The following is a 57,671-nucleotide window of genomic DNA, read 5'->3' on the forward strand; positions in this document are numbered from 1 at the left end:
GAAGGGTTAATCATCGCTTATCAGCTATGCAGTGCCATAGCTAGCATCTTTGCCAAGAACTTCTCAAAAGACATCCACCCAGTGGTATTAACCGTATGGCAAATGTTTATCGGTTCCTCCATACTGATCCTTATCGGCTTAATAGGATTTGACTTTAGTTCCATTACCTATTCATCCGAGTTGATAGCCATCCTGCTCTACTTATCAGCAGTATCAGCAGCAGCTTATACCATATGGAACATCCTGCTTAAATACAACAAAGCAGCAGAGATCAGTATCTTTAAATTTGTAACACCAGTAGCAGGTACCTTGTTATCTGTAGCCATCTTAGGCGATGCACTAGATTACAAGACCATCATTGCCTTAGTATTTGTCAGCTTAGGGATCATTGCTGTTTATTATAAGAAGGATAAAGAGAGTAAGAGTAAGGTAGCACAGTAAAGAAATCAACCTCACGAGTCATATTTAAGTAGAATATGATTTGCGAGGTTTTTAATATATTCATTTATTTATTTTATCTGACTTTCTGAGCAAGGATAGCATACCAATTAATTTGATTAAAATCCTTATGAAAATCACCTGTTTTATTTTTTTTGTGTTGAGAATTTAGCCACAGATAATCCATATCAAAACATTGTCTTATTTCAAATCCAGCGTCATTTAAAATGTTCTCATAATCTTTGTACTTCAAAGGATAGTAGGTTGGGGCATAAGTAAAGGATGTTTTTTCATGCCTACCATGTTTATCGGTTGAAGTTACAAAAATGAAGTCTACTGATTGATCATCATGCCAATTCCATATATGATAGAGACTTGTATGTTCTTCTTCAGTCATAACTAATGGATCTCGCGCATTAAAGAGAGGTTTTTCTTTAAGAATTTTGTCCCAGTTTCGAAAATCAATGAATAATAAACCATTTTCATTGATTTTTGTAGAAATTGATTTAACAAAACTGCGTACATCTTGATTATTAATATGGGGTAACGAATTACCCGTTGATATGATGCAGTCATATGTATTTTGTAGTACATTATTAAGATTTCTGAAGTCAGAGATTAAGAGTTCAATGTCATATCCATTTTTCTTAAAGTTTTCTTTTGCCTTACCTAATAAGGTCTCACTTAAGTCCGAACCGGAGATCTTATATCCAAGTTTAGCTAAAGGTAAAGTTGTTCCACCTGCTCCAATTGAACAATCATGGATAGTAGTTATGTTGTATTTAGCAAAAACCTCCTTATAAAAACCTAAAAACTTATTTTGCTGCTCCCTAGACATGTTTTGCCCAAATAAGGCTGGTGTGTCATATAAATTCATGCTGTCCACTCTCCTTTATACTATCAACTTTCAAAACCGAAGATCATCGATTCCATTTTTAAGGATCAGTTAAATCCACATCCTATCAAATAGTCAGTAAACTTTTGGTTTGAAGTCTAATCTATAGGAAATATATTTAAACTAAATCTAAATGAAATATTTTTTATAGTATACAATAAATTGAAGAAAATAACTATATTAGATATTTTTGTTTAAATATTGATACATCATAATAACGACTTGATTTGCTTAATATATACTGTTAATATTATGAATGTAGTTAGGTACTAATATGAATAGGAGGGTTTATGAATCATCTATTGTTTTTCTATCATTTAATAGCATTTGTATTTGGTGTATCGACCATTACTTTATTATGCATTGCTTATTATAAATATAAAAATTCGATACTTATTACATTGATCAGTATACTTATTGCCATTTCTATAATCGTCTTTGAGCAAAGCTTGACCACTTATCAAGTCGTCAACAAAATTGAAATGGGTGTATTTTATTACATAATTAAAATAATATCATGGTTAAGTACAATAATTTTAATATATACCATTCCAAAGTTATCATATCAATTATTCCAAAAACATTTATGGAAGCAAAGAAAACTTATCTTTTTGATAATAGCAGCTGCTTCATTTGTTTTTATGATTGTATATTATGGGAGCTTTAAAAAAATGTTTATCAATTTAGCTGGTTTGTTATTATTTGGAAGTATTTCTTTTAGCTTTAGTATATTAATTAGAAATAGAGCAAATATAAATGACCCAATAGTTAAGAGAATATTCAATTCCTACATTATTATGAGTGTAATATTTATACCTGTCATGTTTTTAGATACGAAAGTGGGACATTTTATTGCACTAACTTTTCAGTATGGATTATTAACCTTACCAACCTTCTATTTAGTCTTTAACTTAATGACGTTATATTGGGTTATTAAAATATTAATATCAGTCCCTCATCTGATTCAAAATGTGATGAATGAGAAGGACCCAATTGAAGTTCTATGCAAAAAGTATTTGATTACAAAGCGAGAGAGAGAAGTAGTATTACTATTAATAAATGGCTACAGTTATAATGATATAGCAGATGGATTAACAATTTCTATATCAACTGTCAAAACACATGTAAGAAATATATATAGAAAGTTGTCTATTAATAACAAGATTGAATTAATTAATCTCATCAATATTCAAAACTAAGCTAAGCCTTTAAAATAAAGAGTTTAATGATCTAGTACAAAAGTATTAGACAAGAAATAGAGTAGAATCATCCATTAGGGTGATTCTATTTTTTTACTTTTTGCATTATCATTAAGCATGCTATTAAATTAATGGAGGTTGAAAGATGCAAAGAGAAAAATACTATATTCAACTAAGATTATTTCTATTTATAATCGGAGTACTATTAATTACTACTCAAATAAATTGCTTAGCCAAAATAAGTGATGATGTAGATATGAATGAGCAAAATCTAGCAAGTTTTTTTGATGAAATAGTAACTAAGCAAATGAAAGAAAATGAACTTGCTGGAGTAACGATATCTGTGGTTAAAGATGATGAAATTCTGTTTAACAAAGCTTATGGTTATCAGAATACTGAAGTAGATAAGGTGTACGATGTAGATACAATTACACGTATTGGGTCAATTACAAAAGTGTTTGTTTGGCAATCTATTCTGATGCTCTATAAGGATGGAAAACTTGATTTAAATGATCCCATTGATAAATATATACCAGATCTCAGTTATATGAATCCATATGATGAACCTATAACCATTAGGCATCTTATGACACATACAGCAGGTTTTGAAGACGAGCTGTCATCAATATTTAAGTACAATAGTGATCCAAATCAAGCATTATTAGATGACTTTAGGCGTGTTATCTATGAGCCAGGTGATATAGTAGCGTACTCAAATTATGGTGCTAGTATTGGAGGCTTAATTGTTGAGAGAGTTAGTGGAATAGAGTTAGATGACTATATAAGTCAAACTATTTTTGAGCCCCTTAATATGGATAGATCGACGCTAAGAGAGCAAGCTAGATCTCATTTTGATAATGTATCATATGGTCATTTTAAATATAGAAATGAGCTTCATAAAATTGAGGACCCACCTGCTTGTTATCCAGCATCAGGAGCTATGAGCACTACTTCAAAGAATATGGCCAATTATATGATTATGCATCTAAATGGAGGACGTTTTAATGGGCAGCAAATCATTAAACGAGAAGTAATAAACTTGATGCATGAAACGGCTTATGCAAGTCATGATGAATTAGCAGGTTTGACCCTAGGTATGATGGAATGGAAGAGGAATGATTTAGAGATACTGTGGCACTCAGGTGGGAATGCTACTTTTAAGTCAATGATTTTATTAATACCTCAAGAAAAAGTAGGTTTATTTATTTCGTACAATACAGCACATGCAGAGAAAAGTAGGGATGAGTTAAGAGGAGTATTTTTAGATACATTTTTTCCATATGATTTAAAGATACCCACACCTATTGATAATTATCATACTAGAGCTAAAGGATTTGAAGGGTATTATAAAGAAGCAAGGGTCAGCTACAGTAATTCTGATAAACTATTATATCTTGCTTCTAGGAGTAAAAAGGTAACAGCTAACAAAGATGGAACACTTAGTTTTAGAGGGGCTATTTATATTGAAGTCCAACCTAATATTTTTAGAGAAGTAGGTGGCCAAGGTAAGTTAATTTTTGAAGAAGATAATAAAGGAAAGCCATATAGAGCTTATCAAGATGATGAACCTCATGAAGCATATATTAAAATGTCTATTTTTGAAACACCACCTGTAGTTGGAGGTACATTAATTCTACTTTTAGTCTTAAATATGGTTTTTATTACTCGAGTGATCTATCGAAAAAGGAAAAATAAGGTATGCATCTATGGCAACAAAGTGGCAAATAAACTTATTATATCTTCGGGGATACTTCTATTCGTTTTTATTTGTCTAATTATATGTTCTCTAGCAATAAGTGTCTTATGTAATCCAGAAATACTTGTACAAGCCAAAATTCCGTTGACATTCAAATTGACTTTAATGATTCCTGTCATTGCTTTATCCCTGTTATTTATAGGTATGGTAAAGTATATATCAAACATCCTAAAAGGAAATATAATGAAGGTCAACTTATTTTATGGAATAAGTCATTGTCTAGTTATTAGTGGGATAATCATTTGGTTGATATACATGAAATTATTTGGTGTATATATCATATAAAATTCATTACATTTATCTGGTTTAAATGTTAAAATAATAAAAAAGGAAACAGAATACAAGATGGTGGTGGGTCATCTAGAAATTTGAAGGGGCCAAATATATATAAGATGAGGAGTACCTAATGAATCTCTATATTAGTATAATTCATGATACCATTGAATACATAGAAGAAAATATTCACGAAAGATTATCACTTGAAGACATTTCTCGTAGATTCTGTGTTTCAGAGTTCCATTTTAATCGTATGTTCAAAACTGTTGTTGGAAAGACACTGAAGCAATATATTTTAGGAAGAAAGCTAACTTTGGCATTTCATCGTCTAAATGGGAGCAGTGAATCAGTTATTAATATCGCTTATGATTTTGGCTTTGAATACCCTGAGGTTTTTAGTAGAGCTTTTAAAAAGCAATTTGGATTTCCACCTTCAAAAAGTTCTGATTCTGGAATGAATATCAATCTAGTTAAGAAAGCCAATGTGGTGGAAAGAGATATAATCAACTACAAAGGCGTTCTCACATTGAAAGGTACTTGTGAATATTTGAAGAGCTTTAACCTAGAAGGTATCTATTTGGAAGTAGATGTGAACAGTGCTAACTTTGAAGAACTATCTAAATCGAAGTGTACTGCTTTTTTAAAAGAGTCAAAGGAGGCTTGCTGGTTAGAACATAAAACCTTTTATACCCTAGTGAGCTGTCATGGTGACGAGGAAGGTAAGTATACAATTTTTTATGGTAAGAAGTTGCTTATTAGAAGTAATGAGTCATTATTCAAACCTCATTTAATTCCAGAAGGGTGGTATGCTAAGTTTGTATATCATGGTGATATGTTTAGTATTAGAGAAGCATTTACTGATGATCTCTATAGATGGATTATGTTAAAAGAAATAGAGCTTAACCCTAATGGTATTGGTATGCTGAATATATATGGAGCGGATTATGTAGATAATGGTGATGTTCTAATTTTAGTACCTATAAAGAACCCTAACTAGTCAGCAAGAAAAATCATGAAACTGTGAAATACAATAGCTAATATAATAGTGAAAGAAAAGTTTTCATATTCAATATTAGTGAAGGGAGCGGTTAGCATGGTAAATTTGAAAGGTAAAGTTGCTATTGTTACAGGAGCTAGTCGAGGTGTTGGAAAAGGAATAGTACTAGGGCTTGCGGAAGCTGGAGCAATAGTATATGTTACAGGTCGAACTGAAAAGGCAGTAATGTTGCCAGAGTTTTTAAAAGAAACAAGTATTCATCACACGGTAAAAGAAGTGAATCGATTAGGTGGAATAGGTATAGCTCATAAATGTGATCATTCTAATGATCAAGAAGTAGAAGAACTGTTTAAGCAGGTTATGGATGAACAAGGAAAGCTGGATATACTGGTAAACAATGCGTGGGGTGGGGGCATTCATGCAATGGAGGACTATTTTTTTAGCCATTCTTTTTGGAAACAACCCATTTCACTATGGGATGACAATTATACTGTAGGAGTGAGATCAAATTATGTGGCTAGTAAATATGCAGCTGAAATTATGGTGAAACAAAGAAGTGGACTGATCGTAAATGTATCTTTTTATGGTGGCAGGCGATACATGAATAATGTAGCTTATGGGGTATGTAAGGCGGCAATCGATCGGTTATCAGCCGATACAGCTCATGAATTAAAGAAATATAATGTCCCTGTATTTTCTTTGTATCCAGGACAGGTAAGTACTGAAGGCATGAAAGAGTTTGCTAGATATGATCAATCCATAGATATTGACAGCATGGAAACACCTCAGTTTGTTGGTAGATGTATCGCAGCCGTAGCTAATGATGATGAAGCTATTAAAGATACGGGCAACATATTGATAACAGCAGAGGTGGCACAAAAATATGGATTTACAGATATTGATGGCAAACAGCCTCAATCAATGCGAAGTGAGTTATGGTTCTAGCACTATAAGGTTTATTTTAAAATTAAGTGTCACTGTGGAGGAAAACAAATGATGCATAACTACCTCTTACGTGACACTTTCTGATTGATATGATACAAAATCCTTTATAGGTCATCATTATCAATATAGTCATAAAAAAAAGGTGGAATTTGCCCATTTTTTCCTTGATCACCATCATTTGATTGTTGAAGGATATTTTCTATATTGTAGCCGCCGGCTACAGGGAAAAAAGTTAAAAATCTAAAATTGATTGCAGATTGAGGGCAGGAATAGACGCACCTCATACAACTATTACACGAGAGCTTAAATCTAATTCTATCTCTTGATTTGTATATATTTTTGGATGGACAGTTATTAATACACAGTCCACAATGTGAGCAAGAATTATTAACAACAAAGTCTTTTCCTACGAGACGTATAATCCATGGACAGATGTGCATAACAAGTTCCATGAGTATTCGTAGACTTATACCTGTTTTTAGAATTCTATTTTTTTCATGGATTAATTCATTACACATGATTCTTACTTTTTTGTCAGTAGCTTCGTAAAGTTGTTTAATAACCTGGTTATCAAATCGAATAACCCAATTACTACTTATCGAAAACACTCTTTCGTAAAACACTTCATAACCTTTTCTATGTAATTTACTCATTATGCGTTTGGAAGCATTATAATTAATGGGTCCAACACCTCCAGCTGTACGAAATATGAATACTTTTTTACGTTCTTTTGGTAGCATGTTAATGAATTTATAAACAATATTAGGAGCTCCATATCCAATAATTGGACAGCCAATGCCAACCGAATCAAAATGTTTTAGTTCAACATCAAGGTTGTTTTTTATTATATCTTCAATCCGTATTAATGTAAGAGTTACTTCGCTTTCTTCAAATGCTTTCTTAAGCATATTCGCAACGATTTCAGTGTTACCAGTACCTGAAAAGTAATAGACAACAACTGACTTCATATCTCATCACCCCAACTTTAATTTCATTCATTTTTTACGTTAATGTTTATGATAATTTTCTACCTGCATGCTTGCTTGACAAACTATAAGAAGTTAAGTATACTATCAGTATATTTGTATACCGTTAGTATACTTTAAGGATTTTTATTTGTCAATCGAGAGGGGAAATATTTTTTGAAGGAATTAACAAAACGTCAACGTGAACAGTTAGAACGACAAGATACCATAATTGAAAAAGCTGAGTATTTATTCTGCAAACATGGATTTGAGAATGTATCAATGGATGATCTAGCAAGAGAAGTGGAACTAACCAAGAGAACCATTTATAGATATTTTGCTTCTAAAGAAGATTTATATTTTGCTATTGCATTAAGAGGATATCATAGACTCTATGATATGATAATAGATAATAGTTTAAAGGGGAATACAGGATTTGAGAAAATACGCTTAACTTACTATACCTACTATGAGTTCTTCTGTAAATTTCCTGGATTAAATCAATTAATTAATATGGGTGGAGTGATTAAATCAGATACTAAAGATAAAAACTTGCCATACCGTAAGCAATTTTTAGAATTTGATAAGCAATTATTTGATGAACTTATTGAGATGTTTATGGAGGGAAAGGTGGATGGCAGTATACGTTCCGATGTTGACATAACTCATCTTGCTCTTTCTTCTATTTTTGTTACTTCAGGTTTCTTTCAAATGTTATCTTTGTCAGGTGAGACCTATACCGAACATTTCAATTTAAATCAAAATGATTTTGTTGATATGACTATCGAAATTTTATTAGATTCCTTAAAAAATAAGAAAAAGGCTATATAACGTATACTCATGCAATGAAGTTATTCTTTTCATGAAAAGGTTGTATGAATACTATAAATAAAAAATATTAGCAATAAAGATATCATGATTGATTTATATTGGTTATTAAGGTATACTTATATCATAAACTTATAAAAGTTTGTGACATAAGTATTCTTGTTTTTGAATATACTTTATTATAGAAAAAGTTGGTGTCCATATTGAGAAATATAGTTGGTAAACCTCAAGAGTTGAAAAGGGTAAATAGTTCCTTGATATTGGAGTCAATAAGAAAAAGAGATAATGCCACAAGAGCTGAAATTATGAATGATACAGGAATAAGTCTTACTACAGTCAGAAGTCTACTAATAGAACTTCTAGAGGAAGATAAAATTATTAGGTTAGGATTGGATCAATCAACTGGTGGAAGACGGGCTCAACGTTATGCCCTAAATATTAATAAGAAGTATGTCTTATCAATTTACCTAGAGGAGAGGCATCTGGTATATGGTGTAGTTAATATTTTAGGTAATACGATTGATACCAATAGTCTAAGAATAGAAAATTACTTAGATCAGACAATTATTGACCAACTTTTAGATCAAGTCATAACACAATACAAGAATATTGTTATCATAGGAATTAGCGTACCTGGTATCGTCCAAATGGATGGTTATTTATCTGGGAAAACAACGGAGCAATTAAAATTGATTGATATTAATCGATATATTGAAGAAAAATACAATATTCCTGTTATACTTGAAAATGATTTAAACGCAATAGCACTTGGGTATTGTCATAGCTATAAAAAGAACAAGAATTTCCATCCGATTAATATGGTTTATATTCATTTTTCAACACTGGGAGCAGGTGCAGGAATAATCATCAATGGTGAGATCATAAGAGGAAAAGATAAATTCTCTGGTGAGATAGGATTTCTTCCAATAGGTGACTCTATTTTAAATGAAGTGTTATTTCAGGATATAAAGGATGAGGAATATTGCTCCATGGTTATTAATATTTTAGCGATAATAGATTGTATGATCAATCCTGAATTAGTCGTTATCGGTGGAAATCACTTTAACTATAGCTTATTTCAACAAATTAAGAGTACTTATTATCAAGATAATAAAACTACCTGTGAATTAATAGCTATACAAGATAGTTCGGAGTTTAGTTTGAATGGGATATCAGAATTAGCCCTTGATTATATTAGAGAAGAACTTAAATTGATTGGTAAAAATAAGGTAAAGTAAGTGAACTTAGGCGTAATAGTTTTAACTAGCGTGACTTTGGAACTTATTATAAAAAGGTCTACTGGTGGCTTATAAAAGTTACTAGTAGACCTCTTATTATTTTCTTATTGAGTTTTCTTGTGATTATTAATAATCACAATTGGACTTAAGGTCTACCTTCATATTGCCTAGCAGTAAAGCTAAATTCTGAAGTCGAGTCCATGGTTCCTGAATCAACTCTTGCATATAGTCTATAAACTGCAGGAAGACTTACTTCAAAATCTACATACTGAAATGATGTAACTTTGGCCATGTCTGTCATAGCAGTATCTACAAACCTATATAATTCTTGTTCTTGAGCTAATTCTTGATTAGCGATACCATTATTCGCTTGTGTTGGTAAAAGAATAGCTCTGGTTAAAATAAACTCAGCTACTTGAGTAGTTTGTTGAAGGTTAGCTTCTTCGTTGCTTGAGAGTCCACCAGCTACATGTGGAAGAGAAGCATGGAATACAAGAGGCTCAGCTAATATAGCCCCACTTTCCGCCAAGCCACCAACGAAACTGTAAAGAATTTCACTCACTAGTACAAAGTCTTGTCCAATACCTTCGAACATACCTTGATCAAAGACCAGTTGTGGTGTACGTACAGTGTTTGTATCTTGGCACTTACACATGTTGTTAATAGATATTTTGGGGTTGACATTTACATGGTTGACATTCTTGTTAATATCAACATTTTTATCTCTAACAGTATTATAGGCAATATCTTTATTATCATTTTTGTTTTTGTCATAATTCTTATTCTTGTTAAGATCCTTATTGCGATTAAGGTTCTTGTTTTTAGTTTTTTTACTTTTTGATTTTTTACATTTACTCATTCTTTCACTTCCTTTTGGAAAATAATTTTACTTTTTATAGAAAAGAGGTGCCTTGGTATTGTCTAGCTGTGAAACTGAATTCTGAAGTAGAATCCATGACTCCCAATTCCACTTTAGCATATAATCTGTATATAGCAGGTAGACTAGTTTCTTCATCAACATATTGAAATGATGTAACCTTTGGCATTCCCATTGTTCCAGTATCATCAAAACTATATATTTCTACTTCATGTGAGAAGTCATTTTCTAATAACTTACTCGTATTCTCAATAGCTGTTGTTGCAATAATTTCCTTTGTTACAACGAAGCCTATTATGCAAGGTGCTTGCTGAGAAATGATGTCTTTATTATTTTCTCCCCCTACATCAGTAATGATAACTGGTAGGGAGGCGTGTAATAGAAGAGGCTCCATGGCGATAGCAGGCTGATTTAAAGCATTGCCATCTAGAGCAGCAAAATCATAAACTACTTGGCTAATCAGTTGAAAGTCTTGTCCAATGCCTACAAACATATCTTGATCAAAGATTAATTGTGGTTGCTGTGTGCCAGAGGAGTCTCTGTCATCATACTCATTTTGAATATAGGTTTCGGGTTTGACGTTTACGTGATTAATATTCTTATTGATGTCTCTATTGGTATCTCTAACTGTGTTAGAGGCTAAATTTTTATTATCATTATCATTTTTACTTTGGTTACTGTTATGATTATAATCACCGTTGTAATTGAAGTTTTTATTTTTGATCCTTTTTGCATCTTTATGGTAATGCCTACTCATCACTTCACATCCTTTGAGATAATTTTGTTATGCCTAGAACCTACAATATCCTCCATTTTCCTAAAGATAATACTAATATATATTATGAAATGCTTGATTTTTTTGTTCAAAAGCAAAAAATAAGGCATACAAATACATATGCCTTATTAAGGTTAAAGTGTGCACCTTAATCTTCATAATGATGTTTATGTTTTTTGTCATCTTTGTAAATGAAAATAGGCTTAACATATACATAATTGATGTTTCTGTTTAGATCAAAGTTTTTATCTTTGACAGCATTATATGCTGCGTTTTTGTTATCATTATCATTGTCATTCCAGTTATCGTTATCATCGTAATTACTGTTATAGTTAAAGTTTCTATTTTTTATTTCTTTCTTGTCTTTCTTTCTACGACGAGGTTTTTTACAGTCATAATATTTTTTCATAATTCACCATCCTTATTAGTATAGGTAGGACAGACATAGTGAAAATATGCCAGTAGTCACTTTTCATAGGTTAATCCTTGGTCTTGTACTTAATGGACAAGCTTAATATATTTTATGAATTATAAGATTGAAATGTTCCAAATTGAAGACCAAGCCCTAAGGCTTGGCCAATAGAATGGTTAGTCACATTTTCTTCTTCTACGACGTTTAGATTTTTTTATGATAAAGATTGGTTTAACATAGACTTTGTTGATGTTTTTATTTAAGTCAATATTTTTGTCAGATACTTTATTTGCTGCGTAGTTATCATTGTCATTATAATTGTCGTTCCAATTATCATTATCATTGTCGTTGTCGTTCCAATTAAAGTTTCTATTCTTAATTTTCTTTTCCTTTTTCTTTTTTCTAGGGCGACGTTTGCCGTGATCATCTAAATATTTTTCCATCGTCTCACATCCTTTTTAGTATTTGATATTCAACTTGCCCGATCATACATACCTGTAACATTTAGAGGACAAGTATACTATATCTTATGAGAGGCTTGTCATAAGTGTTCATGATTTATAACGTGTTTTTATATGAAAAAAATAAGATTATTTACTTCATATATGCGTCAAATCCCTTTAGTTCTTTATATATTGATTTTTTTGTATGCCGTCTTATTTCTTTTTTGGTCTATATAATACGCTATAATAAGATGCAATAATACATACTATTACATTAGTGGTTGAAATAGTATGAAAATGATAAAATTTAGAAAAAGCTATTGATTGCTTAGTTTATAAGACATAAAATAAATGATAGGAAACGTATTAAAAACAATAAGAAGTAAAAAATATATTATAGAAAAGTAGAAATAGGAGGCAACAGAAATGAAAATTTTTATTGATACAGCTAATGTGGAAGATATTAAAAAAGCTAATGATATGGGAGTGATTTGTGGGGTAACAACAAACCCATCACTTATCGCTAAAGAAGGAAGAGACTTTGTTGAAGTTATTAAAGAAATCACATCTATTGTAGATGGACCAATTAGTGCAGAGGTCATATCCTTAGAAGCTGAAGGTATGGTTAAAGAAGCTAGAGAGTTAGTTAAAATTCATGCCAATATCGTTATTAAAATTCCTATGACAGCTGAAGGTCTTAAAGCAGTTAAAGTACTTACTGCAGAAGGAATTAAAACTAATGTAACTTTAGTATTTTCAGCTCCACAAGCATTGTTAGCAGCTAGAGCTGGTGCAACATATGTAAGCCCTTTCTTAGGTCGCTTAGATGATATCGGTCAAGAGGGTATGAATCTTATTGAGGAAATTGTTGATATCTTCTCTGTACATGGTATTACTACTGAAATTATTGCTGCAAGTGTAAGACATCCTATGCATGTAACAGATTGTGCACGTTTAGGTGCTCATATTGCTACAATTCCATATAAAGTTATTGAGCAAATGACAAAACATCCACTTACTGATAGCGGTATTGAGAGATTCCTTAAAGATTGGGAAGGCGTTCCTAAATAAGGCGTATAACTTGAAAAGATTAAATCAATAGAAAGTAAATTATGTTTGGAGGAGTTAACATGCATAACAGAGATCGCTTAACAATCGATACTATTCGTGTGCTATCAGCTGAAGCTATACAAAAAGCTAATTCAGGTCATCCAGGATTACCAATGGGTGCAGCACCTGCAGCTTATGCACTATGGGCAAAAATAATGGATCATAACCCAGCTAACCCAGAGTGGGTTGATCGAGATCGTTTTATTTTATCAGCTGGACATGGTTCTATGCTAGTTTATTCATTACTACATCTATTTGGTTACAGTTTAACTTTAGATGACTTAAAGAACTTCCGTCAATTAGATAGTCTAACACCAGGTCATCCAGAGTATGGTCATACAAAAGGTGTTGAAATGACTACTGGTCCACTTGGCCAAGGTATTTCATCTGCAGTAGGGATGGCCATGGCAGAAAGTTATTTAGCTAAGAGATTCAATAAAGAAGATATTAAACCTGTCGATCACTATACTTACGCAGTAGTTGGTGATGGATGTTTAGAAGAGGGTATAACCTATGAAGCATGTTCTTTAGCTGGAACATTGGGTTTAGGTAAACTAATCGTTTTATACGATTCTAATAACATCTCCATCGAAGGTGATACAGCTATAGCTTTTAGAGAAGATGTCATGAAACGTTTTGACGCACAAGGTTGGCATGTTCAAAAAGTTGAAGATGGTAATGATCTTGATGCAATCATTGGTGCAGTTGAAAAAGCAAAAGAAGAGACTAATCGACCAAGTATGATAGAAGTTAAATCATTAATTGGTTTTGGATCTCCAAAAGAAGGTAAGGCATCTGCACATGGAGAACCATTAGGTGAAGAGAATATTCTTAAAACAAAAGAAAAACTTGGTTTAGATACAGAGAAGTCATTCCATGTACCTGATGAAGTAATAAAGCATCTAAAAGATGTTCAAGATAAAGGTGTCAAGGCAGAAGAGGCTTGGAATGTATTATTTGAAGACTATAAAGCAAAATATCCTGAGGATGCAAAAGCATGGGAGATTTGGCATAGTGAAGAGTTACCAGTTGACTTATTAAATGATGATAGTTTCTGGAGCTTTGATAAGTCTATGGCTACTCGTCAATCTTCTGGAGAAGTGATTAATCGCTTAGCAGAAGTTATTCCTAACTTAATTGGCGGCTCAGCAGATCTTTCTCCATCTACGAAGACAATCATGAATAATAGAGGTCATTTCACTCCAGAAGATCATAGTGGTTCTAATTTACACTTTGGTGTACGTGAACATGCTATGGCTGCTATTACAAATGGTTTACAACTTCATGGAGGACTTCATGCATACTGTGCAACCTTCTTTGTTTTCAGTGATTACATGAAAGGTTCAATGCGCTTATCAGCATTAATGAACCAACCTGTGACTTACGTTTTAACACATGATAGTATTGGTGTTGGTGAAGATGGACCAACTCATCAACCTATAGAGCAACTTGCAGCTCTTCGTAGTCTTCCTAACTTCACAGTATTTAGACCAGCGGATTCTAAAGAGACTGCAGCTGCATGGTACTACGCTTTAACAAATAAAAAGACACCAACTGCTTTGGTTCTTACACGTCAAGCGTTACCTTTATACGATAACTCAGGTAAAGAAGCATTAAAAGGCGCTTATACAATATATGATTGTAAAGGTCAACCAGAAGTTCTATTAATGGCAACAGGTTCAGAAGTTGAACTAGTAGTAAACGCTGCTAAAGAGTTACAAAATGAAGGTATAAAAGCGAGAGCTATTAGTATGCCATCATTAGAGTTATTTGAGCAGCAGGATGAAGCTTACAGAGAAAGTGTACTTCCTAAGAGTGTAACTAAAAGAGTAGCTGTAGAAGCTGCGTCACCATTTGGATGGTATAAATATGTTGGATTAGAGGGTAAAGTCATCGCAATGGAAGGTTTCGGTGCATCTGGTCCTGCAAAAGAGTTATTTAAAATGTTTGGTTTCACAACAGAGAATGTAGTTAAAGAGGCAAAAGCTTTGCTATAAAAAGATAATATAGGATAAGAAAAATAGCTAATCTCGATAAGAGGTTAGCTATTTTATATGATGCTTATTGTTTTTCATCGTCTGGTGCTGAATTGATCTCCTCAAGCATAGGTGGCTCGGCAGGTGTTGTTTGATTAACATTTTTAAAACCATTCTTTAAAATGAAAATAAAGACAGCAATAGCTGGTGAAAAAATAGCTGAAACAATGGTGTAGATCAAAGCATTCTTAGGTGCTAATGTTTGATATAGTTGATAGAGAGCTAATAATATAAGTATACCAGCTATAAATCTCACAGCTGAACTGAATATTGGAATCCAGTTAGCTCCTAAAAAAACAAGGTAGATGATGAGAAGAGCTAGATCAGGTCTCTCCAAACTTAACCTCATGCTAAAACTTGCACTACCATTAAACATATTTCGAAGTACAAAGTTGCTATCAACACGTTTTAGAATGCCACCCAGTATGTACATATCAACAATAGGAATCCAAGCTAACCATGGGTTAGCAAGACCACAATCTTTAGCCATCTGCATAAGACCAATGGATTTGATGATATATAGTCCAAATAATATTAACCCGCCAAATAACATAAAAATCATCGCAATAGTGGGGATGCCATAGATGAAATAATCTGCAAAGGTATCATAGTATCTGTACATAATAAAACCCCTCTCATTAAAATTATATATCCATTAATATGTATATCATAGCTGAATATGTAAAATGTTTCAAGCAGAATTTCTGAAAGTAAGTTATCGCATGCTCGAACTCGGGTATTATTTTTAGAAAAAATAGAAATTTATAGTGAAAATAGTTTGAAAATATAAAAATCCATGGTATAATAATATTTAGTTGGATGTAATATGTACTTTTACATAAAAAATGGAGGATAAATGTTTAAATATGTATTATTAATTGGAATTTTAGCTTTATCTGCTATAACAGATTATAAAGAATACAAGGTAAAAAATAAATATTTGCTACTTACTGTTCTTATAGCCTGTATTTATCATGGCACAACTACTGGATTACAAGGTAGCATAAAGACTTTCTTTAATGTATTTATTCCTATAATTATTCTGTTTCCATTGTTCATGCTGAAAATGCTACCAGCAGGCGACATTAAACTCTTTGGAACAATCGCTGCAATTATGGGTACCGTTTTTACAATCAATGCTTTTATATTAACGATCTTCATAGCTGGTATAGGAGCAATTATTCTAATGTTTGTGCACAATAATTTCTTTGAACGTATGACGTATCTAGGTCGATATATATACTCAAGTCTTATTCTAAAAAAAATATTACCTTATAATAACTACAGTAATATTAACCCATCCTATCACTTTCCATTATCTTATTTTATTTTTCTTGGTTGCATTATTAACATAATAGTAGAGTATTTTGGCTTCTATATATTTTGGGCATAAGTCTATCAATTTATAGAGGTTTGTTAGCATTGGTGAAGGGGGCGTAATATGGCAATAACCCTTGTAATACTGGATAAAGACCCTAGTTATAGTGAATACTTAACTCATTATTTTCGCCGCTACTATAATAGTATTTTTCATATTGTTTCTTCTACAACCTTAGTGGCAATGAATATCTATTTACAAAATAATGACTGCATTTTTCTCATACATGAGAGCTATCGAGAAGATTGGTCAAATGAAGATGCAGAAGTCTTTTGGCTCTGTGAAGAGAAAAATAATGGGGAGAGGTTTCTGTATAAGTACCAGAAGGTAGATAGATTTATACATAAAATTTTAGAAACATCACAGAGAGAAGTAGATAATTTAAGCCTACTCAAAGGGTTAAAACAGAATATTATTGGTATCTATTCACCAATAGGGGGGATAGGAAAAACCACTATTGCAACCGCTTTAACAGGGCTTATAGCTCAACACGAAAATGTCCTTTATTTAAATTTAGAGCCGTTTCCTAGTAATGCTTTTTTAATGAATGAAGGGAATAAGTATAATTTTTCGGATTTATTACTGTTTGCAAGCAGAGCTTCTGAAGACATCAATATGTTAATTGAAAAAGTCGTTAATAGATATGAAACCTTAGAATTATATTATTTCAATCCCTATAATCGCTACGAAGATTTACTGGATACTGATGCAGGTACTTGGTATCGACTTATGCTAGCATTATGTCATAAATACGATAAAATCATCTTAGATTTTGGATCTCATGAGGATAAACAAGTGCTGACAGTATTCAATTTATGCCATGTTTTGGTGGTTTTAGTTTGTCATGAGCCATTTGCTAAGATGAAAGTAGAGAAGTGGTATAACTATCAGCAGAAGATGAGTAGAGATTTAAATATCTGCTGGGTAGCTAATAAGATTGATCAACGGGAGGAATCTCAAGAACCCTCCAGTGAATATGTTTTAGAGCTGGCTTATAACGAGAGTTATCTTCGCTTCAATAATTTTGAAGAGCTTTTGAGGAGCTCTCTTTTAGATAAATTAATACCTCTTTATTTATATTTAGAGGGAGGAGAGTCAGTTGATTGATAGATCATTAATGAATGAAATTATAGCTTTAGTCCGACAACGTGTTGATTTCAAGATGGAACAGAGTGATGTTTCTATTCAGAGTGCTATTGATGAGACAGTTTTAGAGCTAGCCAAAGAAAGATTATTGACAAATAAGGAACGCATGGATTTATCGATACAAGTATTTAATGCTTTAAGGCGATTGGATATTCTACAACCTCTTCTTGATGATCAAGACGTAACAGAAATCATGGTTAATGGACCAGAGAAGATTTTTATAGAAAAGCAGGGGCAAATTTTTAAACTTGATGCTTGTTTCGAAAGTCAATCTAAATTAGAAGATATCATTCAGAATATAGTTTCTAAAGTCAATAGGGTAGTTAATGAATCTAACCCTATGGTTGATGCTAGGCTTAAAGATGGCAGTAGAGTTAATGCTACGCTAGCTCCTGTTGCACTTAATGGTCCTATCTTAACCATAAGAAAGTTTCCAGAAAAACCTTTAACCATTGAACAGCTAATTGATTGGGGATCTATAACCAGAGAAGTAGCGGATTTTTTGAAGAAGTTAGTTGAAGCGAAATATAATATTTTTGTTTGTGGAGGTACTGGGTCAGGGAAAACCACCTTTTTAAATGTGCTTTCTAATTTTATACCTGAAGACGAGCGGATCATAACCATAGAAGACTCAGCTGAATTACGTATAGTTAAAGTAGATAATTTGGTAAGTTTAGAAACAAGGAATGCTAATGTTGAAGGTACAGGGCAGATCAGTATGAGGGATTTAATTAAAACATCATTAAGGATGCGTCCTGATCGAATAGTTGTTGGTGAAGTTCGCGGTGAAGAAGCTTTGGATATGCTTCAGGCTATGAATACAGGCCACGACGGATCACTGTCAACAGGACATGCCAACTCATGTAAAGATATGCTTAGTAGACTAGAAACCATGGTTTTAATGGGAGCAGATATTCCTTTAAATGCAATAAGGCAACAAATTGCTTCAGCATTGGATATTATGATTTACTTAGGAAGGCTTCGGGATCGATCAAGAAAAGTTCTAGAAGTTTCAGAAATAATCGCTTATAAAGACGGAGAAATTCTACTTCGACCTTTGTATCAATTTACGGAAACATCTAGGAGCACTAAAGAGAAAGTAGTTGGTGGTCTGAGAAAGACCGATCATATTTTGAAGCATCAATTAAAATGTCACATGGCAGGTATTAGCTTAGATTAAAAGGGTATTGTGGAATAGGAGTGTTGGATTTGGGTTTTATATTAGGGCTATTAATCATTTTAATTATTCTAACGATAGGCTATCTGATTGTAGGAAAAGATGCGATAAAACACGTGTTAGCTCATAAACTAGGAGATAAAAAGTCAACAGATGCATCTTCAGAAATAGATTACAATGATTATCAGTTAACCCAGAAGGAGTTAGTGATCTATTTCTTAATATTATCTAGCATCTTATTTGCATTAGGCTATATCTATTACCACCATGTTTGGATAGCAATTATATTTTCATCTATTGGTATTTATTTAATGAAGTTTATAAAGAGATATTTAAGAGATAAAAGAAAAAAGCAGTTAATAAATGAATTTAAAGAGGGGCTATATGCTTTGAATACTGCCTTAGGAGCAGGACGTTCATTGGAACAAGGATTTAGAGTAGCATGTGAAGAGATGGATCAAGATGCAAATCCGCTTATAGCAAAAGAGTTCACACTGATCATTCATAAAATGGATGCTAATGAGACTGTGGAGGGGGCTCTAATTGATTTTGCTAATAGATCCCATATTGAAGATATCAAAAATTTCGCAGATATATTAGTTACTTGTAAACGTACTGAAGGTGATGTCATGGGCATTATCAAGAGGACAATGACAATGATTGCAGAAAAGATACAAGTTAGAAGAGAAATAGAGACTCATATAGCCCAGAAGAAATTTGAGCAAAGAATTTTAATGGTTATGCCAGCGGCTGTTATTGTATTCCTGTCAATGACAAGTGAAGGTCTTTTGGAACCCATGTTTACAACTGTAGTAGGTAGGGGAATTATGACTGGAGCATTAATAGCTAATATCATCTGTTATTTTATATCAGCAAAAATTATTGATATTGAGGTGTAATATGGGTGTACTGAGTGGAATTGCTTTCATCATAATCTCCTTATTTATTATCTTGTGGCTAGTCGGTAAAAGACGATTTGGGGATATAACCAAGGAATTAAGTAAAAAGACATTTCCTTTTAAAGACTTTATAGGTATTGGACTCTTGGTATTGGAGATAATCCAATATCCTTATAAAATACAGTATGATAAAAAAATGATAAAAAAGTTTGAAGGACTTTATGGTACCCAAAAAGCTTATGAATACTATAAATTGTATTTAGGTGAAAAGATTACTTTTTGTCTATTGTTGATTTTTCTCTTTGCATTTTTATCCCTTATATATTTAATGCAAAGTTACACTTCTTCTTATCAGATGGTTGATAATTCTTTTTTTAGAGAAAAGGATGTGGACCATCTGATACCTATCACAATGGTGATAGAAGATGGAGAGAGGAAGATAGAGGAAGATATTAATCTTGTTGTACCAAAGATGGATAAGTCTTTGGAAGAGATGGAGAAACGTGTTAGTCAAGTAGTAGATAGATTAAGCTCACAATTAGAGCAAATGACTACACTGGATCATTCAATTGGCTTACCAAAAGTTATTAATGGAGTGACCATTAGATGGAAATCAGATAATCCTACCATGGATCACTCAGGAAATATACATTTTGATCAGGTTCCAGAAGAGGGAGTTAATATCCGTTTAATAGCTACCTTAACTTACTTAGATTATTCGGATACACTAGAGAGCACTCTTCGAATAATGCCTGAAGTACCCAAGGAGAAATCCTTAGAAGATATAGCTAAAGAAGTGCAAGAGGGATTAGATACAGGTAGATATACCAATGAGAAATCCATCAAACTTCCAACGAGTCTATCAAATGAAGGTGTACAAATCTATTGGAAAGAAAGATCCGAAAGTAATGTTCTACAGTTTTTTTCTTTTGGTATATTGATATCTTTTCTAGTATTCTTTGTGAGAGATGAAGATATAAAAAGGAAGATAAAAAAGAAGGATGATGCAGTTAAATTACAATTTCCCGATATGATCATCAAATTTACATTATTAATCAATGCTGGTATGACAACTTATAGTGCCTGGAATAAAGTTTGTATGGACTATGTGATGAATCAACAAAATCATAAAAAAGATATGCCTATGTATGAAGAGATGCTGGTCACACTTAGCGATATGAAGGGAGGGGTATCGGAATACGATGCTTATGAACGTCTTGGACAACGTGTAAGTGTAAGAGAAGTAAAGAAGTTTTCTAATATACTTACCCAAACTTTGCACAAAGGTAATAAAGATCTCATTTATAGTTTGCAAAACTTAGGGCAAGAAGCATGGGAGGAAAGAGTTGTTACAGCCAAACGGTTAGGTGAAGAAGCATCGTCAAAATTGCTATTTCCTATGATGATCTTGTTAATTATCATCATTATTATTGTTATGACACCTGCCTTAATGAGTTTGAATATATAGAATGTAAAATAAATCATGTGAGAACTGGAGGGAAAAGAATGTTAAAAGTACTCAAAGATTTTTGGCAAGAAGAAGAGGGGTTAGGGACCTTGGAGATTGTGCTGATACTTGTAGTTATTTTAGCAATGGCAGTGATATTTAAGAGTCAGATAGCTGCATTTTTTAATAATTTAATGAGCCAGTTAAAGGACTCAACGGATAGTTTGGAAAGGATTAATAGTGATTTTGAATCACCATAAGAAAAAAATATCAGGCAGTCTTACGCTAGAAGCTGCTATCATCTTACCCATTGTTATAGTGATACTCTTATTCTTAATAGCTCTATGTTTGATGCAGTATAAGAAGGTGTACCTACAAGGTTTGGTCAACAGGGTAACAAGGCAGGAAGCTCACAATTATAAGTCTGTGATGGGACAGCATTTATACTGGCGAATTTATGATCATAAGAAGAGTGATAAATTAGATGAGATACGAGACTATATAGAGGCTGAAAATGTCTTTATGAAAGAGGGGACAACGATTGAAGTACAGCTAGAAACAGGGTTAATAGGGGATTATTTAAATGTACATATACAGACACCCTTTAATTTTGGAGTGATTCCATTAGGCTTTATTCAGGTATCATCAAGATCAAGTGTAAAGGACACAACGGAGATGATAAGAAACTTTCAATTAATAGATGACTATGCAGCAAAATTACCTGCTTATGACATGATGAAGAAAAAGTGGGAAGCGGTAATCAACCAAGTCGTAGAGCAGATAGCTTTTGAGTATTAACAATCTAATGAGAAGTTATTGTGAGGGATTATATGGAGCAGAGAGGATCGATTACAGTTCTATTAAGTTCAGTATTCTTATGCTTAATTCTAATTGGATTAACATTAATTGATAGCACTTTAATCTATATGGGGCACGTCCAAGCTAATCGAGCTGTAAGCTCTGCTTCTTATTCTTTATTAGGAGAATATTATGTACCTCTCATGGAAGAGTATGGCCTCTTCGGAGTTAATCAACATATAGCTAATGATAAGAAAGCTAAAGATTATATAGTTAGCTCACTTAATCCTTACGAATACGTAGACAGAAAAGAGGAGTGGCAACTTTATCATTATGATGTTTTGGAAACATCTGTGGTCCATAAGGATATGCTGATTCAGCAGGAGATATTAGAAGCTCAAATTTTAGAGTACATGAAATATCGAGGGCCACTATCAGCCATTGAACCTTTTATTATAAAAGTAGAATCTATTGGTAAAGTAGCAGCAACGGGGCATCTAATGAAAGTGAAAGCTAGAGAAGTAGATGAACCAATTATTGAGCTGAATCATGAATATGAAAAGCTTATACAGTATGTTGAAGGTTTTAAACCAAAGAACAAAGTTGAAGACTATTTTATAAAGATGCTTATTGTACCGTCTGAGTATTATACAACCGACATTCCCGATCAATACATAACCAATCAATTAAATGCGCAACTACTGGTGTTAGAGGAAGTAGAATCATACATAGATAGTTTACCAACTATATTAGAAGGCATCTATACAATAAAGGAATATGAAATAAAGATTGACAAGATAGAAGAGGGAATTGATCAATTAGAAAATGACAGTATGACCAAGGAGGTATCTTCTGATGTGCAGGAGTCAGATAATCAAGAAACATCAGATACCATGGATGATTTTAACGGCTTAATAGAAGACTATTCTTTAAAAATTGGAGAAATAGAGAACAGACTCATTGATCATTATGGGAAAGAAGGTATGGAAAACTATAATGACTTATTATCATATATAGAAGAACGACATCAATCCTATAAGGTTACCTTTGATGAAATCCTATCTCTAACTCAGAAATCTATAAAAGTTATTGATAATATAGAGAAGAAAAGCAGCGATATAAATGAAGGTATTCTAACGATTAACGAGGATATTACGATTAATCAAGAGAAATACGATTTGAAAACGATAGAAAGTATAAACAAGGGATTGAAAGATATTGAGAATAAAATTTATAGTCCTCATGAGGACCTTGATATGTCGAATAAATCCTCTATAAAGAGAATGGGAGATATCTTTGATAGAAATAAAGATTGTATTACTTTATTGAATAATGAATTAAAGAAACATGAAAACTTACAAGATTTTCTATTAGGTGCAGCAGAAACTGCTGCTCAATCAAATGATTTTATAACTATGAATGAGGCAAATACCTATTTTAATGCATTGAAAATTGAATGTAATAATGTGAGTCTTAACTACTCGTCCGATATCCAATTTGAATTTGGTGATTTGCAACCGGATGCAATGGATCCAAAGGAGCATATGAATAATCAACTTCAAAAATCCAAGGATCATGAATTTTTAAAGAGTAGACAAGACAATCTTCTTACAGATGAGAATGGGCTTTACGAAGAAATGCCATCTATTATTTCACAAAATAAAAAGCAAGATGATGGCAGCTCTGAATTAACTATAGATGATGATGGTGCTTTTAAAGACAGTTTTTTTAATCAACTATCTCGCTTTGATTTGGGAGAGGTAACAGAAGAACTGTTATATGAAATTTATATAAACGAGTACATTTTAGAGGTTTTTAATGACGTTGTTGAAAGTGAAAAGATAGAGAATGACAGCCAATATATGCAGTACCAGGTAGAGTACGTTATTGGTGGACAGTTTAATGATTTCAAAAATGCCAAAATTGTTGAAGCTGAGATAGTGTTAATTAGAAGTGCTATGAACTTTTTGCATATCTTCAATTGTACAGAAAAAAAAGCAGCTATTAAATTTTTAGCTAATAGCATAGCAGGGTGGTGGTCAGCAGGAGTTGGTACCATTATTGTTCAGGCTGTGCTAATGGGAATATGGGCCATTGCTGAAAGTTTTGTGGATATTAGCAGGTTAATAAAAGGGGAAGAAGTAGCCTTTTATAAACTTGAATCCGATTGGGTGTTAAGCTTAGATGGAATGATAAGCTTTGGTATAGATAAGTTATCAGAAGAAGCCATTGAATTAGTGACTAACACCATTGATGAAATGGGGGATAAGATTTTGGAAACGGGGTCAGATATGATGGAGGATTTGAGTCAAATAACTTCAGATAATATAGAAGCTTTCTTAGAAGACTCGGCTAATCGTATGACGGATGTTGTTAAAGTAAGTATTGACCAGATGGATGAAGAGGTTAACCGTGTCATCTATGGTACAGCGGAAGCTATCATACTAGGTAAAGAAATACCTTCTTACCCCCATTTATATGATGATCTGGTGGTAACCTTACAAGAGGCTGTACTTGAAAAAGAAGAAATGATCAAGGAGTATGGTTATGATGTCCTTGATCAGGTAGTCGACTATACATTGGATAAAAGTATGGATATCATAAATGATTATCGGGAAAAACTGATTGAATCAGGTAAAGAAGTATTGGGTAATCTTACGAATCAATTACAAGAAGATATCAAGTATCAAGCTACAGATGTAATAGAAGGAACAATGCAAAAATGGGATGAGGAACTAACGGCTTATGTCAAAGATGTACCTTTAGATGATACATTTGGAGAAAAACCTTCTAAGGTTCCAAGTATTCGGTTTGCCTATGTAGATTACTTACGGTTATTACTTCTCATTCAGCCTGATGATATAAAGATGTATAGGACAGCGGATTTAATTCAGTTAAGTATTATAGAGGACTACAATGAGGACTTTCGATTAAGCAATTATACCACAACAATACAAGTAGATTCTGTTGTAACGAAGCCATTATTATTTTCCAGGTTTCTAAATCTATATGTTAAAGAAGAGAATCGAATTGGAGATGGCGTTAAATACGAGGCTAGATGTGAAAGTACCTATTAGTGAGGGGATGGTATGAGTATAAGTCGGTATAATAAGGGATCATTAACTGTTGAAGCTGCTATTATAATGCCGTTATTTATACTTTCAATTTTTACGCTCATCATGGTGATGAAGCTTATCTTTCTACATGATATGGTACAATCTGCTTTAACAGAAACTGCAGAGGATATAGCGGCCTATGGTTATGTATATGATACTAGTGAATTATTGGACGTTCAAAAATCCATGGATGATTATTTTGAAGACAGTTTTGACTATATGGATACGTCGGAAAGTCTTATTCATAAGTCAAATATTTTAATAGGGCAGTTAGAAAGTGCTATTCAGGAATTACAGAAAGAGGAAGTTAATTACACAGAACCTGCTTCTATTTGGGATCAAATAAGTTCCTTGAAAGATGAGATTTATGCTTGGATGGAGAATATAAGTGACTATTCTCAGAGTATTATCAATTATGCAGAAGAGATGACACATAATAATCTATTCAAGAGTGCATTAAATCAAGGATATCTTTATACGAAAGCTATTTTAAGCGATGTAATTATAAAAAACATTTTCAAATCCTATCTTATTAATGAAGAACTAATCAAGTATGGTATTAAAGATGGTTTGAAAGGTATGAATTTTACTGAATCCAAGTTGTTTTATAGTGAGGCTGGCACTGATGATCTGATTCTTCTAGTTGTACAGTATGAGGTGAATTTACCTTCATTTATGAAAGTTTTAGACAGTGTTCAATTAACTAATACTGTTAAGACAAGAGGGTGGACTGGTGTTGGTAGAGATGACTTGGTGAAAGCAGGAATAAATAATGAGAGCCGGGCGGGGAATGTTGAAGATGAAGAGCTCTCTGACGATACCATTGTTTATATTTTTAAAACAGGTACTAAGTATCATCTAGCGGATTGTCCCAGGTTAAATATTACTTATTCCATCAAGAGTGAAGAGGAAGCCAAAGATCAAGGCTATTCTAAAAGTAAGAGATGTGGGCATCTTATTGAACATGGTGATGACGTTTTGGTAACAAAAAACACTTATCACGCATTAACATGTACCTTTATCATTCCTGATGTAATAGCTAAAACCTTTGAAGAAGTCAAGGATGATTATGAACAATGTAATTGTGAGGAATTTTATGGAGGGAAATAATGATGAAGAAAACAAGCCTACTGATATTGTCACTTATCTACATCATAGTAATTGTTTATTATTATGGATTTAATATGTTGACTTATTCTTACGTCACTTTATATTCGATGCTACTCCTATTAACCATAGATGATTTAAGAAATAAATTGATACCACTTGATCTTATTATTTGTTTTGGTATTTTCTCGGTGATTTTATTACCTTTTAACCCGAGTGTTTCATTAATCTGGACCATTATAATTACTCTCATAACAGTCATTATACTATATATTGTTCATCTTTTAACTCATGGAGGGATCGGATTGGGAGATGTGTGGGTTATAGGTATAAGTATGCTTATTCTGGGATGGCAGAATGGATTAACCCTTTTAATGGTTTCACTTTTATGCTCAGGGTTATTAAGTATTCTCTTATTGATCATGGGAAAAGTTAATCGAAAGGCTAAAATCCCATTTATCCCTTTTATGTTAGGTGGCTTTATAATATTAACTCTAATCTAAGAGAAGAGTGTAAAACAAAGTGCTTTTCTACACAAATAATAATAATTGTGAAAAGTGGTGACTATGTTGAGTATTGATTATTCATTAGAAAAATTATCTCATAATGATAAACATTATATGGTTATAAAAGATCTTAAAGAAGAGCATATCCTCCAATATCAGCTGCATATGTTGTTAAATAATGATTTATCTTATATATGTGCCATAGAGAAGCTAGAGAATAACAATTTACATACCCTTTATTTTGATAGAACTGGGTTACAATCCATAGAGACTTATTTTGAAAATAAAGCAATCAATAAAAAGCAATATGTTAATTTACTTCTAGATATTGTAGACATTTTATTAAGAGGAGAACATTATCTATTACCACATCATCAATATGTTTTTGACCCACAATATGTGTTTATACATGAGGAAACGCAGAAACCCTATCTTATTTTTTTACCTATTAAAGATGAAAGATTAGTTGATAATCCGCTGAGTAGATTGATCAGTTTTTTGAATCAACTGCCTAAAAGTGATGATCTTTTGGACTTGAGCTTTCGCATAGAAGAGCAACTAGATCAATACACTACAATAAAGCAGTTGAAATTCCTATTACAAGGTAAATATAACAAGCAACAGAGAGCAATTCCAGCTTTGAAAAAAGATGTAGAAGTAGCAATTGAAGATGATGGAAAGAAACGAATAGCGATGATTATTGTATTAATTCAAGTACTAATAATCTGCCTAGTAATTTTCTCTATGAATTTAGGTTTATTAGGAGGAGTAGATATTACTCAAATCATGGCCATCATGATTATCTTTGGAGCTATAGATCTTCTTTTCTATCATAGATATAAAAAGCAAGTTGAAACTAGAATAAGTAATAAAGAAGTACTTGTCAACGAAAATGGAGAAGGTTTAGTTGTATATAAAGAAAAAGGTGAGTACTATATTTGTTTCACAGAGACAGAAGGCGTCTCGTAGATGATTTGCAAAGAAAAGGATGATTAGCATTGAATAAAAGGAGATTGTTCTGGTTAATAAGTTTATGGTTACTAGCGTTCATAGTATTGATTGGACCCTATGCTATCCCTGTCAATATATTGACTGCGACTATTACAAATGAATTTTTTGAACAAGACTGGGGGATGAAATCAGTTATTAAAATGGAGAACCCTCTAGAACAAGATACTTGGATGCAATTATTAACAGAACAATATGCCATAGAACTTGAGACTTATCTTGATCCTGAAAATCAAAGTGGTTATGCTTTAATCAAATTTTCTAGTGATCTTAAAAAGGAAGAGTTAATGGAGGTTAAAGTGCTTTTAAATAATCAAACTCTATGGATGAAACCTAGTATATTTAATCAAACCTATAAGCTAGATATGGATGAAAGTTTAAATTTTTCTTATGTTGAAGAAGTCAGTGATCAATTAGTATTTCAAGAAAAGATCAAGTTTGACGAGTTGGAAGTAATAAAAGGGGAAAGGAATTTTAAGTGTTGGGCAAGAGTTATTACCAGTAGTTATTCAGTAGGAGAATACTCTGGTTCTATTGATATTTACTATGTACCATACATGGGGATACAAAAAATCATCAATACAATTAAACTAGATGGTGATAACCATATAATTATTGAAAGTCATCTAGAAGAAGTTGATGTAGACTTATCAGATATGGACATGACGACTCCAGTGAATTTAGACACCTTGGATATTTTTGATTTAGTTATGGATAACTTATATAAATAATATAACTGCTAATTCAGTAACCTTATATAAAAAAGCGATGGAGGTTAAAAATGAAAAAGTTTCTATGCATCATATCTATTATTCTAATAATGTCAACAGTTGTTACAGCAGCTATACCTTTTAGTGAACGTGAGGGGAAAGATGTACATGAGATATTTAGAGATGTCAACAAAGGTGAGTGGTATAATAAATACCTGGTACAACTTGTAGATGATGGTTCCATTGATGGCGTTATAGAGAATAAGCAAAGATATTTTAAGCCAAACGATCAATTAACCACTGCTGAATATATAACAGCCTTACTAAAACCAGTTATCGGTGTCCAACCATTTGAGACAGGACAACCCTGGTATTATAATTACGCGAAAATTGCAGAAGATAAAGGGCTTATAGATGACAAAAACAGCAGTACCATAGATAATGATATAACAAGAGAAGAAATGGCTTCAATTGCAGTAGCTTTCTTAAAGGATCAAAACAATTATAGTCCAGTATCTACAGAGAAGTATATAACCAGCATCAATGACTATCAAAGTATTGATTCAGAACATAGACAAAGTGTGCTTTATTGCTATGGAACAGGGATATTAACGGGTTATTCAAATAGTACATTTAGACCCCAAAACGTTCTAACAAGAGCTGAAGCAACTTCTGTCATTGCCCGAATATTCTATGAAGATTTAAGGCAACCAGTAGAGATAGATAGTACGAATGAGGTACAGGTTGTAGAAGGAATAACGGTAACGAAAGATGATTATATAGAAAATGAAGCAGGTACCATTTTAGGGATGGAAACCGTCGGTGAGTTTGCCAAAGTCCTCTATGATAACTTGTACTTCTACTTGAATGATGATGGTTATATATGTGTAAAGGGTTATGTGCCAGAATTGCCAGAGAATGCTGAGTGGAGTGGGTCGATAAAAGTATTTAATAAAGAAACAGGTGGAACTTCAATTAAAATACTTTCTGATTCTTCTAATAATAAATCAAAGTCAAACCAACTAGCTTTCTATGAAGGAGAAAATTTTGATATTGAATCAACTGTTATATTTGAAGATATGTTATATATTTTTGCAGATTTTTCAGTAACCAATAAAAATGATATAAATGCAGGTATTGTAAGGATGAGTTATTATTCAGAATACTTTATTACCTCTACAGAGTTAGAGGGAATAAAAAATGAATGCTACTATCAGGATTATTATAATGGAAATATTGATGTTGCTATTCTGTTAGACTGGCAAAGAATGATTATTTGGGAGGAATAATACTATGAGGTTTATTTTTAAACTCCTAATAATTAGCTTGATAATAATGGCATTTCCCATGATGTGTAAAGCAAGTGATAGATCCAAATATGATATAGAGAATGAAGATATTCCTAAAGATGCTAAGCTTTTAGGAGAGACAACTCCAGGAGTTTGGTTTTGGCGCTATTCAGATGGTAGTTGGAACTTGGGTGATGAAGCAATGTTAAAACATATTGATTTTATGACAATCTTAAGAGATCCCAAAAAGTTGAGTAAAGAAATGTTTAAAGATGACAATATGCTAAATTGTTATGTTGATAGTGGATTTCAATCTGAATTATTAGTAGATGCTCTTTCAAATCCTGATAAGGAGCTTAAGCTTTATTTAAAAGTGAATAATGACCATTCCTTTTTTAATCAATTTTCTAGTAAAGCAAAAGTTGAGGAAGAAACGCTGATACCTCTAGAAAATATTATGATGCTTAGTGATACGAATGACTCATCTATTAATCCACGGTACAGTATTAATGATGAAGGGATTGTAACAATCTATTTTATTCCAAAATATAACTATAATGAATTTGATAACTTCGGTGATCTAGGTGTAAATGTTATAGGTTTAAATTATCCAAAAGAGGGATACGGAATTAATGCATACTCGATTTATAGTCATACTGGGACTCATATGGGTATGGCTAAAGGAACGCACGATATACTATTAAACTCAAGATATTATGATAACAAACGTGTTCCTTATGATGCTATTTACACAGATGGTCCTAATGGCATGATAGACATCAATGAAGCCGACTCCATCGATGGGGAAACTAATCCACAACTCTACACTCAGTTATACGAAGATGATGGTTATACATATAAATCTACTCATTCGGAACCTGTTGCAGCTGATACCATTCAAATTGGTGATGGAACTTTTGTATCTGGAGGTTCTATTGGCTACCAATTCGTTTTTCCTCTAGCCGTTTACTATAAGATCATTGATAATACTGGGATACCCGTAGAGTATATTACTGAGGAAGGGGATTTAATTAAACAAAGTAGTGTAGACAGTGAAAATGGAGTTATTAACTATACTTTTGAGAATGAAATAGCTACATATGACTTTAAAGAAAGCTATGTGGTTTATGAAGATGATGGAAAAGTAAATCAGTCAACGGAGTCAATATTAAGTCATACAATTATCAATGATAATGAAGTGAAGAAAATCGTGGGTGTTTATACCCGTCAGCCTGTAAAGTATACAACAACGGGTATAATTCAAGCTGATGATCGAGGGTTGGAACAATTTGATACAACACAGGCAATACCGTCATCTGAAGATATCTATGTGAATACTTTTGGTGATGAATACATATGTGAGTATCAATTTATACAACGAAGTGGTACAAAGTCTTATGATATTACGGTGAAACGTACCTACGATTTAAGTTGGTCAGAAACACGTACGCGTTCTGTAACAGACTACCATATAAAACCATGTGAAGACAGTGATGATGATGGAGTCAAGGATACCTGCCCAGGACATAAAGATACGGAGACATATACAGTAAATTTATCTGATACTCAAACAGTAAGTAAGACCTATACTGTCACGAGAAATTACTCATACTATGAAATTGATTACCTTTCATTATATGGACTTCTGCAAAGTGATGTATCTAATGAGGTATTGCCAGATGGACAAATAACGCTATTACCAGAAAATTATCAACCACCTTCGGTGGATACATGGCATAGTAATGATATAAATGACCATATCATAGAGCCTATAGTTAGTGAATTAACTCTTAGTAGAATAACTTATAATGGCAGCTCACCTCCAAATGAGAATTGGTCTACGAAAGCTGAAGACTATGTGGGGGAAATACAAGTCAGAAACGATAGAGTTATATTTAATACTGATATAATAATGGATGATAATTATTATACTGTTCATGGACCTTCCTATCAAAACATACCTAAAAGTCCAGTTACATCGGATGCAGTATTTTACGAAAAAGATTTAACGATTAATCCTCTAAAGAAAAATGGCGTTTATACGAGTACAGCATCTATTACATATACAAAACTTCATGAAGAAAATATAGCAGTTCCAGAAACAAGGGTATTAGTCATTGAAGATATTAATGATGTGACAGTACACACGCCGGTGGTTTGTCATAAAGAACAAGTTAGCCTTTATAATGATCAAGCCTTCGATCAACAAATTAATCCTGTGAATGAACGAGCAGCAATGATTTTAGGACGAGCCAATAGTATTAAGTTCATTCCTCAAGGTAATCACTTAGCTATAAAAGGTTATGGCGATAGAGATTATACGAAGTATACAGCTGATAAACAGGTTCTATTTCCTTTTGATATTTATATCGGCTTTGATAGAGATGGCGATTTTGTTCCAGCCAATACGTGGTATTCTTTAGATATGACAAAAGATGAAATACCCATCTACTTACCAAGTTGGGTGGATGAAGGTGATTACAACGTTAAGTTTAGAACAATTGCAATCAATGCTGAACTTGAAGATTATGAGAAGGAAGAAGAATATGCGAATTTAGATCGTGATCATTATGTAGCTACAAGAACAGTCCCCGTTAGAGTTATAGGTAGGCTTTATGGATTCAAAATAACAGATATCAATGATTATCCTGATTGGCAACTTGTTTTTAGAGAAGACGAAGATACTGTCCGACATACTGGGACTTATTATTACTCAGGTATACTAGATGAAGATGGTAGATCTAAGGACCGTGCAGAACAGTATACTATACCTTTGGTAAAAGGGAGTCATCCTTCATATGATACCATCGGACCTATGAAAACAGGTTATAAGTTCAATTTTGAGTTAGAAACAATGGGTAACTATGACGGTGATTACGATGGTATTTGCATCAAGCCTACTTTTTTCTTTGTAGATACACAGGGTAACAATAAGCAAAAAGTTGATTTGTGGTACTCAGAGAAAATAGGTGATGAACAAGTCTATTTTGTTCAAATTGGAAGTGAGAGAGATGAAGGAGTAGACAATAAGATTTTTATTTCTCTTGGTGATCCATATCGAAGTGTACCAGATGAAGAATTGAACCATACAAGTCAACTACATGGGATGGAGAAGGAAGAATTTAAAAACTACCAAGCTTATATAGGGCATTATTATGAAATCATTCTATCAAAACCTGTTAAAACTTTTGTTGGTAATATAAGTGGTTTACCTACTGATGTAGATCAGGATCAAGTTAGTAGGTCTGTTCAAAAATACTATGGGCAGTATGGTTTACCTGCTAATCTATATATTTCACCTGAAGGGACAGATGTAGTGGAGTATAGTCGTACTAATAATGGCTTAGATGGTTATGAGAGTTTTTGGCTAAAGGATGGCTATCTCATTATTCATTTCGATATCAATACATTCAAAGATAAGGCTATTGAAGACATACTATTAGATTATGGTGATCAAGCTGAAAGATGTAACATGTGGGATATAGAAGGTTATATACAGGTAAAAACCGATAGCACAGGGGTGAATTTACACTTTGAACTAGGAGATATCATGCTCTATTACGGAGATGAAAGTGCCATTGATGATTACAAAGTTGGAGGCACACATTAAAAGTAAATAAAAAATAAAAAAAGAGATTGAGATTTGCGACTGTCATGAATAGGATGGTCGCTTTTGTTAATGTATTAGTTATCGAACAGAATATGAAAAAAAATCAATAACTTTAGGATTTCTTAATATTTACTATGCTATAGTTATATTAACAGGAGAAGTAGAGGTGAGAAAATGATAATAAAGATCTTAAAAAAAGATATTGTAAGAAACAAGGTTATAACAGCAGCTGTTTTTATATTTATCACTTTATCAGCACTTTTGATGGCAAGTGGTTCAAATATGTTGATTGATTTAGGTAATTCCCTCGATTATTTATTTGAAGCTTCCAATGCACCACATTTTGTTCAATATCATACAGGGGAGTTTGATCAGGTAGCTATTAATGATTGGTCTTTTAGTAATATATCGATTAAACAGCAGCAAACAAGTGAAATGATTAACATTGAAGGTTCTAAGATCTATTTAAATAATAATGAGGAATCGGAAGCAGATACTGTGATGGAAATGGGGTTTGTTAAACAAAACGAATCCTTTGATTATTTACTTAATTTAAACAATGAAAAGATTGAGGTTGAAAACGGTGAAATTGCAGTGCCTATCTTTTATATGCAAAAGAATGGATTAGAGATAGGTGATCCGATATTCATTAAAGATAAAAAACAAACACTAGCTTTTACCATAACTGATTTTGTAAGAGATGTTCAAATGAATCCATCAATGGTTAGTTCAAAAAGATTTGTAGTTAGTAATGATGACTTTATTGATATAAAGGAAGAATTCGGTGAAATTGAGTATATTATTGGATTTCAACTCTATGATCTGAATGAAATACCTTCTTTTAGGAATGCGTACAGTAGCTCAGGATTACCACAAAAAGGAATGGCTGTAGACTATGAACTATTTGTGGCATTGAACAGTTTAACTGATGGGTTAGTAGCCGCTGTAATTATATTTATTAGCTTTTTACTTAGTCTTATTGCTTTACTATGCTTGAGGTTTACAATTCTTGCTACGATTGAAGAAGATTTTAAAGAGATAGGTGTGATGAAAGCGATTGGTATTTTACCAAAAGCTATTAAGAGGATCTACCTATCAAAATATGTTTTTTTAGCTTCAACTGCTACCTTCGTTGGTTTCATAGTATCTATCTTTTTAAATCAGCTATTTTCAAGAAATATTAGATTATACTTTGGAGTAGCTCCAAAAGGTAATATAGAAAAGATGTTACCTTTAGTTGTTGTATGTAGCATCTTTATTATAGTGGTAGCATTCTGTGGAATTATTCTAAAACGATTTAATAAGATTTCAGCCATTGAAGCTATGAGAATGGGCAATACCGGTGAAACCTATAGAAGTACAAAAGCATTGGCTTTATATAAACGACGACTGATCAATCCAAATGTTTTTATAGGAATTAGAGATGTATTTTTAAGGTTGAGATTATATGCCTTGCTATTCTTTGTTTTTGTGGTATGTACATTTATCATGATTATACCTCTGAATTTTTATAATACCATACAGTCGCCAGATTTGGTGAAGTATATGGGGATGGGAAGAAGTGATATATATCTACGTCTGTCTAATCAAAATGTCCAACTTTTTAATCAAATAGTTGATTACATCAAAGAAGATCAAGATATTGTAAAGTATGCTCCTAGTGTAACTAGTAAGTATGAAATCATCAATAACGAAGGTTATGAGGAAAGTATTTCTATTGAAACAGGTGATTTTACGGTATTTCCAATTGATTATATAAGCGGTGTAGCTCCCATTCTAGATAATGAAATTGCTTTATCCTATTTAAATGCTAAGGAGTTACATAAAGAAGTTGGCGATTTTGTTGAAGTGTTAGTTGGTGAAAACCATAGAACAATGATTATAAGTGGCATTTATCAAGACATAACAAATGGTGGTAAGACGGCTAAAGCTAATATGGAACCAAACCATGAAGCGGCATTATGGTATATAGTTAATATGGAAGTAACTTCAAATGTTTCAGAGAAAATTGATGAATATGAGGATATTTATCCTGAAGCCAAAATAACTGATTTAGAAGGTTATTTTCACGAAACTTTTGGCAACATCATAAATCAGCTTAAATTTTTGACGATGCTTGGGGTAGTCATAGCCATAGTAGTGTCTATATTAATTACATCACTATTTTTAAAAATGCTCATTGCTAAAGATTTATCTCAAATAGCCATTATGAGAAGTATTGGTCTTAGACTTAAAGATATAAAGATACAGTATATTACCAGAGCACTTGTAATATTAAATTCTGGTATTATTGTTGGTACGATCATTTCTAATACAGTAGGGAAAGGTATACTTGGTATTGTGTTATCAACAAGAGGTGCTTCAAATATTGAACTTGTTGTCAATCCATTAGAAGCTTATATTATCAGTCCAGTGGTGCTAATGATCATTGTGACATTTACCACGTTAGTTAGCATAGTTGCAATTAAAGAATTTAATATCTCTGATATCAATGCAGAATAAGGAGGGAATAGCGTGAATGATATATTAAAAGTAAAAAATTTATGCAAAACATATATTGTTAATAAAAGACAGCTTCATGTACTTAAAAATGTAAATCTGAAAGTTAAAGAAGGTGAATTTATCGCAGTTATGGGACCTTCAGGTTCGGGTAAATCTACCTTACTATATAATGTGAGTGGTATGGATAAAATGACAGCTGGTAATGTTATATTTGATGGTCATCAACTTGAAAACTTATCTGAAAAAGATTTATCTAATCTTCGTCTGAAAAAGATGGGTTTTGTTTTTCAACAAACTAATTTATTGAAAAATCTTGGAATTATAGATAATATTATTTTATCAGCTTATATGGCTAAAGATAGAAAGCGTAAAGATGTGAATAAGCAAGCCATTGAACTTATGAAACGAACAGGTATTATTGAGTTAGTGGATAATGACATAACACAAGCTTCAGGTGGGCAGTTACAAAGGGCTACCATATGCAGAGCTCTAATTAATAACCCTAAAATTATTTTTGGCGATGAACCTACTGGTGCCCTTAATTCTAAATCAGCTAATGAGATAATGGAAATTTTTAAGGATATTAATGATGAAGGGACTACAATCATGATCGTTACCCATGATGTAAAGGTAGCATCAAAAACAGAGCGTGTTTTATATATGATAGATGGTAAAATAGAAGGGGAATATAATTTGGGGAAATTTAATAAAAATATGGATGATAGTAAAAATAGAGAATCTAAATTATCACAATGGTTATTAGCCATGGGGTGGTAATAGGGGGTACATTATGGAATCTATACTATTAGTAGAAGATGAAAAAGAATTGGCTACGGTGACGAAAGACTATTTCGCTAAAGAAGGTTTCTCAGTGAAGGTTATTCATAATGGGAAAGAAGCTTTGGATTATTTATTGTTAAATCCTGTGAAATTATTAATTCTTGATATTATGTTACCTGGTGTGGATGGTTTAACCATATGTGAAACCGTTAGAAAAAAATCCAATATACCAATTATTATTATTAGTGCAAAAACAGGTGAGGATGCAAGAATACTTGGAATTGAACTGGGAGCGGATGATTATATTGAAAAGCCATACTCAGTGAAAGAATTATTTGTGCGTGTAAAATCTGGACTCAGAAGGTCTTATGAATTAACGGTGGATAAGGATAAATTAGTTGACGGTAATTTGCTTATTGATACTGTTGCAAGGCAGGTTTATCTAAAAGAGGAAATGATTCCTCTAACAATTAAGGAATATGAACTTCTTAAAATACTAGTTGAGAACAAAGGTCGTGCTATGCATAAAGAAAAGCTTTTTAATAGAGTGTGGGGTGTGGAAAGTTATAGTGAAATATCGACTCTTACAGTTCATGTTAATAAATTAAGAGAGAAAATAGAAGTAAATCCTAAAGAACCGAAATCAATCGTTACGGTATGGGGTGTTGGATATAGATTTGAGGGGATGGTATGAAAAGAAAAATTATTGTTACAACAGTAGTTTGGTTGTTGATTTTAGCTGCTATACTATTGGCCATTTTTGGTAACCAGCGAGAAACTGAAAAAGCTTATAAAATAAGTGTAAATAGGATACAAGCTAGGCTATCAACTGACCTGAAGCAAAACAAGGCAATCATAAATAATTTATTAGATGAAGTACTATTTACAATAGACACAATTGATATTATTGATGTAAATTTAGATTTAGATGATCAAATAAAGGCTTTTTTTCAGGTAGATAATGCGTATAAAGATTTCGTAGTTTTTATGCCTATCGAAAATACTAGTTTTATTGTTCGATATGATTTGAAATCTGATATTGACAATACACGTAATCAAGTTATGCTGCTAAGTACTATCATAACTTTAGCCTATATTTATATTATGGTTAATATATTTTTATTTGATAGAAATATGATAAAACCAATGGAAAGATTATCAAAAATCACAAAGCAAATGGCAACAGGTTATATAGGTGAAATTAATCTTCAATATAAAAATGGTTACGTTAAAGACTTTATTTGGAGTTTAGATATGCTTAGAGAACAGTTAAATTATGAGAAAGATAAAAATGCTGAACTAGAAAAACAGAGAAAAACATTGGTAGCCGGATTATCACATGATATTAAAACACCATTATCATCAATTAAAAATTATACCATAGCATTAAAAGAAGGTGTGTATGACAGTTATGATGAAAAGAATCAAGCTTTAGATGTTATCTTAGAAAAGACAAATATCATTGAAAGATTGACTAAGGACATATTGGAGTCATCATTACAAATTATAGATGAGATAGTGATTCGGACAAAAGATACATATTTGTTGGATATACATAAAGAATTGGACCGTATCATACATCAAAAAATTGATTTACTTCATATGAAATATGTTGAACCTGAGATGGGTAGTAATCGCTTGTTAGCAGTTGATTTAGATCGTTTGTTAGAAGTTTTTGATAATATTATAGAAAATGCTTTAAAATATGGTGATATGCAATCTTTATCTGTAAGTTATGATACAGAAGAGAGTTATGAGCTAATTTCAATTAGTAATACTGGAAGTTTCATACCTGAAACTGAAATCAAACATATATTTACCAGTTACTATAGAGGATCGAATGTGAGTGACAAACCAGGGCATGGGTTAGGACTCTATATATCAAAGCAGATTATGAAGAAAATGAATGGTGATATATTTGCTAAAAACACTGATGAGGGTGTTAGTTTTGTCATTGTTATAAAGCAAGCTGGATGAGGGTTATTCCGCTGTTTCACTTGACACAGTGCGGATTCTATATGATATAATAGAATGTATGTTCGCGTACTAAGGTATTGTTATCAAAGGTATTTGTAATCTAGTAATCAATATTAGGAGGAAGCTATGATCAAAAAACGAGTGGAATATAATAAAATGTACTATGGATTCCCTGTAATTCTTGTCGCTTATTATGACAGTGAAAATAGACCTAATATAACTACACTTTCATCGTCTTATTCTTTAGGGGAGATGATTGTATTAGGTTTTGGAAAGAACAGTTATGCAGTAAATCACATCAAAGAAGGTATTGATTTCACTGTTAATATACCTGACAGTTCAATGATGAAAGAGATTGATATCTGTGGAGCTTACTCAGGGCATAAAAGTAATAAATTCAAACTCAGTAACTTAGGTTACAAAAAATCAGAAATTATTAATGCTCCAATTATACAAAATTGCCCTATATCATTAGAGTGTACTCCTGTAGATGTCATAGAGAACTCTTTTTTTGAAAGCTACGTAAATATATTGGCGAAGATAAAAGGACGTTTGGTTAGTGATGTTTTACTCGATGATAATAACAATCTCATTTATGATAAGATAGATTCAGTTGAATATTTAGGAGATGATAACTTAAGAGTTTATAGATATTTAGATAAAAATAAGGTGCATCATTCAAAAAGTTTTCTAAAGAAATAAATTAGAAAATTAACTAAGTCTAAAAGCATATACTGCAAATTTAATTCAATTTATTAGTATATGCTTTTTGATTTCTCTAAAATTGAGATATAGATTCTTATATGTATAAGCCTTGTAATATGGAGTTAACTAACCATCCTACTAATATGTAATAGAAGAGGTGAGAACTTTGAAACATAAATTTATTGAAGCATTAAAATCTAATAATTTAGAACAACTTAAAAACGTTCATAAGAGTGACCTACATAATCATGCAACAAGAGGAGCTGATATTCGATTCATTGAAGAGTGGTGTAAACAGGATTTGGAAAGAGCACCTCATAAGTTTGATAATTTAATGGATATGCAAGAATGGTATAACAAGACTATAAAACCTGTGTGTATAGGAAAAGAAGGTTTTTTAAAAAGGATAGAAGGGGCGTTTAGGCATGCGAAGGAGGATGGTGTTAAGCTTCTTAGTATGAGTTTTGGTGTAGGAGACGCTATCTTTTTTGATAATAATTTAGAATTATACGTAAAAGCAATACATGAGACGCATCAGAAAGTGGCTAAAGATATGCAGTTTATACCTGTAATTTGTTTTGGAAGGACGCCTGATATTAAACCTATTGAAAAATGTTTTGATGAGATTCTTAGTTTAAACTACTTTAAATCAATCGATTTAGTTGGTGATGATACACACTCTGTTAATAATTATAAGAATATTTATAAGAAGGCTAAAGAGAATGGTTATATACTTAAAGCCCATGTTGGTGAATTCGGAGATGCAGAATCTATAAGAAAAGCTGTTGACATATTGGAATTGGATCAGGTTCAACATGGCATATCAGCTGTTGAATCAAAGGAAGTAATGAAATGGTTAGCAACCAACAAAATTCAGCTTAATGTATGTCCAACGAGTAATGTAATGCTTAAGCGAGTTGAGGACTATAAGTCCCACCCTATTCAAGAGTTATATCATGTCGGAATTTCTGTAACAATAAATACGGATGATATGCTCATATTTAATCAAAGTGTTTCCATGGAGTACTTAAATATTTATAAAGCAGGTATTCTAAGTGCGTCTGAATTAAATCAGATAAGGGAAAATGGTTTAATTCTATAACTTAAGATAAGCTGTCTTGACATTAGATCGTTGTTAGATTCATCACGAATTGTTATACTATAACTAAATAGTAATATGACAATTGTGGAGGCTGATTGCGATGAGAGATATCCTTATTCAATATATGAAGCGTTTCACTGATTTTAGTGAAGATGCATTAAAAAGCATCGTTGCAGATGTTCCTATTGAGGAATTCAAGAAGGGAACCATCCTTCTGCATCAAGGAGAGGTTCCCAAAAAGTGTTACTTCGTATTAAAGGGGTGTGTTAGACAATTTGCAGTAGACGAAACGGGCAAAGAAACGACCTACAATTTTTTTGCAGAAGAGCAAGGAGTGACCATCTTCAATCAACACACTAAGGATAAGGCATCAAAATATTCTTTAAGCTGCTTAGAAGACTGCGTACTTGTTGTAGGTGATCTATCCATTACGGAAGATATGTACGACAAGCATTCAGGTCTGGAATCTATGACTCGTATGATGATAGAAGAAAACATTGGTGAAATCCATGATAACTTCGCGGTGTTTATGGCATCTCGCCCAGAGGAACGATATAAGGCGCTTCTTGAAAAGCGCCCTAATCTCATTCAACGAGTACCTCAGCATCAGTTAGCTAGTTTTTTAGGTATAACACCTGAATCCCTTAGTCGGATTAAGCGTCGGTTAGAGGTGCACGACCACCTCTGATCAGGAGCCAAATACCAAAGCCCAGTTCACCAGCAATCATTGGAATACTTAAAATCATTTCTAATATAGATGTTATCGTATCAAGTTTTGGAAAGAATCCATGTAAGAGATGGACTAATATATAGCTTATACCCGCTAGAGTAAGTAGTATGCTGATTACTTTTGGAATTTTTTTAGTTTTTAGTGCTATCAGACCGATGGCTAAAAGATGTAGACCAAAGATAATTAAGCCCAGTGACCAAACTGATTCAAAGGTCTGTACAGCTATCATGATCTGAGGAGCAAGAGCCGTAGGGGATGAGGCAAAAAGTTGTTCACTTTGATTTATCAGAGTACCTACTTGAACAAGGTTCGCTATTGCAATTGCCAGAATAGCGGTGTAGATAAGTCGAAGCCAAGCCGCTAGTAGTGAATAACCTTGTTGTATTGGCTTTAGGTAGATGTAAAATGCCCATGAAACAACGATATCCAATATCAGAATGATGAGCCAGCCAAGTATTTCTGCTCTAAATAAACCTGCAGATGCCTGGAGGTTTTCTAATGTTGCGATTGAATCACCACTAATAATTAATGAGCTATGAATATAACCGTATGAGAAAAAAGCAGCTAGTGTCATGATTAGCAAGGAAATCCCTGCAATTACTGCTGATTGACGAAGTTGATTTGTATCTTGTTGTAATGCATTCATCTTATGACCTCCTTAGTCTTTTGATAGTATTGTAATTGAAAAATCAAAAGCATGCATTGACTTAAGTCAATAATTCAAGATAAAACTCCTCAGTTCCCTGATTGGTCCCAGTAACTGAGGAGTTTCCTACGCACATCGTTTATTGGAATTGTGTCATTTTATAAAGTTCATTGTAAGTTGATACCAATTCATTAAACTTCTGAAAGATAGCATCATAGGGGTAATTAGCTGTCATATCAATACCAGCATTTCTTAGAAGTACTGTAGGTTCATCAGATGCTCCAGCGGAAAGGAAAGATAGATATTGATCTCTAACATCCTCATTACCTTGAGAAATTTCAGTACCATAATAGAGTCCTGCGGTAATGCCTGTCGCATACTGATACACATAGAAGCTGTTATAAAAGTGTGGAATATTAGCCCATGATGTGGAGGATAACAGATCAGCTTCAAAGTAGTCACCATAATAAGTCTCTTGAAGATTACCCCATGTTTCATTGAAATACTCAGCACTTAGAGGAGTACCTGCTTCATATGCATCATAGATTGTTTTTTCGAATTCTGCTGCTAGTACTTGGTTGTAGACAGTGTTGAAGATTAATTCGATATACTGATCCAGTAAAACTAATTTCTCCTCATTAGATTCTGCATGAGATAGTAAATATTCCAATATAAGAATCTCATTGGTTGTAGAAGTCACTTCTGCGGTATAAATTGAAATCTTTGATGCCGCATAGGGTTGGTTAGCGTTAGTGTAGTAAAAATGCATAGCATGACCTAATTCGTGAGATAGTGTTAGGACGCTATCCAAGGAGCCAGTGTAATTTACAAGGACGAAGGGGTGTAAATCGTAGATATTAGTAGTATAAGCCCCTTTGTATTTGTTTTCTGTTGGAATTGGGAAGATCCAATTTTCATCAAAAGCTCTTTCTAAACCTGTAGTGTAAGTTTCGCCTAATGGTTGAAGTGCAGATATGATAAGCTCTTTACCTTCATCGTAAGTAATCACGGAATAGGCATCATTTTTGATCAAGGGTATCTGGAAGTCGTAGATTTTTAAAGGTTCGCTTTCTTCAAAATCCATGTGATCATGACGTATACCCATCCATTGATGTAATGGGGCTAAGTTCTGGCGTGTAAAAGTGATGATATTATCATAATCCTGACGAGACAGATTATTCTTATACATGGCATAATCAAGAGCTGTGTCGAAACCTTTTGCATCAGCCATAAAAGATTGCAGGGTAATCTGAGCCTCTAAGGTTTCTGATAGAAGATGGATGCCTTGAGTTCTTTTCTTTAAATATTCTGTAGTGGCTTCTTTCCTAATAGAACGATCTTCTGAGAAAAGAGCCTCACTTGTTGTATCTATTTCAAAAGGAAACTGATAAATATAAGCCTCGTACATATCTTGGGGGATGTTGTATAAAGGACTTGTTAAAGACAATATGGCTTCCTCTTCTCTTGTCAGCTTATTATAGATGGGATCTCGTATGTCATCGATATAATCTCTATAAATAATCATTTCAGGAAAATCCATATACTTACTTAGAAGTGAATCATCCATATTTCTAATTTCTGGATCGATATAGGCTAATTGATTAATAGCTTTACCTGTTAAAGTCGTCATTTTAGATTGAAGCTCTACTGCTTGTTGATTGGTCATATCTTGATGATAGTAGAGCATGGCGTAAGTATTCAATTGATCCAGCAAGTGCGCTAGAGTTTCCTGTTTGTATAAAACACTCTGGAAAGCCTCATAATTACGGGATAGTTGGTTTTCGTAGCTATGAATATCTTCTATAAGTCTGAGGACATAATTATAATCAGCTTGCCAAGCTTCTTCGTTCTCATAGATATCTGTTAAATGCCAATAATAAAGTTCTTCTCCTTTTGTATAGACGTCAACACTATCTGCAGTACAAGCAAAAAGGGTTATTGAAATGATGGTGACCATTATTAAAAGGGTCCATCTGTTTTTCATGTCTAATCCATCCTTTCTTTAAGATAATGGTATGATATCAAGGAAATACATATTGAACTTCATTAATAAGAGAATAAATTAAGTTCAATATATGTAGTATGAGGATTAAGTTCAAAAGATATAGCTTGTATTGAACTATTATGTCCATTAGGATAAAAAAATAATTCATGCAGAATTGAATTAAGAGTTAAAATCTTTTGTAAATTTGAATAGAATATAAAAATATAGTATGATATAAGTAAGTTGATGAAAATATTAGGCATGTAGATGGAAAAATAAAGTATTTCTCTAGTATGACATAACCTAAAATAAAGATGGCTCTTTAATTAGGAAGAATCTCATTATTGCCTTAATATTTATGTGAAAGATGAATAGTAAGTTCAAAGATGACATATTAGGCTTAACTATAAAACTGCATAAATGGGTTAAGTTAAATATATATAACGAAGAAAAGGAGTTACAGGATGGATATATCAAAGGTTTTGCAGCAAGAATTTTCATTAAAACCGACCCAAGTTAATAACACAATGGCACTTATAGATGAAGGATATACAATTCCTTTTATAGCTAGATATAGAAAAGAAAGAACAGGGTCACTGACTGATGAAGTCTTAAGAGATCTTCATGAGCGACTTATGTATTTGCGTAATCTAGAAGCTAAGAAAGAACAAGTTATTAGCAGTATAGACGAGCAAGGCAAGTTGACAGAAGAACTGAAGAAACAAGTTATGTCAGCCAAGACCATTGTTGAAGTGGATGATCTTTATCGTCCATACCGACCAAAAAGAAGGACAAGAGCAACAATAGCTAAAGAAAAAGGATTAGAACCTTTAGCAACTTTAATTATCCTACAAAAGTTTACAGGAGATTTAACTGAAGAAGCTGCTAAATATATTGATGCAGAAAAAGGTGTTGAGACAGCAGAGGATGCAATTGATGGTGCTAAAGATATCATTGCAGAAATGATTTCCGATGAAGCTGATTATCGTAAATACATTCGAAATATAACTTTCAATAAAGGAAGTATTGAAACCAAGGCTAAAGATGAAAAAGAACAATCTGTTTATGAAATGTATTATGACTATAGTGAGCCTATTAAACGTGTAGCATCCCATCGAATTTTAGCCATTAATCGAGGAGAAAAAGAGAAACTGTTGACAGTTAAGATTTTAGCTCCTGTTGAAGATATAGAAAGATACCTTCAAACGAAGGTTATTCATAAAGATGCTGTGCATACTGTGGATATCTTAAGAGAAATTATTGAAGACAGTTATAAGCGATTGATTGCACCAGCCATTGAACGCGAAATTCGTAATGAATTAACTGAAATCGCAGAAGAAGGTGCTATCAAAGTATTTGGTAAGAACCTTGTACAACTTTTGATGCAACCACCAATTCACAATAAGGTAGTTTTGGGGTTGGACCCAGCCTTCCGTACAGGTTGTAAACTAGCAGTTGTTACAGGTACAGGAAAAGTTTTAGAAACAGGCGTTATTTATCCTACACCACCACAAAGCAAAGTGGTAGAAGCAAAAAAAGTCATTAAGCGTATGATCAAAGAACATGGTATTGAAATGATTGCCATTGGTAATGGGACGGCATCAAGGGAATCTGAGATGTTTATTGTGGAACTTCTAAAGGAAATTCATGAAAAAATCTACTATGTCATAGTCAATGAAGCTGGAGCATCGGTATATTCAGCTTCAAAACTTGGTACTGAAGAGTTTCCAGAGTTTGATGTAGCTTTACGTAGTGCTGTTTCCATAGCCAGACGTTTACAAGACCCACTAGCTGAATTAGTAAAAATTGATCCAAAATCTATCGGTGTAGGTCAATATCAGCATGATATGAATCAAAAGCGTTTAAGTGGCGCTTTAACTGGTGTTGTGGAGGATAGTGTTAACAAAGTAGGTGTTGATTTGAATACAGCATCACCTTCTCTTCTTGAGTATGTAGCAGGTATCAGTAAAGCAGTATCCAAAAACATTGTCGCTTATAGAGAAGAAAAAGGTGAATTTAATAATCGTAAAGAGTTATTGAAAGTTGCAAAGCTTGGACCAAAAGCATATGAACAATGTGCAGGATTCCTGCGTATACGAGATGGTAAGCATCCATTAGACAATACTTCAGTTCATCCAGAGTCGTATGAAGCTACAGAAAAACTTTTATCTCTTTTAGGATTTAAGTTAAGTGATGTTAAGGAACAAAAAGTCAAGGGTATTATTAATGAAGTAAAAAATCCCGAAGGTATGGCAGAGGAAATTGGTATTGGCGTACCGACTCTTGAGGATATCATGAAAGAACTAGAAAAGCCAGGGCGTGATCCACGTGAAGATATGCCAAGTCCTATCTTAAGAACAGATGTTTTAGAGATGGAAGATCTAAAAGAAGGTATGATTCTTAAAGGGACTGTGCGAAATGTTATTGACTTTGGTGCTTTTATTGATATAGGCGTACATCAAGATGGATTAGTGCATATCAGTGAGATAGCAGACCGCTTTATCAAACATCCATTAGATGTGATAGCTGTTGGGGATATCGTAGAAGTTAAGATTTTAGGGGTTGATCTTAACAAGAAAAGAATTTCCATGAGCATGAAAATATAAAAAGCAGACTCTGTTTGCGGGTAAGATAATAACCGCAAGCAGAGTATTAAATAAGATATCTACAGTTCGGAAGCATTACTTAATGAGCTGTTGTATATAATATAAATTTTAATTTATCTGAATTTTCATGGGAGGTGAATATTTTAGATAGTTTAAAATAAGTCGCCATAATATATTCGGCATTTTATTTAATATAAGATGGCTAACAATAATATTTTCAAAATAATCAGAAAAGTATGGAAAATTTAGGTGAGGTATAACATCAGAATGGGGGTTTTCAAGATGAAAACAATAATGCTAGGCAATCAAGCGATTGCAAGGGGCGCTTATGAAGCAGGTGTCACTGTTGCAGTTGCTTATCCAGGAACACCTAGTACAGAGATTACAGAGTTTGTTGCAGGTTACGATGATATTTATGCGGAGTGGTCACCCAACGAGAAGGTAGCTATGGAGGTAGCCCTAGGTTCTGCTATGGCAGGAGCCCGAACGATGGTATCCATGAAGCATGTTGGGGTGAATGTGGCAGCAGATCCATTGTTCACTGCTTCGTATACAGGAATTAATGGTGGGCTTGTTATTTGTACAGCTGATGACCCAGGTATGCATAGTTCTCAAAATGAACAAGATAGCCGCTACTATGCTAGAGCTGCACATATACCGATGCTAGAGCCAGCTGATAGTAATGAAGCGCTTAGCTATATGAAACGTGCTTTTGATATCAGTGAAGCTTATGATACACCAGTATTTATTCGTTTGACAACGCGCATAAGTCATTCCCAAAGTATTGTTCAATTAAATGAGAGAGAAGTAGTAGAGCTTAAACCTTATGAAAAGAATATAGAAAAAAATGTTATGATGCCACTTTATGCACGACCTAAGCATATTATTGTTGAGAAGAGGATGAATCAACTAGCAGAAGATGCATCGACTTTTACAGATTTAAATACAGTAGAAATGAAAGATACCAAGGTGGGTATTATTACCAGTGGTGTTCCTTATCAATATGTTAAAGAAGTTATGCCTGACGCATCTGTTTTAAAATTAGGTATGGTACATCCATTGCCTAAAAAATTAATAGAAGACTTTGCTTCTAAAGTAGATCGCCTTTATATAGTAGAAGAATTAGAGCCTATATTTGAAGAGCAGATTAAGGCTTGGGGTATAAAGGTAATTGGTAAAGAGATTTTTACTGTTCAAGGTGAATATAGTGCCAATATGATAGAAGAGCGTATATTAGGTAAAGAGCTTGAATTAAGAGACGCTGAAAAATTACCAGGTCGCCCACCAGTATTATGCCCTGGTTGCCCACATAGAGGGATTTATTATGTATTAAAGAAATTAAAGATACATGCTACAGGAGATATCGGATGCTATACACTTGGTGCATTACCTCCTCTTGAAGGTATTGACACTTGCGTATGTATGGGTGGCGGTGTTAGTATGCTTCATGGGGTTGAAAAGGCAAGAGGCAAAGAGTTTATCAAAAAATGGGTAGGTATAGTAGGAGACTCCACCTTTGTACATTCAGGTATAACAGGATTAGTTGACATTGTTTATAATAAGGGTATCTCAACTGTGATGATTCTAGATAATTCAACAACAGGTATGACAGGTCATCAAGAAAATCCAACAACGGGTAGAAATTTAAAAGGTGAGGAAGTCCCAGTTCTTAATTTGGTTGCGCTCTGTAAGGCTGTTGGTATTCATCATGTACGAGTTGTTAATCCTTTTAAACCAAAAGAAGTTGAAGTGGCTTTAAAGGAAGAAACGAATAGGGAAGAACCATCTGTCATCATTGCATCCGCTCCATGTGAATTATTGGATAAAAAGAAAAAACGTATACCACTCTATGTGAACCAAGAGACGTGTAGAAAGTGTAACATGTGTATGAAAATTGGATGCCCTGCTATTCAGAAGAAAGATGGTAATATCATCATTAATGATGCTTTATGTGTTGGCTGTAATCTATGTACTAAAGTATGCCCATTTGGCGCAATCGAAAAGGGGGAATAGACCATGTCAGTTAAGAATATATTAGTTGTTGGCGTTGGTGGACAAGGAACTTTACTTACTAGTCGTATATTAGGAAATCTAGCGTTAAATAACGGATATGACGTTAAATTATCGGAAGTACATGGTATGGCACAACGTGGTGGTAGCGTTGTAACCCATATTCGATTTGGTGAAAAAGTATATTCACCCTTGGTTGAAATAGGTCACGCGGATGTGATTGTTGCCTTCGAGAAAATGGAAGCATTACGCTGGGCTCATTATCTTAAGAAAGATGGCGTTATGATTGTTAATACTCAAGAAATCAATCCTATGCCTGTTATTACTGGTGGAGCAGAATACCCAAGTGATTTAGTTGAACAGATTAAGGGAAAATGTGATAAGACTATCTTCATTGATGCATTAAGTCATGCAAGAGAGTTGGGTAACTTCAGAGTAGTTAATACCGTACTTTTAGGAGAATTGGCTAAACATCTTGATTTTGATGTAGAACAATGGGAAAAAGCTATTGAAATAACAGTACCTAAGAAGACAATTGAAATTAATACAAAAGCCTTCAAATCGCTATAATAATTAATGTAGAAGTCAAATTGAATTATTAAAGTGATACACTGCTTTTGAAAATCTAAGCATTCTTACAAATTATCCCTATATTTTTAGATATGGGGATAATTTTTGCCGAAAATTCGACTTACAATCTTTTCTCCTTCACAAAAAGCTGAAAATCTGATAAAATTAAGAGCGTATGCATTCGGTTCACTTATATGATTAAAACCCAAAAGCGTTTTTATATCTTTGGGTGATTTAATCACATTATTAATGAATAAATGCGAGACTGCAGTAACAAGTAAGGAGTAAAGGGGAATGAAAGACGTGATAGTAATAGATGGCGTAGTAGGCGCTGGGAAGACCACATTAGGTGAAAAACTTGAAGATGCCTTAGATTTAAAGCTATATAGAGAGATGGCTTCAACAGATACATTTAATCTATTAGAGAGATTTTATGCGGATAAAGAGAGATGGTCATTTACGATGCAAATCCACTTTTTAAATATCCGATTTGCACAGATTAAAGAAATCCATAAAAAACATGGGGGTCTTTTAGATCGATCTATTTTTGGCGATCGAATATTTGCAGAAATGCTTATGGAAGATGGAGAAATGAGTCTGGAAGAGTTTAATACATACAGTACGCTTCTTGACAACATGCTTGAGCATGCAAAGAACCCTTCTTTGATGGTTTTTATCGATTGTGATGTGGAGACAGCTTTGGATAGGATCAGAAAGAGAAATAGAGGTCTTGAAACAGAAGTTGAAAAACGCTATTGGGAGAGACTGAATGAGAAATATCAGAAATGGATTGATAGTTATGATCTCTCAGATGTAATTCGCGTCGATGCTAAAGAGTTTGACTCCTTTAATGACAACCATATTAAAGAATTGGTAGAACGTATTAAACCTTATCAATTATCCAACTAAAACAATTGAAAAAGATCATAAATGTACACGACCATCAATAGACAGTGGTCGTGTATTTTTTCATTTTAATCATTTTTGGATTTGCTGTTGACTATCATTAGAGATAAAATAATAGTCAATGGCCATTTTTTAGAAGGTTGAATGGTAAAATTGTTAAGATATGTATATTAATCCATTCAATACTGTTTTTTTACTCGGGTTTATGAACATCTTGCGCCAACTTTTTGACATCTTACATAAATATAGTTTACATTTTCAAAAAAATGCCTATAATGGAGTATATGGTGAGGGGGGACGCTATGCAATATAAGCTTATATGTGATGAAGAGTTAGATGGCATCATTGAAGAGTACCTTAGTCGAAAAGGCTTTGAAAGAAATAACTACAGTTATGATGTAATCCTCCTACAAAATGATATAAAGCGAAGTCAACCCCATGATCAAGTAAGTATTTGCTTTAATAAAAGCAATTTAGAAGAATTCTTTTCGCTAATGGATCGTATGAATACCTTTGCACACCCTAAATTTATAATAGGTAAGAAAGAAGAGAATTTTAGTATTATTAATTTTGAAGATATTCATTATTTTGAATCTAAAAATAATACGACTTATTGTTATACGGAGAGTGAAGAGTACATATGTAAAGAAAAATTATATGAATTGGAACAGATGCTGATGGGCAAAGATTTTATTAGGGTATCTAAGTCGAATATCGTTAATATAATGAAAATTAAACAAATTATTCCCTGGTTCAATTACAAGCTAATGCTGGTTTTTTACAACGATGAAGAAATAATTGTGTCGAAAAACTATATTAAAGCATTTAAACAAAGCATTGGAATGTAGGATTAGGAGGCTGTTATGAAAATTATTAATAGAATAAATGGAATATTAATCTTTAACATTACGTTGTTACTTATACTTTTAGATTTTTTTGCATTTGATCAAGTAATTGAACTAAAACGGATTTTATGGCATTTGATAATTGTTACTATTGTGGTGTTTGCCATTGCAATTGTTAATATGTATATTTTATATCCTATTATCAATAAACATAAAAAACTCTGGTATAACCAAATCGTGAGGATGTTAGTTTATTCGGTAACCAATACATTGACATATATCATGGTCATGCTGATATTGTCATTAACATCGTTCTTACATATGGATTTAGGGGCATATTTATTTGGAGCAGGTATTTGTACTGCGGCTACTATATTCAAGGATATAAGAGAGGATATGAAACTTAATCAGGGGATTAGAAAAAAACAGAATCCTGGACAGTGGTATAGGGGGAAAGAGATTATGAAATTAAAAATATTGTCAAGTATTTTAGTCATTGCATTAATATTATCTGTAACTGTTTCACTGTACTTGTTTGCAACAACACAAACCAGTACCTTGAGTTTAGAAATGGAGCAAGTTGTGCTAGAAGGTAGTGACAATCTTTATTATGCAGAGAATACGCAATCCATTATATATGATGGCAATTTTATTACATCTTGGAGGAATAATGGCGAATTGTATTATCAAAGAATGGATGTTAATACAGCAGAAGAGACAGAGCCTATCAAAATCAGTGGAGATGTCACGAAGCCTAAAAAAGTACAATTTAGGATAGAGGGTGATCATCTCAACATGTTTGTATTACATGATGTCGATGTAGATCAATATATATTAGATATTGAGACTGGCGAAACTGATTTTATTCAAGACGTTGCTGGGAGCATACAGGATTTCGCAGTCTTAGAAGAAGGTTTAGTATTTTTAAAAGAAAATGATCAGCTGGAGATCTGGAATAATGATGGTCAGCAATTATTCATAGAAGAATCTGGTGTAGAGCATTTTGAAGTGTATGATAATGATGGGCAATCAAGTGTTGCTTTTAAAGGAGTGAAGGATGGGGTGCATTATATTCGTCTTGTAGAGATGAAAGACGAGGGTGTTAGAGTACTCCATGAAACAGAAGATTTTACGATGGCTGAGCAAGATTTGAAAGCCACATATATTAAAGGTGAGCAAGTTGCATTCCTTCTTAAGAAAGATAACCGTAATAAAAATACCAGCTTTTTAACTTTCTATATTAGCAATGATTATGGTAAAACATTTACTGATTATTTTGTAGCTAGAAACTACGTTAGCGGCAATTATATCTTTGAAAGTGTTGAGGGGACAGAATACAGCTTTTATGAAGTACTTAGTGGTAATATTTACTTCTCTATATATAATGAAGATAAAATGCTTGATGCAAAACAATATACTAATTCAACTGGTTACCCAAGGAATTTCAGTATTATCAAAGATAATGAAGATATTTATACACAGTGGGCGGAAAGAGGAACTGAATCAAAGACTTTGTACTACGCTTCTTCTAATGAGAAGGTTGTTGAGAATTCATTAATGCTAGATGATGAACAATACACATATATAGCTATTAATACAGTCATCGTTATATTGACATCTATAATACCCAGTTTTATACTACTGTGCTTTATAGCGCTTAGCTTATTACCCGTTGTTGTCATTTTAAAGCTTGTGTTAAGAGATAATTTCACTGAACATGCTAGTAAGGTATCCTTTTTTATAGGGGGCATATATGTAGGGTTGATAGGTGTATATCTATCATATTACCTTGAAAGGTTTTATGATATGAATATCTTGTCAAGTCATATAAATACAGGTGTATTTATTGGTATTAATGTTCTATTGATGTGTATTTCATATTATTTAGCTAGCTTGCGTGAGGAAGGTATTAAGTTTCATAATCCTTTTGAGAAGCTTATGAGTTTTATTGGTTTTAGTATGGTTGGTATAATACTCTGGACCATGCCTTATGTTATGATGGATTGGTTTGGATATAGCTTATTTTAGTTATTGATAATCTAATAATAATCGAATACAATATATATATGAGCACACTCCTCCAAAATGGGGGAGTGTATCGCGTTATAAGTTAAGGTTTATTATATCTTTAGTTTTCTTAAAGGAGTCACTCATGAAAGTATTGGATTTTGTCATCATAGGTTTATCATTAGTAATTGCATTTGGGCTCATATTTTATAATGTTAATATAAGTAAGGACGCTGGAAATCTTCAGGTTGTCGTTTATATTGATAATGAAGAATTTGATCGCTTTCCATTAAATGAAGATGGAATAATTCAAATAGATGAAGATGAAGACCATGATCATGGTTATAATGTGGTGCAAGTTAAAGATGGAAAAGTTAGTATGATTGAAGCGGATTGCAAAGATTTAGTCTGTGTACGTACATTCCCTATCAGTCAACCTGGACAGGTTATTGTCTGCTTACCCCATCAGGTTGTTGTTGAGATAGAAGGGGAAGGGGTTAGTGAAATCGATGCAATATCAAATTAGCAAGACATATAATTGGAGCTCCACTAAAAAAATGGTAATGATTGCATTAATGGTAGCTGCAGCTATTATCTTGAGTTATTTTGAGAGATTAATACCTCTTCAGTTGGTGATACCGGTGCCAGGAGTAAAGCTTGGACTAGCCAATGTGGTTATCCTAACATCTATCTATTTGTTTAGCTATAGAGAAGTTTTTTTTATTGTCTTATTAAAAGCCGGTTTAGTAGGAGTGTTATTTGGCTCACCAATAACTTTTCTTTATAGTTTAGCAGGTAGCATCCTTAGTTTTTTGGTTATGTATATTCTAGTAGTTATCTGTAAGGAATATATTTCGTCCATTGGTATCAGTGTCAGTGGTGCAATCTTTCATAATATAGGTCAGATTACCATGGCATCCATACTCATTGAAACTAGAAATATTTTTATGTACCTACCTTATCTGATGCTTGTTGGTATCATAACGGGGATAGGCGTTGGATTTGTAGTAAAGTATATAATTAAATATTTAAGAATGATTATTCCTAAGTTGTAAAGACAAAGAGGCGGTATTGATTATCGTCTCTTTTGTTATTTCTAAAAAATTATTTTGGTGTGATTAAGGGGCAACAATCAGGATAATTTCTCTTATTAGGGTTTTCTGACTCTGTTAGAGGATAAAATTTATGGTAATAAATTTGCGTATAAATGACAGATTTTCTCTTGTTATTAAGGTGACTGCTTACCATATGCATACTATAAAAATGAGTTAATATGGATTATTTAATAAAAAATGGAATAATGAATTATTAAGAGTAATTTAGGGATAAGGGAAAAATATTAAGGTGTCTGATAATGGTAAATGAAATTTATAAGTTATCATTCGTCATTTTACTAAAAATTAAATTTAGTGACATCGATAATTAATAATGAATAACTATAAAGTTGATAACATGAATTTTAACTGAGAAATAGGGGTTTTCAAGAAAAAAGACAGCAAAAAAGCAAAAATATTAAAATTCGACATGAAAAATTATGAAAAATTACTTTTGATTATTCATTCAGAGTTATAAAATTAAAGTTGTTTTAAGAGTTGAAAAACTAAAAAATTATCAATTTCATAAAATTAAATTGCAAATGTGAGAAAATGTTGATATAATATTATCGTCCAATTAATTTGAATGCATAGAAAATAAAAGGGAGGATTAGAAATGAAAAAAAGATTATTAGCGCTTCTTCTTGCTATGGTGTTAGTACTTAGTTTCGCTTTTGTTGGCTGTTCTTCAAATGAAGAACCAACAGATGCACCTGCTAAAGAAGAATCAACAGACAAACCTGCTGACAAACCAGCAGAAGAGAAAAAGGACCTTGTGGTAGGAGATCCTTTTGTAGTAATGGATAACGTAAATGCTCGTAAAGCTGTTGCTATGTCATTTGACAAAAGCTTTATTACTGATGAATTATTAGCAAATGGTTCTCAACCAATTGACTTTTTCGTTCCAGACGGAATCAGTAGTGATTCTGAAGGAAATGGTTTCAGAAGTAAATACCCAGAGGGTTTCAATCATTACAATCCAGAAGAAGCAGTTAAACTTTGGGAAACTGCTAAAGAAGAAGTAGGTTTTGATGTAGTTGAGATTGAGTTCTTAACATACGATACTGAAAATTCAAGAAAAATCGGTGAATACATTAAAGAGCAAATTGAAAAAACTCTTGATGGTTTAACTTTAGTAGTTAACATGCAACCATTCGAGAATAAATTAGTATTAGAAGATGAAGGTAAATTCCAACTTTCATGGGCTGGTTGGGGTCCTGACTATCCAGACCCAATGACATTCATGGATATGTGGGTTACTGGTGGCGGACATAACTCTGCTAAATATGAAAATGCTGAGTATGATGCAATTATTACTTCTGCAAAATCAGGTGACTTAGTAACTGATATCGATGCAAGATGGGATGCTTTACAAGAACTTGAAAACACATTACTTGGTGAAGATCAAGTTTTAGTTCCTTTATACCAAAGAACAACAATGCGTTTATACCAGTCATATGTTGATGGTATTGTTCGTCATAACTTTGGTGGTGACTTTACTTATAGAGAAGCAACTAGTAATGAAATTAATGGTGAAACAGTATTACGTCTAGCAGAAACTTCTGACATTCCAAGCATGGATTCTAGTAAGGCTACAGACTCTAGATCATTTGAAATTTTAGCTAATGTACTTGAAGGTTTATATAGCTTAGGTGAAAATGATGTGCCTTATCCATCAGGAGCTGTTTCTCATGAAGTATCTGAAGATGGTTTAACTTATACATTTAAATTAAATGAAAAATCTGTATGGTCAAATGGTACACCTGTAATAGCTGATGACTATGTTTATTCATGGAGAAGAGCTGCTGACCCAGCAACAGGTGCACAGTATAACTTTATGTTAACTACTGCAGGTGTTGCTAATGCTGAAGCAGTTATCACTGGTGAAGCTCCAACAGAAGAATTAGGTATTACAGCTATTGATGATTATACTTTAGAAGTAAAATTAGACTACCCTGTACCATACTTTATTAAACTTATGACATTCTCTACTTTTGCACCAATTAATCAAGAGTTCTGTGAAGCCCAAGGTGATGCTTTTGGTACATCTACTGATACAGTACTTTACAATGGACCATATGTATTAGATGCATGGGAAGTTGGTTATTCACATGAAATAGCTAAAAACCCTACTTACTATGGTGCTGATACAGTGAAATTAGACCGTGTTACTTTTAGAGTTGTTAAAGACGCAGCTTCTGCAATCGCGTTATATGAAGATGGTGAAATCGATCGTGTTGGTTTAACAGCTGAATATGTTGAGCAATACATTGATGATCCAAACCTAGTATTAGAGCCAGAATTAGTAACTTTCTATTTAGTATTTAATATTAATAACCACGAATAAGAGTAGAAGGTAGAATGGAAGAATATTAGCACCCTGCTTGCAGGGTGCTATACTTAATAATATATGAAAAAGGTAAATTTTGAAAGGTTCCGTTTAACGGTTGATATATATACTGTAACATATTTGATTCTTAATAATATCGAGGTGAAAACTTTATGATTAGATATACATTACAACGGCTAGCGTATGGTTTTATAACATTGTTTTTAGTCGTTTCTTTAACTTTTTTACTTCTTCAATTTATGCCAGGTTCACCTTTTAATGAGGAAAAATTGACAGAAGAGCAAATTCTGATCATTAATGAAAAATATGGTTTGAATGACCCTATACCGGTTCAATACGTGAATTATATGAAGAAGGTGTTTGTAGGTGACTTAGGGTTATCATTCCATTATGATAGTCAAGAAGTTGCTAAGTTAATTAAGTCTCGTATTCGACATACTGTCAAGGTTGGAGTACAGGCGTTGCTATTAGGTACTTTTGTAGGTATTTTTCTAGGAGCTATAGCGGCTCTTAAGAAAGGTACTATTTGGGATAGTTTAACGATTTTAATAGCTATTTTGGGGGTATCAATACCTGGTTTCGTAATAGGTACTTTGCTTCAATTTGGGATTGGTGTAGAGTTGAATCTATTACCGGTGTTCTATGAGGAAGGAGTAGTCAGTTCCACAGTCATGCCTACAATAGCGCTAGCCTTCTTTGTTATATCAACTTGTGCAAGATATATGCGAACCGAGTTAGTTGAGGTTTTAGGTACAGACTATATCTTACTTGCAAGAGCAAAAGGATTAACAAGAGCTCAAGTTGTTTATAAACATGCTATCCGTAATGCCTTGATTCCTGTTCTTACAATATTAGGTCCATTGACACTCGCCCTATTAACAGGTGGTACAGTTATTGAAAGAGTATTTGGTATACCAGGATTAGGTTTGATGATGGTTGAAAGTGTTAATACCAATGACTATTTTGTTACGCTTGGTGTATCCATGTTCTATAGTCTTTGTTTTATTACTATTATTATTATTGTTGATATTTTATATGGGGTTATTGATCCTAGAATTCGTCTTGCAGGAGGTGGCAAATAATGAGTACAGTTAAAATACCACAAATTCCACAAGAAAAATTCAAAAGAGTACAAGTGGATGCTGGGCTTAAAGAAAAAATTGAGCAACCGAGCTTAACCTTTTGGCAGGATGTTAGAAGAAGACTTATTCATAATAAGCCTGCATTAGTTGCCTTTTTCTTCGTCGCTTTCTTAATAGCAATGGCAGTTTTTGGGCCTATGATGACGCCGTATTCCTTTAAAGAGCAAATTGAACCACTTAAGCAACATACCAAGTTGCCACCACGTGTACCAGGGTTAGAGAAATTAGGTATCTTTGATGGTACTATTGAAAAAGAATTAGGGGAAAAAGCTCTAGCACGTTTATCTGAAGAGTCCTATGAAATAACATGGGAAGGCGAAGTTTACGATCGTAA

At 33.0% G+C, this 57,671-nt stretch carries 50 protein-coding genes (1 of these 50 running past the window's edge); 41 read left to right on the top strand and 9 right to left on the bottom strand.

Translation table 11 applies throughout. The annotated features are described in order from the left end of the window. Window positions 1-441, top strand: a 441-nt coding sequence (locus tag C1Y58_RS22385) for a DMT family transporter (protein WP_157950243.1), incomplete at its 5' end; no start/stop codon positions are given. 73 nt (window positions 442-514) lie between these two features. Here C1Y58_RS22385 and C1Y58_RS22390 read toward each other — a convergent pair. Next, the gene (locus C1Y58_RS22390; RefSeq protein WP_105619020.1) at window positions 515-1,315 is read right to left on the bottom strand and encodes a class I SAM-dependent methyltransferase; all 801 of its coding nucleotides are present in this window, start codon (window positions 1,313-1,315) and stop codon (window positions 515-517) included. Between the two features lie 308 nt (window positions 1,316-1,623). On the opposite strand from C1Y58_RS22390, the gene C1Y58_RS26935 reads away from it, so the two are divergent. From C1Y58_RS26935 to C1Y58_RS22410, 4 genes are all read left to right on the top strand, one after another. Further along, complete coding sequence (locus C1Y58_RS26935; RefSeq protein WP_242985455.1) at window positions 1,624-2,532, top strand: response regulator transcription factor; 909 nt, start codon at window positions 1,624-1,626, stop codon at window positions 2,530-2,532. Window positions 2,533-2,677: 145 nt separating this feature from the next. Then, complete coding sequence (locus C1Y58_RS22400; RefSeq protein ID WP_105619022.1) at window positions 2,678-4,573, top strand: serine hydrolase domain-containing protein; 1,896 nt, start codon at window positions 2,678-2,680, stop codon at window positions 4,571-4,573. A gap of 121 nt (window positions 4,574-4,694) precedes the next feature. After that, the gene (locus C1Y58_RS22405) at window positions 4,695-5,561 is read left to right on the top strand and encodes an AraC family transcriptional regulator (RefSeq protein ID WP_105619024.1); all 867 of its coding nucleotides are present in this window, start codon (window positions 4,695-4,697) and stop codon (window positions 5,559-5,561) included. A gap of 96 nt (window positions 5,562-5,657) precedes the next feature. Further along, window positions 5,658-6,506, top strand: a complete 849-nt coding sequence (locus tag C1Y58_RS22410; RefSeq protein ID WP_105619026.1) for an SDR family NAD(P)-dependent oxidoreductase — start codon at window positions 5,658-5,660, stop codon at window positions 6,504-6,506. 104 nt (window positions 6,507-6,610) lie between these two features. Here C1Y58_RS22410 and C1Y58_RS22415 read toward each other — a convergent pair whose 3' ends face one another. Further along, window positions 6,611-7,474, bottom strand: coding sequence for an EFR1 family ferrodoxin (locus C1Y58_RS22415; RefSeq protein ID WP_105619028.1), 864 nt, complete (start codon window positions 7,472-7,474; stop codon window positions 6,611-6,613). Window positions 7,475-7,648: 174 nt separating this feature from the next. On the opposite strand from C1Y58_RS22415, the gene C1Y58_RS22420 reads away from it, so the two are divergent. Further along, the gene (locus C1Y58_RS22420) at window positions 7,649-8,302 is read left to right on the top strand and encodes a TetR/AcrR family transcriptional regulator (protein ID WP_105619030.1); all 654 of its coding nucleotides are present in this window, start codon (window positions 7,649-7,651) and stop codon (window positions 8,300-8,302) included. A 200-nt stretch (window positions 8,303-8,502) separates the two neighbouring features. Then, window positions 8,503-9,537: an ROK family transcriptional regulator gene (locus C1Y58_RS22425; RefSeq protein WP_105619032.1), complete on the top strand. Its 1,035-nt coding sequence runs from the start codon at window positions 8,503-8,505 to the stop codon at window positions 9,535-9,537. A gap of 145 nt (window positions 9,538-9,682) precedes the next feature. Here the strand turns inward: C1Y58_RS22425 and C1Y58_RS22430 are convergent, their stop codons facing one another. From C1Y58_RS22430 to C1Y58_RS22445, 4 genes are all read right to left on the bottom strand, one after another. Next, window positions 9,683-10,396 carry a hypothetical protein gene (locus C1Y58_RS22430; protein WP_105619034.1) on the bottom strand — a complete coding sequence of 238 codons (714 nt, stop codon included), beginning with the start codon at window positions 10,394-10,396 and terminating at the stop codon, window positions 9,683-9,685. A gap of 34 nt (window positions 10,397-10,430) precedes the next feature. Continuing rightward, on the bottom strand, window positions 10,431-11,171 hold the full coding sequence (locus tag C1Y58_RS22435; RefSeq protein WP_105619036.1) for a hypothetical protein: 741 nt from the start codon (window positions 11,169-11,171) through the stop codon (window positions 10,431-10,433). Window positions 11,172-11,337: 166 nt separating this feature from the next. Further along, entirely contained in the window at window positions 11,338-11,598 is a 261-nt protein-coding gene (locus C1Y58_RS22440) for a hypothetical protein (RefSeq protein WP_105619037.1), read from the bottom strand. A gap of 179 nt (window positions 11,599-11,777) precedes the next feature. After that, on the bottom strand, window positions 11,778-12,044 hold the full coding sequence (locus C1Y58_RS22445; RefSeq protein ID WP_105619039.1) for a hypothetical protein: 267 nt from the start codon (window positions 12,042-12,044) through the stop codon (window positions 11,778-11,780). Between the two features lie 426 nt (window positions 12,045-12,470). On the opposite strand from C1Y58_RS22445, the gene fsa reads away from it, so the two are divergent. Both fsa and tkt read left to right on the top strand, forming a co-directional pair. Then, a complete protein-coding gene (fsa, locus tag C1Y58_RS22450; protein WP_105619041.1) occupies window positions 12,471-13,115 on the top strand; it encodes a fructose-6-phosphate aldolase in 645 nt (214 codons plus the stop codon). A gap of 59 nt (window positions 13,116-13,174) precedes the next feature. Then, window positions 13,175-15,151 carry a transketolase gene (gene tkt, locus C1Y58_RS22455; protein WP_105619043.1) on the top strand — a complete coding sequence of 659 codons (1,977 nt, stop codon included), beginning with the start codon at window positions 13,175-13,177 and terminating at the stop codon, window positions 15,149-15,151. A 64-nt stretch (window positions 15,152-15,215) separates the two neighbouring features. Here tkt and C1Y58_RS22460 read toward each other — a convergent pair whose 3' ends face one another. Then, on the bottom strand, window positions 15,216-15,812 hold the full coding sequence (locus C1Y58_RS22460; RefSeq protein WP_105619045.1) for a hypothetical protein: 597 nt from the start codon (window positions 15,810-15,812) through the stop codon (window positions 15,216-15,218). Between the two features lie 234 nt (window positions 15,813-16,046). Between C1Y58_RS22460 and C1Y58_RS22465 the strand changes: the two genes are divergently transcribed. The 21 genes from C1Y58_RS22465 to C1Y58_RS22565 all read left to right on the top strand — a co-directional run bounded on the left by C1Y58_RS22465 (window position 16,047) and on the right by C1Y58_RS22565 (window position 41,135). Next, entirely contained in the window at window positions 16,047-16,583 is a 537-nt protein-coding gene (locus C1Y58_RS22465) for a prepilin peptidase (protein ID WP_105619046.1), read from the top strand. 48 nt (window positions 16,584-16,631) lie between these two features. Further along, window positions 16,632-17,675, top strand: coding sequence for a P-loop NTPase family protein (locus tag C1Y58_RS22470; RefSeq protein ID WP_105619048.1), 1,044 nt, complete (start codon window positions 16,632-16,634; stop codon window positions 17,673-17,675). A 10-nt stretch (window positions 17,676-17,685) separates the two neighbouring features. Then, complete coding sequence (locus C1Y58_RS22475; RefSeq protein ID WP_105619171.1) at window positions 17,686-18,894, top strand: TadA family conjugal transfer-associated ATPase; 1,209 nt, start codon at window positions 17,686-17,688, stop codon at window positions 18,892-18,894. Window positions 18,895-18,923: 29 nt separating this feature from the next. Then, on the top strand, window positions 18,924-19,790 hold the full coding sequence (locus C1Y58_RS22480) for a type II secretion system F family protein (protein ID WP_105619050.1): 867 nt from the start codon (window positions 18,924-18,926) through the stop codon (window positions 19,788-19,790). A 1-nt stretch (window position 19,791) separates the two neighbouring features. Then, the gene (locus C1Y58_RS22485) at window positions 19,792-21,258 is read left to right on the top strand and encodes a hypothetical protein (RefSeq protein WP_105619052.1); all 1,467 of its coding nucleotides are present in this window, start codon (window positions 19,792-19,794) and stop codon (window positions 21,256-21,258) included. A gap of 38 nt (window positions 21,259-21,296) precedes the next feature. Next, the gene (locus tag C1Y58_RS22490) at window positions 21,297-21,497 is read left to right on the top strand and encodes a Flp1 family type IVb pilin (protein WP_105619054.1); all 201 of its coding nucleotides are present in this window, start codon (window positions 21,297-21,299) and stop codon (window positions 21,495-21,497) included. Beyond that, window positions 21,484-22,035: a TadE/TadG family type IV pilus assembly protein gene (locus tag C1Y58_RS22495; RefSeq protein ID WP_105619055.1), complete on the top strand. Its 552-nt coding sequence runs from the start codon at window positions 21,484-21,486 to the stop codon at window positions 22,033-22,035. The genes C1Y58_RS22490 and C1Y58_RS22495 overlap by 14 nt, the downstream gene beginning before the upstream one ends. A gap of 32 nt (window positions 22,036-22,067) precedes the next feature. Further along, window positions 22,068-25,112 carry a DUF5702 domain-containing protein gene (locus tag C1Y58_RS22500; protein WP_105619057.1) on the top strand — a complete coding sequence of 1,015 codons (3,045 nt, stop codon included), beginning with the start codon at window positions 22,068-22,070 and terminating at the stop codon, window positions 25,110-25,112. Between the two features lie 12 nt (window positions 25,113-25,124). Then, window positions 25,125-26,261, top strand: coding sequence for a TadE family protein (locus tag C1Y58_RS22505; RefSeq protein WP_105619059.1), 1,137 nt, complete (start codon window positions 25,125-25,127; stop codon window positions 26,259-26,261). After that, window positions 26,261-26,761 carry a prepilin peptidase gene (locus tag C1Y58_RS22510; RefSeq protein ID WP_105619060.1) on the top strand — a complete coding sequence of 167 codons (501 nt, stop codon included), beginning with the start codon at window positions 26,261-26,263 and terminating at the stop codon, window positions 26,759-26,761. The genes C1Y58_RS22505 and C1Y58_RS22510 overlap by 1 nt, the downstream gene beginning before the upstream one ends. Before the next feature lie 63 nt (window positions 26,762-26,824). After that, entirely contained in the window at window positions 26,825-27,733 is a 909-nt protein-coding gene (locus C1Y58_RS22515) for a DUF6382 domain-containing protein (RefSeq protein WP_105619061.1), read from the top strand. Between the two features lie 29 nt (window positions 27,734-27,762). Further along, window positions 27,763-28,503: a hypothetical protein gene (locus C1Y58_RS22520; protein WP_105619063.1), complete on the top strand. Its 741-nt coding sequence runs from the start codon at window positions 27,763-27,765 to the stop codon at window positions 28,501-28,503. 50 nt (window positions 28,504-28,553) lie between these two features. Beyond that, complete coding sequence (locus C1Y58_RS22525; RefSeq protein WP_105619065.1) at window positions 28,554-29,771, top strand: S-layer homology domain-containing protein; 1,218 nt, start codon at window positions 28,554-28,556, stop codon at window positions 29,769-29,771. A 4-nt stretch (window positions 29,772-29,775) separates the two neighbouring features. Beyond that, window positions 29,776-33,381 carry a DUF5704 domain-containing protein gene (locus C1Y58_RS22530; RefSeq protein ID WP_105619067.1) on the top strand — a complete coding sequence of 1,202 codons (3,606 nt, stop codon included), beginning with the start codon at window positions 29,776-29,778 and terminating at the stop codon, window positions 33,379-33,381. Window positions 33,382-33,555: 174 nt separating this feature from the next. Then, window positions 33,556-35,883, top strand: a complete 2,328-nt coding sequence (locus C1Y58_RS22535) for an ABC transporter permease (protein WP_105619069.1) — start codon at window positions 33,556-33,558, stop codon at window positions 35,881-35,883. Between the two features lie 12 nt (window positions 35,884-35,895). Continuing rightward, complete coding sequence (locus C1Y58_RS22540) at window positions 35,896-36,660, top strand: ABC transporter ATP-binding protein (RefSeq protein WP_105619071.1); 765 nt, start codon at window positions 35,896-35,898, stop codon at window positions 36,658-36,660. A gap of 13 nt (window positions 36,661-36,673) precedes the next feature. Beyond that, a complete protein-coding gene (locus C1Y58_RS22545) occupies window positions 36,674-37,357 on the top strand; it encodes a response regulator transcription factor (protein WP_105619073.1) in 684 nt (227 codons plus the stop codon). Then, on the top strand, window positions 37,354-38,640 hold the full coding sequence (locus C1Y58_RS22550) for a sensor histidine kinase (RefSeq protein ID WP_105619075.1): 1,287 nt from the start codon (window positions 37,354-37,356) through the stop codon (window positions 38,638-38,640). Before C1Y58_RS22545 ends, C1Y58_RS22550 begins: the two co-directional genes overlap by 4 nt. 126 nt (window positions 38,641-38,766) lie before the next feature. Further along, window positions 38,767-39,342, top strand: coding sequence for a flavin reductase family protein (locus C1Y58_RS22555; RefSeq protein ID WP_105619076.1), 576 nt, complete (start codon window positions 38,767-38,769; stop codon window positions 39,340-39,342). A gap of 169 nt (window positions 39,343-39,511) precedes the next feature. Further along, window positions 39,512-40,447, top strand: coding sequence for an amidohydrolase family protein (locus tag C1Y58_RS22560; RefSeq protein WP_105619078.1), 936 nt, complete (start codon window positions 39,512-39,514; stop codon window positions 40,445-40,447). A 100-nt stretch (window positions 40,448-40,547) separates the two neighbouring features. Next, entirely contained in the window at window positions 40,548-41,135 is a 588-nt protein-coding gene (locus tag C1Y58_RS22565) for a Crp/Fnr family transcriptional regulator (RefSeq protein ID WP_105619080.1), read from the top strand. Here C1Y58_RS22565 and C1Y58_RS22570 read toward each other — a convergent pair. Both C1Y58_RS22570 and C1Y58_RS22575 read right to left on the bottom strand, forming a co-directional pair. After that, entirely contained in the window at window positions 41,101-41,823 is a 723-nt protein-coding gene (locus C1Y58_RS22570) for a DUF4386 domain-containing protein (RefSeq protein ID WP_105619082.1), read from the bottom strand. The genes C1Y58_RS22565 and C1Y58_RS22570 overlap by 35 nt on opposite strands. A gap of 139 nt (window positions 41,824-41,962) precedes the next feature. Then, complete coding sequence (locus C1Y58_RS22575; RefSeq protein WP_105619083.1) at window positions 41,963-43,807, bottom strand: M3 family oligoendopeptidase; 1,845 nt, start codon at window positions 43,805-43,807, stop codon at window positions 41,963-41,965. A gap of 464 nt (window positions 43,808-44,271) precedes the next feature. On the opposite strand from C1Y58_RS22575, the gene C1Y58_RS22580 reads away from it, so the two are divergent. The 11 genes from C1Y58_RS22580 to C1Y58_RS22630 form a co-directional block, all read left to right on the top strand. Continuing rightward, window positions 44,272-46,413: a Tex family protein gene (locus C1Y58_RS22580; RefSeq protein ID WP_105619085.1), complete on the top strand. Its 2,142-nt coding sequence runs from the start codon at window positions 44,272-44,274 to the stop codon at window positions 46,411-46,413. Between the two features lie 282 nt (window positions 46,414-46,695). Then, entirely contained in the window at window positions 46,696-48,426 is a 1,731-nt protein-coding gene (iorA, locus tag C1Y58_RS22585; protein WP_105619087.1) for an indolepyruvate ferredoxin oxidoreductase subunit alpha, read from the top strand. 3 nt (window positions 48,427-48,429) lie between these two features. After that, entirely contained in the window at window positions 48,430-48,993 is a 564-nt protein-coding gene (locus C1Y58_RS22590) for an indolepyruvate oxidoreductase subunit beta (protein WP_105619089.1), read from the top strand. Between the two features lie 294 nt (window positions 48,994-49,287). After that, window positions 49,288-49,902 (top strand): deoxynucleoside kinase, encoded by a 615-nt coding sequence (locus tag C1Y58_RS22595; RefSeq protein WP_105619090.1) that lies wholly within the window; start codon window positions 49,288-49,290, stop codon window positions 49,900-49,902. 299 nt (window positions 49,903-50,201) lie between these two features. Then, a complete protein-coding gene (locus C1Y58_RS22600) occupies window positions 50,202-50,747 on the top strand; it encodes a LytTR family DNA-binding domain-containing protein (RefSeq protein ID WP_157950245.1) in 546 nt (181 codons plus the stop codon). A 15-nt stretch (window positions 50,748-50,762) separates the two neighbouring features. Continuing rightward, on the top strand, window positions 50,763-52,772 hold the full coding sequence (locus C1Y58_RS22605) for a hypothetical protein (protein WP_105619094.1): 2,010 nt from the start codon (window positions 50,763-50,765) through the stop codon (window positions 52,770-52,772). A 124-nt stretch (window positions 52,773-52,896) separates the two neighbouring features. Continuing rightward, complete coding sequence (locus tag C1Y58_RS22610; RefSeq protein ID WP_105619096.1) at window positions 52,897-53,277, top strand: NusG domain II-containing protein; 381 nt, start codon at window positions 52,897-52,899, stop codon at window positions 53,275-53,277. Continuing rightward, window positions 53,261-53,806 (top strand): Gx transporter family protein, encoded by a 546-nt coding sequence (locus C1Y58_RS22615; protein WP_105619098.1) that lies wholly within the window; start codon window positions 53,261-53,263, stop codon window positions 53,804-53,806. The genes C1Y58_RS22610 and C1Y58_RS22615 overlap by 17 nt, the downstream gene beginning before the upstream one ends. Window positions 53,807-54,461: 655 nt before the next feature. Further along, window positions 54,462-56,192 (top strand): ABC transporter substrate-binding protein, encoded by a 1,731-nt coding sequence (locus tag C1Y58_RS22620; RefSeq protein ID WP_105619100.1) that lies wholly within the window; start codon window positions 54,462-54,464, stop codon window positions 56,190-56,192. Between the two features lie 155 nt (window positions 56,193-56,347). Beyond that, window positions 56,348-57,277, top strand: coding sequence for an ABC transporter permease (locus C1Y58_RS22625; protein ID WP_105619102.1), 930 nt, complete (start codon window positions 56,348-56,350; stop codon window positions 57,275-57,277). Continuing rightward, window positions 57,277-57,671, top strand: partial view of an ABC transporter permease gene (locus tag C1Y58_RS22630; RefSeq protein ID WP_105619104.1) — the 5' end (the start) only. It continues 748 nt past the right edge of the window; the window shows 395 of its 1,143 coding nt (coding positions 1-395); the start codon lies at window positions 57,277-57,279; the stop codon falls past the right edge of the window. The genes C1Y58_RS22625 and C1Y58_RS22630 overlap by 1 nt, the downstream gene beginning before the upstream one ends.

Origin of the sequence: Vallitalea okinawensis, from assembly GCF_002964605.1 — a bacterium.
In the GTDB taxonomy this organism is placed as follows: Bacteria; Bacillota; Clostridia; order Lachnospirales; family PQDH01; genus Vallitalea_A; species Vallitalea_A okinawensis.

Bases quoted from the DNA above. Each gene is read 5' to 3' on its own strand.
- C1Y58_RS22390 (WP_105619020.1), bottom strand. From the start codon at position 1,315: ATGAATTTATATGACACACCAGCCTTATTTGGGCAAAACATGTCTAGG.
- C1Y58_RS26935 (WP_242985455.1), top strand. From the start codon at position 1,624: ATGAATCATCTATTGTTTTTCTATCATTTAATAGCATTTGTATTTGGT.
- C1Y58_RS22400 (WP_105619022.1), top strand. From the start codon at position 2,678: ATGCAAAGAGAAAAATACTATATTCAACTAAGATTATTTCTATTTATA.
- C1Y58_RS22405 (WP_105619024.1), top strand. From the start codon at position 4,695: ATGAATCTCTATATTAGTATAATTCATGATACCATTGAATACATAGAA.
- C1Y58_RS22410 (WP_105619026.1), top strand. From the start codon at position 5,658: ATGGTAAATTTGAAAGGTAAAGTTGCTATTGTTACAGGAGCTAGTCGA.
- C1Y58_RS22415 (WP_105619028.1), bottom strand. From the start codon at position 7,474: ATGAAGTCAGTTGTTGTCTATTACTTTTCAGGTACTGGTAACACTGAA.
- C1Y58_RS22430 (WP_105619034.1), bottom strand. From the start codon at position 10,396: ATGAGTAAATGTAAAAAATCAAAAAGTAAAAAAACTAAAAACAAGAAC.
- C1Y58_RS22435 (WP_105619036.1), bottom strand. From the start codon at position 11,171: ATGAGTAGGCATTACCATAAAGATGCAAAAAGGATCAAAAATAAAAAC.
- C1Y58_RS22440 (WP_105619037.1), bottom strand. From the start codon at position 11,598: ATGAAAAAATATTATGACTGTAAAAAACCTCGTCGTAGAAAGAAAGAC.
- C1Y58_RS22445 (WP_105619039.1), bottom strand. From the start codon at position 12,044: ATGGAAAAATATTTAGATGATCACGGCAAACGTCGCCCTAGAAAAAAG.
- fsa (WP_105619041.1), top strand. From the start codon at position 12,471: ATGAAAATTTTTATTGATACAGCTAATGTGGAAGATATTAAAAAAGCT.
- tkt (WP_105619043.1), top strand. From the start codon at position 13,175: ATGCATAACAGAGATCGCTTAACAATCGATACTATTCGTGTGCTATCA.
- C1Y58_RS22460 (WP_105619045.1), bottom strand. From the start codon at position 15,812: ATGTACAGATACTATGATACCTTTGCAGATTATTTCATCTATGGCATC.
- C1Y58_RS22465 (WP_105619046.1), top strand. From the start codon at position 16,047: ATGTTTAAATATGTATTATTAATTGGAATTTTAGCTTTATCTGCTATA.
- C1Y58_RS22470 (WP_105619048.1), top strand. From the start codon at position 16,632: ATGGCAATAACCCTTGTAATACTGGATAAAGACCCTAGTTATAGTGAA.
- C1Y58_RS22475 (WP_105619171.1), top strand. From the start codon at position 17,686: ATGAATGAAATTATAGCTTTAGTCCGACAACGTGTTGATTTCAAGATG.
- C1Y58_RS22485 (WP_105619052.1), top strand. From the start codon at position 19,792: ATGGGTGTACTGAGTGGAATTGCTTTCATCATAATCTCCTTATTTATT.
- C1Y58_RS22490 (WP_105619054.1), top strand. From the start codon at position 21,297: ATGTTAAAAGTACTCAAAGATTTTTGGCAAGAAGAAGAGGGGTTAGGG.
- C1Y58_RS22500 (WP_105619057.1), top strand. From the start codon at position 22,068: ATGGAGCAGAGAGGATCGATTACAGTTCTATTAAGTTCAGTATTCTTA.
- C1Y58_RS22505 (WP_105619059.1), top strand. From the start codon at position 25,125: ATGAGTATAAGTCGGTATAATAAGGGATCATTAACTGTTGAAGCTGCT.
- C1Y58_RS22510 (WP_105619060.1), top strand. From the start codon at position 26,261: ATGATGAAGAAAACAAGCCTACTGATATTGTCACTTATCTACATCATA.
- C1Y58_RS22515 (WP_105619061.1), top strand. From the start codon at position 26,825: ATGTTGAGTATTGATTATTCATTAGAAAAATTATCTCATAATGATAAA.
- C1Y58_RS22525 (WP_105619065.1), top strand. From the start codon at position 28,554: ATGAAAAAGTTTCTATGCATCATATCTATTATTCTAATAATGTCAACA.
- C1Y58_RS22530 (WP_105619067.1), top strand. From the start codon at position 29,776: ATGAGGTTTATTTTTAAACTCCTAATAATTAGCTTGATAATAATGGCA.
- C1Y58_RS22535 (WP_105619069.1), top strand. From the start codon at position 33,556: ATGATAATAAAGATCTTAAAAAAAGATATTGTAAGAAACAAGGTTATA.
- C1Y58_RS22545 (WP_105619073.1), top strand. From the start codon at position 36,674: ATGGAATCTATACTATTAGTAGAAGATGAAAAAGAATTGGCTACGGTG.
- C1Y58_RS22550 (WP_105619075.1), top strand. From the start codon at position 37,354: ATGAAAAGAAAAATTATTGTTACAACAGTAGTTTGGTTGTTGATTTTA.
- C1Y58_RS22555 (WP_105619076.1), top strand. From the start codon at position 38,767: ATGATCAAAAAACGAGTGGAATATAATAAAATGTACTATGGATTCCCT.
- C1Y58_RS22565 (WP_105619080.1), top strand. From the start codon at position 40,548: ATGAGAGATATCCTTATTCAATATATGAAGCGTTTCACTGATTTTAGT.
- C1Y58_RS22570 (WP_105619082.1), bottom strand. From the start codon at position 41,823: ATGAATGCATTACAACAAGATACAAATCAACTTCGTCAATCAGCAGTA.
- C1Y58_RS22575 (WP_105619083.1), bottom strand. From the start codon at position 43,807: ATGAAAAACAGATGGACCCTTTTAATAATGGTCACCATCATTTCAATA.
- C1Y58_RS22580 (WP_105619085.1), top strand. From the start codon at position 44,272: ATGGATATATCAAAGGTTTTGCAGCAAGAATTTTCATTAAAACCGACC.
- iorA (WP_105619087.1), top strand. From the start codon at position 46,696: ATGAAAACAATAATGCTAGGCAATCAAGCGATTGCAAGGGGCGCTTAT.
- C1Y58_RS22590 (WP_105619089.1), top strand. From the start codon at position 48,430: ATGTCAGTTAAGAATATATTAGTTGTTGGCGTTGGTGGACAAGGAACT.
- C1Y58_RS22595 (WP_105619090.1), top strand. From the start codon at position 49,288: ATGAAAGACGTGATAGTAATAGATGGCGTAGTAGGCGCTGGGAAGACC.
- C1Y58_RS22600 (WP_157950245.1), top strand. From the start codon at position 50,202: ATGCAATATAAGCTTATATGTGATGAAGAGTTAGATGGCATCATTGAA.
- C1Y58_RS22605 (WP_105619094.1), top strand. From the start codon at position 50,763: ATGAAAATTATTAATAGAATAAATGGAATATTAATCTTTAACATTACG.
- C1Y58_RS22610 (WP_105619096.1), top strand. From the start codon at position 52,897: ATGAAAGTATTGGATTTTGTCATCATAGGTTTATCATTAGTAATTGCA.
- C1Y58_RS22615 (WP_105619098.1), top strand. From the start codon at position 53,261: ATGCAATATCAAATTAGCAAGACATATAATTGGAGCTCCACTAAAAAA.
- C1Y58_RS22620 (WP_105619100.1), top strand. From the start codon at position 54,462: ATGAAAAAAAGATTATTAGCGCTTCTTCTTGCTATGGTGTTAGTACTT.
- C1Y58_RS22625 (WP_105619102.1), top strand. From the start codon at position 56,348: ATGATTAGATATACATTACAACGGCTAGCGTATGGTTTTATAACATTG.